The organism is Pseudomonas sp. MPC6 (genome assembly GCF_006094435.1).
Lineage (GTDB): Bacteria > Pseudomonadota > Gammaproteobacteria > Pseudomonadales > Pseudomonadaceae > Aquipseudomonas.
On the sequence record NZ_CP034782.1, the window covers coordinates 57,672 to 113,600 of the forward strand.

Consider the following 55,929-nt stretch of genomic DNA (forward strand, 5'->3'; position numbering starts at 1 on the left):
TTGAGGGGGGCACATGTCTATCGACACTGATGAGATTCACCCGATCTGTGGGACAGATTTAGAGCGGTGGCGGATCGAGAATGGTCTGACCAAGGTGGCGGCAGCGGATGCCTTTGGCCTTCAGAAGGCCAAATGGGAGGAGTTGACCAATCCTGAGCAGTCCGCAGAGCAAATTAGTGATCCAGTGATTGCAATGCTGCTGCACCTTTACCGTCAACACCCTGCGTCATCACCTGTTCAGCCACCGCTAGACATCAGGGAGTTTTATGAATTTTTAGGGTTGCAGGATTCTCCGCAAGATCGAGACGCATTCGCTACTCTGATAGGAAGATCCCCACCCTCTGTTTATCGTCTAATGTTGCATGATGGGAAGCCAGGTAGACCGGTGATGCGATGGGTTGAAGCGCTCAAAAGACTTGCGCTCACTCCGAAGCAGTGCAAGCGCTTGATGCAGGATGTAGCAAGCAACGTAGGAGATCGTCAGAAGGTTGAAAAGGTCTTGATTAGGGGTTGGTCAAAACAAGGTGGCGCAGGTGAGCACGACTGATAAGCCAGACTCACATATTATTGAGTTATCGAGCGTATATTTTTTTTCCGGGCCGGCGCCAAGGGCAATTGCTCTTAAGGATTGCGGCGTGCCGACGAACGCCCCGATCTCGGGTGCTTTTCCGGCACTGTACGGCTATCAAAGCAAGCAAGATGGCTTCATGGCTGCACGTGCTTATGCGGACAAAAACAGACTCCAGTTCACGGTTGTAGATTTTTTGGTTGAACTGGATCAAAAGCAGAACCCGAATATGATGCGGCCAGATGACATTCCAAATCACGATTTTATATCGTTCGCTAGGATGTCCAGGAGCATGATGGATAACCTCCAGGCGGTGCTCCATGACCGCCTGGCCAGTGAAGGAATTACACCGAGTAAACTGGAGCTGGCTAAGCCCCATTTATTGTTGCAGCAACGACCGGATCTGGTGTCATCACTCATTGAGGCCCCGGGATGGGAGCATATGAAGGTGATTGCCTATCCAGCAAAATTAACCATAAGCGAAAAGCCTCTGACAGTGGGTATCGTCCCCCATTCCCACTGGGATTCGATCAAGGAAGCTTCATGCCGGTTGAATCCCGGCATCCGCATTACTCTGGAACCACCGAACCCTAGCCAGGTGGATTCAGCTACCGCGGCAGTCGGCTCTCCGTCTTTGAAAGATAGGGGCCCCCGGAGCAGGTGATTCAAACCACCCACCGATTACGATAAAAAAACCGCCTTTTGGCGGTTTTTTTTAGTCTCGGAAACGCTTCCTGAACCACCAGGGTCGGGCATAGATGACTCCACCACGTAAGAATCCCAGCAGCTTGTTCCAGCACACGCTTAAAGTCCACCCAAGCTTGGCCAAAATCCCGAACATGATAATTACGCCCACGGCCATGTAGAACGTAGTCCAGCTCGGAAAATACATCCAACCCAGCAAAGGCAAGTACGCTGAAACCGGAATGCCCAAAGCGGTCAACGGTTCTGAAGCAGCTCGCCAAATTGAAGGCATACGTCTAATTCTCCTGCGCGCTTAGCGAGCGTTTTCTGAATTCCTTCATGCCTGCGACGCCGACAAATTCATCCTGCAGGATCCTGCCGTTCTGGTACAGCCTCCAAGCTTTATCATCGAGAGTGCCTGCAGCATCTTCAAGCTTGGTACGAATCAACATTGCCCATTCGTTATACGGAAGACTTTGCATTTCCGACCTGAACTCCCGATCAAATACCAGGTACTCACGAATCGCCGTGCGCTTTCCATCGGTCGTTTTAAGGAGCCTTTGCACAATGATAACCCGCAACGCACCGGCGAGCCGCGACGCAATCCCGGACTGTTGCTCGGGTGGATAGGTTTGAATTGCCCGGTTGATCGTTTCTGCTACCGACTCCGTGTGCATCGTGGCGTAACACGTATGGCCCGAGAGAGAAGCTTCAACCATCGCCTCGATAGAGACACGGTCCCGCGCCTCTCCGATACCAATGATACTGGGCTTTCTACGAACGGCATTGCGCATCGCTTTTGGAAAGTCTGCGATATCGCGGCCGATTTGCGACTGTGCCGGTTGAGGTCCCTTCCAGTGTGGCCCTCCAAGCACGTACTCAATAGGATCATCGAAAGTGATTACCTTGCGATCAGGCATCACCGTTCCAATGTGCTTGTACACCCCAGCCTGTAAGGTAGTTTTTCCCGAGCCTGTTGGTCCACAGACGATGACCAACCCAGCTTCGGGAAACAGCTCTTCAAACAGATCAGGCTCGATCCCCATTTTTTCGATATCAGGGAGATCGACCGGAATCACGCGCATGGTGATTGAGTACGCTTCATCCAGGTTCGCAATCCGGGCCTGAACAAAGTTGGTACGGAAGCGCAGCGTCATGCCGCGCTCAAGGCCGATATCGCTGCCAGTAATCTCAAGAGCCCGATCTACGCCTTCATCGCCACGCTTGATCAGGCTTTCAATCTCAGGGGACCACAGAGCAGCGATCAGGACTGACAGCTGTCCTTGTTTCACAGTGGAAACGGATGCCCTCAACTGCCTGCCATGCAGTTCAGCCCAGATGTAGTCGCCGCCTTGCACCAAAACGTCTGACACCCCCTGATCCGCGCAGTATTTTAGAAATCTGCGAAAACTATGCGGACCAAGATCACCCTCAAAATTGAAGGGCTCCAGTATCGGTTGAGTCATTGCGCTGGTACCTGGGGGCTAGGCGCGACAGCGGATTTAGGTTTTGGAGCTTCCTTCTTAACGGTTGGACGCCACTTTCCAGGATCGGTAATGAACTTCGCCTTGTCAGTAACCCGTCGCAGCTTGTCGCCCAACATCATCTGTTTGCTATCCCCGGTAACCGTTTGCTGAGATTCAGCAACACGAGTCGTCGTGATCATGTCGGCTTGGAGCAGTGTTGAGTAGAGGTGCATTCCGGTGTAGTCGCGAGTAAGGCGATGAAAATTCGCTTCAAGGATCGCATCGGCTTGCTTGTAACCGTCTGCCCAACCTTCACGGACTGCCTTTTTCCAGATCTGATCTTCAGCATCGTCCTGCGGCCGAGACTCGAAAGCAGGCAGCTCAACAGACTGCCGCACTGGAAGACCTACATATAGGTAGTCCCTCCACGTTGGCGGTACGCTGACAAAGCGCTCTTCACGTTCAATCTTGTAGACGCGGTTAGCTGTCCGAATCTGGTCCGGGGAAAAAGCAGCCAGGTCACGAGCTTCGACAATCACCGGCGGCAATGTGCCGTTTTTCGCAATCATCGGGCCAAACTTGTACATGGCATCCAACGCCGGTTCGCGGCTGTTGAGACCATCAATAAGTTCGTGACCCCGAGCAGCCATACCGCCGCGGAAGCCTACCGTGTGTCCCACACCCGTTAGAAGCTGCGAGCGGATATCAGTGACTTTGGTAGTGGCTTGGGATTGAGGGTTGAGCAGAGCATCCAGATCAGGAGGCGACGTTTCAACGGACGATTTTGTATCGTTACTCGACGGATCGAGCACAGGCTCCTCAGCTGCATGGGCGGCCAAGGAGATCATCAGCGGGAGCACAGCGAACATAAACCGTTTCATGAGAATCCCCCTGTTCAGCCTTGGGGCCGGTTGTACTGAAGAACCAGTTTGTCCGGGGCCTCAGTAATGGCTGCACGGTACCCGATCTGCGCACGCAGCATAGAAAGCACTGTTTGATACCGGGCGCCCTTGACGTCGATGTTCACGGGCAATGGCATACGTAAACCCATGTATTCAAATCGCTGACCGCGGTCTTGTGCGAGCTTTGTAAGGAGCTGGATAGCATCGCCCTGCCAGCTGATGGTGACGAATTGTTTGTCGTCCAGGTTCGTGTTGGGTGTACGCATGACCACACGACTATTCAGTGCGCCGGCCTGGTACAAATCGACTTGGGCAGCTTCGATTTTCTGGGTAGCTTCGAGAATCTGCTGATCAACCAGGGTTTGGGCGCTGACATCTGGCTGCTTGGATGCGCAACCAGTGAGAGCGATTGCAGCAAGTAGCGCGGCAAACGGGTATCGGTTCAGGTCCATAGGAGTATCTCCGTTGATTTCGTATGAATACTACAATACGGAAAAGCGCATAACAACGACTGTTATGCACGTGGGCCGCGTTTAACAGGGCGAACCTTCGCAAGAGCCTGCTGCTCAGCAATGGCCTTAAGGCGTGCCTTGAGGGATGGATGAGCCAGATCGCCGGTGTAACCACGTTCAATTAGGGCTTTGAGCGCCGCATCAATGAACTCGGGCGACCCTTTTATCTCAATGGGCCTCTCCCATCGAGCCCGCGTGTCGTCGAGTGCGTGGGCCAGTAGTTCGTCATCAAGAAGCCCGCCAGGGAAAGAAACCTTCCCGCCGTGATCCACATAACCAGGATCGCCATCCGCTCGACGAAATACCACAGCTCCATCACGGCGAACGGTACCGACAGAGAACAGATTCGAACTGGACTTGGGATCTATATCCCCGGCAAAAAGGATCGCATTACCTTCTGCATTTTCTTTACGTCTGTGGCTATATGAAAAGCCACGTAATTGACTAATTGCACCAGGGTCGCCATTTGCAGCCCCACGCTCAACCCACTCGCGAAAAGTGAGTTTCTTGTTAGCGGCATCATCTTTTAATTCCCGGCGTAAGACTTGGATTTTAGTTTTCAGTTCCTCGCGGGACCTTAATGTTTCAAACGCGAGAATACTGTAGAATGCTTTACGATCAAGTGGATTTCTTATTCGAGACTTTATGTCAGCGCGCTGTTGGCAGGCCTGGTCTCGTATAATAATAAATTGTTGCTTGACCCACTCTTTATCAACTCGGCGATATACAAAGGCAGCACGGTAGGCATCGAAACGTGCCCGTGTTGCTTTGCGAAGCTGTGCGCGCTCTTCACGACGATTTTGACGCTCAAGAGGATCTCGTTTAGGGGAGGCATATTTATCGTAAGTCATGCTGCTCATAAAGCCTTTAAGCAGCTCACGCTCCTGGAACTCGCCAAGACGTTTTACAAGCCGAGCTAAAGACAACTGCTCATGCATGTCACTGGCTTTGATGCCTGTGGCTGAGACTTCGTTAAAATCATATATCGAAAGCCCCCGACCTTTAGGACGAATACCCAATCCAAATTTAGCTAAATTGGAGTGGAGAGTTTGCCATGACAATTTATCGGACTTCAACAATTTGGCTATTTGCTTTCGAGGTTCCCCGCGAGCGTATGAATGGAGACTTTGCTGATCAGCATGACGCTCCATATCAGCAGCCTTGGTTGGAAGTTTGCCTTGCTGCTTTGCTTTACTAGATGCCCATTGAATGATGGGCTTACCATTCTCTTGGACAACAGTATTTGGCCCATTATCGTGTTGCCAGCCGTAACGCAATTCCAGCTCACGCATTGCATAGTCTAATCGAAAGTAATCACGGTCTGGATAAACGGCATTGAATGATTCAGGGTGTACACGGTTTACAGTCATATGAAGGTGTACGTTGTCCGTGTCATGGTGAATCGCAAATACGTATTGATGGTCTTTCATGCCCACTGCTTCCATGGCATGAAGTCCAGACGCAAAAGCTTGATCGTCAGTTGGTGATTCGTCAGAAGGCCAACTCAGGATCACATGGTAAACAGGGTCTTTTACTCTCGCATTCTGGGCGGCTACTGCTCGCATCTCTGCAGCCGCGGTAGCCAGGCTTAAGCAGTTGTGCTGACACGAAACCCCAGAGGTAGATTTCTCGTTTATTGAATCACCCAATAACGAGCCTGATTCGAGTTCCGCTATAGCTTCTTGCTCATCTCCTCGATCCCTTCGCTGAGCGGTTGAAGCATGAAACGCAATTGAGGTTCGACGGGCTCGGGCTCGTGCCGCAAAGTCAGGATGATTTCTTGTAGCTTGTCGGAGATGACTTGCTGCTGTTGCAAGATGGTTTCGAGCAACGGCAATGCTTCTTTCATGTTCATCGGCATCTAGCTCTTGGTGCTGCTGGTGACTACGTCGGTCAACGTTTCCAGAAACTTCGTGTTGAGACGTGACATGTCGACGCCCATCGGTATCAAGAGCCCTTCGAGCACTTCCAAGACGCCCTCGGATGGCATCTGCATCTGCAAGGCTAATTCGTCCAGTCGCTCGCAGATTGTCTGCTGCTCTTTCGAGATGCGCTCTAGCAGACTCAAGAATTGCGTTGTCTCTTCGGCTGTAGCCTGGATCGAGCTCATCGGTGAGTTCCTCTTTTTCATCGTCTCGTTGAGTTGCGTATTCAACCAAATCCGCAAAACTGGATTTACCGTCAGCTCTGCGTGGTGGGACTTTGGCAAGCATTACGTTCCGATCCTTGATATGGCCGTTTTTAGCTCAACCAGGATCTGTGCGTACTCCTTGGATAGCTTGCCGCCACCTTCGTTAAACAGGTGCTTTTGAAGCCCCCCAAGCCTGCGCAGCTCGTTGAGGATGTGTCCCTCCATCTTGCTGCGCGTGCGCCGATTCAACGCAGCCGCGAGCATGAATTGCCCAACGCTTTGGCCGCAGTCATATGCCTTCTGTCGAACGGTTTCTTCCTCGTCTTCAAAACACCTAATAGGTGGCAGGCGGCCGGTTCGGCGCCGCTGTTCACTCGTACTCATAAATAGGTCCTTCTCTGTTCAAGGGGTCTCGGGGCGCAGCCCTGAGCAGGGAGGTAGGCATCGCAAGGGAGTGAAACGACTGCAGCGAGGCCGGTTGTACGTACGCCATTTATGGCGGGAGTACAAACCCTACCCTGTCCAAATTTATAGACCTTATTTCGTATGCAGGCTATCGTACAGACCTTGACTGCGCAAGAGATGCCCATAGAATCGAGTCAAATGCACATTCTGAGGAAAGGCGAATGGCGATCAGCGTTTCGCAGATAGAAATACTTCGAGGGAAGCTTGAGGAGATGCCTCAGGTAGAAGATCCAGATCGAAAGGTTTCAAAGCTGGAAGCAGTAAGGATGATGGCCTCGTCTATCCGAGACTTGCAGTCTCGGGGGTACAACATCGAGAAAATTGCAGAAATCCTTACAGATAGCGGCTTGGACATCGCTCCAACAACGCTAAAAAGCTATCTCACGAAGGTGAAGGGGTCGCCGGGGAAATCAAATCCGCGCACCAGCAGTAAACCCCGTAGCACATCGAATGGCGCTAGTCGTGGGGAGGGGAAAAAAGCACCAGAAAAGCCCGTTCCGGAAGTCAATCCGAAACCTGCGAGTAACACGAAAATTGCACCCGGAGTAACACCGGTTACACCTGGTAGTTTCAAACCTAAGGATGATACTGATGAAATCTAAAGACGCTAAAAAAGGTGACATTTACGTCGTCGGCGGTGGTAAGGGCGGTGTAGGAAAAAGTTTCACCACGATTGCGCTTGTTGATTCCCTGGAACAAGCTGGGGTGAAGGTTCTCGTCATCGAGTCGGACACGTCAAACCCTGATGTTTGGAAAATGTACAAAGACCAGATTGAAACAAGGCTGATTGACCTTGATGATGCAAATGGATGGATTGACCTAGTTAACGCTTGCGATGAATTCAAAGACCACGTTGTAGTGATCAATACAGCGGCACGAAACAATAAAGGTGTGGTGGCTTACGGGGAGACGCTTAATAGCACCTTAGCGGAATTGGGTCGGGAGCTTACAACGCTGTGGGTAATCAACCGTCAGAGAGATAGCCTTGAGCTACTTAAGGAGTACCGTGATGCGCTTCCAGGGACCAAGGTGCATGTAATCAGAAACGGATATTTCGGCGACGAACAAAAATTCGAACTCTACAACTTTTCAAAAACGCGTGAGTCCATTGAAAGTGAAGGGGGAAAATCCCTATTACTTCCTGATCTTGCAGATAGGGTCAGTGACGATTTGTACAGTAAACGTTTGTCGATTTCACGAGCTATGACCGAACTCCCAATTGGTAATCGTGCAGAACTATCCCGTTGGCGGCGTGATGCAGCGCGTATGATTGGCGAGGTGATTGATGGATGACATTGAAAGCAGTTTTAAGGCATTACTCGGGCGTCAACCATCAGAAAAGGAGGTTGAAAGGTTATACCGTGTTAAAAACGCGCTAAACATACGTGACAATGATGCGATGTGGATGATTCTGATGGCTCTAGAATCATATGACACGCTATACAGCAAATACCCTGCGCTCATCGCGGGCCAGGTCGATGTGGTTATCGAAAAACAGAGAGAACTTATTGCTGAAATCGTTGACGCTGAAAGCAAGAAAGCTTTGAGTACACTTTCCGCCGCGGTGGCTCAAACCAGTCATCTTGTTGCTACTAAAGTTGCCAATACAGCACGTTGGCAAGCATGGGGTTGGGTTTGTGTCGGGCTGATTGCATTTGGTGCTCTGTGCCTAACTGCTGGGTTCGTCTTAGGCAGTGGTAACATGCCTTTTTGGGCATTAACCCATCAGACAAACAATCCGCTCGAAATCGTCGTATCAATTTTGCTGAAAGCGCCGGTTGGTTGGATGATTCCATTAATAAGCTCTGCAGTTGTTATCGTAACGCTCGCAAGCAACCGTCAACACGCTATTGGAAGGCCTATAATCATCAGCCTATTACTGCTGGTTTCTTTGTCCATCTACTGCATACACACGATAATTTGATACAAACCCCGGGGGTTTTTTTATTTGGCCCAATCATTCCGTATAATATCTACAATACAAAATTGTTTGATATAATGGCTTACCATATCCACGGAGGTGATTATGAACAGTTATGAAAATATCAAAGCAATTCGTGCTGCGGGTGTAACTCTTAAAGGATACAGCGAATCTGAAACGCATCGTGGCCTTGCATGGTCGTGCAAGGTTTATTATCAAAACAAGGTTGGACTTGTTAGCAATTCCGGTACTGGCGGAATTACTGCCTGTCACGTTCCATCCGAAAAGATACTATCTATCGTAAACGACTTAAAGTTAAACGGTTACAAGCTTACGTTGGATCTGGCAGGACATGAAGGCATTGAGCCAACCGAGCCTGGCGAATGGTTTGTGGATGCAATCACTCAAATGGTTGACGAAGTTGCACGCCTTAGACAGCTAAAACGCTTGGTTAAAACGCACCTGATAATAAGACAACACTCGTCTGAAAATGAATTTTCGTTTTATAAAGTGGTTCCAAGTGACGCTTCAAAAGCTCGACTGGTGAGGCAGCTTGGAAGCGACCTCATAGACTTCATGAACGATGAAATACAGCGTTTGTGACGCTGTATGTTATCCAGACGCGAACCCGCAATGGGCGGGTTCCTCATAAAGCCTTTCTAACCTAATTCGTAGAGACCTATGGAAATTGGTAACCAGCTCCATGATGCCTTTTTGGCCGAGGTGGCCGATATCGAAGCTTGGGCTTTCGGGCACGGACCCCGGGACGTGCGTGAGAAACATGACGCCTCGGCTGGTGAACTCAGAGGTACGATCGCCGTGGTTGTAATGACCAGGATTGCTCTGGGGGATCCCGGGTTTGAGGAAGCTTTTCCAGAGTACGCACACGCGAATCCCTACAACCATGACTGGACTGCGCCTACAAAATCTGGTTAACCCCTCCTCCTCATTAATGGTGATAAAAACCGTTATCGTGAGTTTTTTCTAAGGATGACGTTATGGCTCAGCAGGTGACTTCCATTCCTACCGCGACCCAATTATGCGCAGTCGGAAATTATGCGCAGTTCGCCCCTACCCGGTTTCGTGATCGCATAGTCCGTCTGCTTTCCGGGTCTCCTGGCGCGTTTCCGACACGCCATAATTTTCGGTGGTTTCCTGTAGAGTCCGCTCCCTGGCGAGACTTGATCGCCGCCATGGCCCCACCAGGAAGCAAGCTCACGCGCTATCGCCCGATTGACGCCCTGCTGAAGTTTCTGGAAAGTCTCTGAAATTATGCAAAGTCGGCAGTGGTGGGCAACCAGGCGCGCTGCCACCACCGCCGCATACCTGACATAATTTCCGACTGCGCATAATTGCGATTATGCACAGCTTGGCATAAACGCAAGAACTGGCTCTTTGCAGTTTCACTGCGCAGCGGCAAACGGGCAGCGGAGATCATGAGTTTGATCCAGACGGCGCGACTCAACGGGCACGATCCGTATGCTTATTTGAAGGACGTCCTCACGCGCCTGCCGACGCAGCGGGCGAGTGAGATTGCGGAGCTGCTGCCGCATAAATGGCGACCGGTTTAGTTGCGCAAGACGGGATGGCCGGACGTACCGTTGCTCATTGAGCCAGTTTGGCTTTCACCGCATCCGGGCCCGGCTTTCCGTCCCAAGTAGTGACACCGGCCAGCCAAATATCAAGCATTTGCGGATTCTTTTTAAGCCAGGCTTTGGCAGCAGATTCTGGCTCCATCTTGTCATCCAAGATTGAACCCATGATGTGGTTCTCCATGGTCAAGCTGAAACTCAGGTTTTTGAGGAGTTGACCAACGTTTTGGCATTGATCGACGTAGCCTTTTCGTGTGTTCGTATAGACGGTAGCTTGTCCGAAGTTGGGGCCAAAGATCGCGTCCCCTCCCGTCAGGTATTTCATGTTAAAGCGTGTATTCATAGGGTGGGGTTCCCAAGCTAAAAACACGATGGCGGACTTACGTCGTTGCGCTCGCTCGACCTGGGATAGCATGCCGGATTCACTGGAAGCGACAACCGTGAAGCCGGCGTCCTTCAAACCGAAGGCGTTTTCGTCGATGGCCTTGAGCACTGCAGCGTTGCCTCCATCGCCCGCTTCAAGGCCGTAGATCTTACTACCCAATTCGTCTTTGAATTTGACGATGTCGGAGAAATCTTTGAGGCCGCGATCCCAAAGCTCTTGAGGTACAGCCAAGGTGTATTTGGCATTTTCCAAGTTTGCGCGGACTGTATCGATTTTACCGGCTTCTCGATAGGGCTTCAGATCCGCTTCCATGGTCGGAATCCAGGTGCCCAGAAAAACATCCAGGTTTCTACCCTCGGCTAATGCTTTGTAGGTAAGAGGGACACCGAGTAACGTCACCTTGGTTTGGTAGCCAAGACTCTTCAAAATGGTTGTGGTCAGAGCTGTTGTGCTCTGGATATCCGTCCAGCCAGGATCGGAAAGTTTAACGAGGCGACACTGCTCTGGTTCGGCAGCAAAAGTTGTGAATGACGCTGTGAGGGAAAACATCAGTAGCATGGGAAGCGAAGCTTTCATGGCGCGAGTTCCTCGAAAATGTCGACAATTAGATCGACAGTTATTGTTATTACATCGACGGTACTTATTTTTATTTTCGGATTTCGATCTTTCGGCTACACCACTGCGGACGCGCCAATCCATGGTGCAGGTTGTACATATCGCTTACGCGCTGATCTGACTGCGCCGTAAAAGGCGCTGAGCGGCCAACACGTTGGTCAATGTTCATCAATAGCTGCTCACTGGCCGCAAGCAGTTGCGAAGTACCCGGACGGTATAGGTGGTGCACGATGTGAAGGCGTTTGTAATCTCTATCGATCAACTGGGTGCGTACCTGCACCACATCGTCCAGCTTCGCTTGAAACAGGTAGTTGATGTGCGCTTCAAGCGTGTAAAGCGTATGCCCAGAAATGGCCCGACTTTTTTCATCTAGACCAATATTTTCCATTAGCGCGTCGGTGGCATAGCTGAACAGCAAGAAATAAAACGCATCTCGTAAGTGGCCGTTGTAGTCGATCCAGTCCTCTATGATCGGAGTTTCGAAAGTCATCAGTAAGTTGTTCAAGGGTTATCCTTTAGGAATGAGGCCTGCCCAAGGCTGGCCGAGAACAGCGTTAGAGATCAAGTTCGAGTGATTCCGAGATAGCTCGGGAAACGCAGACCATCATTGAGCAGTTTTTCTTCCTTTCCGTCTCTGACAGCACACTGTCTCGATGATCAGGAATGCCAGCCAGCACGCGGGTTTCGCAAGACGCATAGGTACCTTCACGACATGAGTTTTCGACGTTGATACCTTGAGCTTCGAGCACTTCGAGGATTGATTTATCAGGAGGAACGTCAAAGATTTTTCCGCTCTTCGCCAGTTTGACGGTGAAGGTTTGCGCACGAATCGGCGCCGTAGGTTCCTTGGGGGTAAACCATTCGAAATGAACCTGTTCCGATGGAAATGATTCTGCGGCAGCTTCGACTGCGAGCATCAGTGGCGTCGGGCCACAGGTATAGAAGTGACTGGTGAGCGGCTGCTGAGCAAGGGCACTGACAACATTAAATAATCCACCGGCTTCATTATCGACGTGTAACGTGACCCGATCGCCATATTCTGCTAACTCTTCAAGAAAAGCGGCACGTTGGCGATTGCGCACCAAGTAATACAGATGCCATGGACGTTGTTTGGCTTCGCACCAATTAATCATTGAGAGGATCGGCGTGATGCCGATGCCTCCGGCGAAGAAAACATGTCTCGCAGCATCCTGCGCGAGGGGGAAGTTGTTGTGCGGAGGTGTGACTTTGATCAGGTCGCCAACCCGCAGTGATTGGTGAACATAGCGAGATCCACCTCTGCTAATCGGGGAAAGGCCTACGCCCACCCGATAACGATCCCGTTCCCGAGAATCGTTGCAGAGGGAATACTGGCGGATCCCGCCCTCGGCCAGATGCAGCTCTATGTGTGCTCCGGGAGTGAAGCCTGGTAGTTCGCCACCAGAAGGTGCACGCAGATCGACGACCACCGCGCCTTTCGCTTCAGCAGCGATATCGACAACACGCAGGGTGAGATGATCGACTGGCATAAATACCTCGTATTACCCAAGTTCAACAAAAGGCTGGCGTCCTGCCCAAGTGGTGAAAGGACGCCAGTGCCTGCGAGTCCTCACTCCACCTGATCTGTGATCGTTAGGCTCGACGCAGACTCGCAGTTGTCTTCAGCATTGCGGTAATCAATGCATCACGAGCGTTTGACAGGTCTGCTTGAGAGGCCCCTTGTGACTCCTCGTTGACACCTTCGACGAGCAGGGCGGAGGTCTCGGCATCGAGTCGCGGGTTGCCGAGGTCATCCCACCAGCGGTGAAAGCTTTCGGTGTACTTTTCACAGAATGATTCCAGCCCACCAGGGCCACCACCTAGGTTGAACAGCATCGTCGGCCCCATCGCCGCCCAGCGCAGCCCGGGGCCTGCCCAGACGGCCGTATCGACATCTTTGACGCTGGCAGCGCCAATCTTCACCAAGTGAATAGCCTCACGCCACAACGCAGCCTGTAGTCGGTTGGCGACGTGGCCGGGCACTTCGCGGTTGACGCGAATGGTCACTTTCCCCACCAGTTCATAGAACTTTTCTGCTAGCTCAATGACCCCTTTGGCGGTTTCGTCATTGACCATCAGCTCCACGAGTGGAATGAGGTGTGGTGGATTGAACGGGTGGCCCAAAATGAAGTGGGATGGGTTTTTCCATCCCGCTTGCATTTCGCTGAGAGGGAGTCCCGATGCGGAGGATGCGACGATGGCGCCAGCCTTGAGCACTGGCTCGATTTCTGCGTACAGAGCATGCTTGATATTGATGCGCTCAGGTACGCTTTCCTGAATGAAGTCGGCCGACTTTACGGCCTCGGCTGCAGTCGCATGGAAACTCAGCTCTCCTGGTGCATCGGCTTTCACCAGATCCAATTCAGTCAGCGTTGGCCATGCCGCTTTTACATAGTCACGTACAAAGGTTTCCATTCCCTCGGCAGGGTCGAAAACAGCCACGTTTCGCCCGGAGGCCAAAAAAAGTGCAGTCCAGCTCGCCCCGATTACACCGGCACCCAGTACAGCAACGTTTTGGAAATCGCTCATTAGAATAACCTCGGTTGGAGCGGGGAAGCGGTGGTCAAACCACCATCGACTACGATGCATTGGCCCGTGACAAAACCGGCCTGGTCAGATGCGAGCCAGGCCACCATATTTGCAACATCTTCCGGCTTACCGAATCGACCTGCCGCGTGACGGGCGAGCGCGTCGGCCTTAGCCAATGAAGGGTTTTTAGCGAGGGCGAAGCCGTCCTCTGCCATGGCCGTCATGATCCAGCCAGGACAAACAGCGTTGCAGCGTACGCGTGGCCCGTGATCAACGGCAATGGAACGGGTGAGCCCATGAACGAAAGCTTTCGAGGCGTTGTACACGGCCATAGAAGGGTCAGCATTCAGGCCGGAAATCGAGCCGATGTTGACGATGACGCCACCGCCTTTTTCCATACCCGGCAGGACTGCTCGGCACATGTTGAACGTGCCCTTACCGTTGATACCCATGACCAGATCCCAATCGTCATCGGAGGTATCAACGACGGTTTTCTCCACCTGCACGCCGGCGTTGTTGATGAGTACTGTCGGTGAGCCGAACAGCTCTTGGGTTTGCGACACAATTCGATTGGCGTCTTCGGCTTTGGAAACGTCAGCCTGAACCCAGGCAACCTGTGCATTCAGATCTTCAGGACGAGGGCCTCGGCCGCATGTGAGTACACGAGCCCCTTGTTCCAGAAACCGTTCAATAATCGCGCGCCCTATACCTCGGCTACCACCTGTCACAATGATGATGTCTTTGTTCATAGCTATTACTCGTGAGCAAACATTACGTGGCGAATCGAGGTGTAGGCATCGAGTGCGTAGACCGACATATCGCAACCATGTCCTGAACCTTTCATGGCCGCCCAAGGCATTTCTGGGGTGGCTATGCCGTGAGTATTGACCCAGGTGAAGCCATAGCGAAGGCGGCTTGTTTCAGCCATCGCTCGACCGTTATCACGTGTCCATACTGAAGAGGCCAATCCGTAGCGGCCTGTATTGGCAATGGCGATCGCGTCTTCATTTTTCTTGAATCGCGACACGGTGATGACAGGGCCGAACATCTCGTTTGTGGCTATTTCCGAGTTGTTATCGACGTTCGCGATCACTGTGGGCGAGTAGAAAAAACCCGGCCCTAATCCCATCGTTCCTCCGGTGACGACTTCGGAAGAACTGCGCGCTCTATCAACGAAGCTCGCTACCCGCTGGCGATGTTCCGCAGTGACCAATGGGCCCATTTCCGTGCCAGCGGTACGCGGCGCTCCAGTCCGAATTTCCGACACTACCAACGCAAGTTCCGCGACTACGCGGTCGTAGATCTTGTCGGCCACAATCAGTCGGCATGGTTGAGCGCAGTCCTGGCCTGCATTGAAAAACGCCGTACTGCGCAAGGTTGCAATCAGCTTGGGGATATCAGCATCTTCGTGAACGATTACCGGCGCCTTGCCACCCAATTCGAGATGAACCTGACGCATCTGGATTGAAGCTGCGTGCATGGCGGCTTTACCTGTGGATGGTGAGCCGGTGATGCTGATGCCTTCAATCCCCGCAGCATTGATAAGACGATCACCGACATTTACCCCGCGACCATGGATGACGTTGACAACACCTTTTGGCATTACGTCCTGCAGCAACTCTGCTAACCGCAATGTCGACAATGGCGTGATTTCGGAAGGTTTGAGCACCACGGTACATCCTGCAGCGAGTGGTGCGGCCAGCTTCCAGGCGGCCATCATGAGTGGGTAATTCCACGGAGCAATGGCTGCCACCGGCCCGAGCGGATCGCGGCGGATGATGCTGGTGTGATTCGTTACGTACTCGCCAGCTGCCGAGCCCGACAAAGTACGTGCAGCGCCGGCGAAGAAACGGAAGGTATCTATTGTCAGCGGCATTTCATCGTTCAACGCCGATGGCCAAGGCTTACCGACATTCAAGCTTTCGAGCGCGGCCAGTTCGTTCGCGTTCGATTCAATGACCTGCGCGATTTGCAGCAGTAACGCAGAGCGACTGGCCGGTGTGGTCTTGGAATAGGTTGTGAACGCCTCTTGCGCAGATCTCACGGCTGCTTCAACTTGCTCGTCACTTGCCTCGCGAACTTGTGTTATTTCCACTCCTCTTGCCGGGTCAAGAATACTCAGCGCGTTTCCTTCGCCTTCAATCAGTTCGCCATTGATCAGCAGTTTTGTTTGCATGGTGCTCTCCGACAGACCGTGGTTCAAAACGCGACGTTGTTGCCACCCTTGAGTCCGAGTCTCGTCCGAGCTTCTTCTGGAGTAGCGACCGTCAACCCAAGGCTCTCGACGATTGAACGAATCTTGCGAACTTGTTCTGCGTTGCTTTTTGCCTTTTCGCCAGGGCCGATATAGAGACTGTCCTCAAGACCGACGCGCAGGTTTCCACCCAGCAGCGCGGCTTGCGTAGCGAATTGCATTTGGTTCTTTCCGGCGGCGAGAACAGACCATTCGTAGTCCTTGCCGAAGAGTTTTTGCGCAATGGTGTGCATGTGCATCATGTTGTCCAGATCAGCGCCGACGCCGCCGAGCACACCGAACACCATCTGTACAAAGAATGGAGGTTTGATCCACCCCTGATCGATAACCCAAGCCAGGTTGTAAAGGTGCCCCAGGTCATAGCATTCGAACTCGAACTTTGTTCCGTGACCTTCTCCCAGCTCTTTGAGGACATACTCGATATCGGCGAACGTGTTTCGGAAAATAAAATCGCGGGTGCTGTCGAGGAAGGCGGGCTCCCAGTCGTGAAGCCACTTCGTATGTTTACCCTTCATTGGGAAAATACCGAAGTTCATCGAGCCGACATTTAATGAAGCCATTTCCGGGCTGACGCTCACCGCTGCACGCAGACGCTCTTCGCGGTTCATGCCCAAACCTCCGCCCGTTGAAACGTTCAGCACCGCGTCGCTCTGTTGCTTAATTTTCGGCATGAAATCGCGGAACAACTCAGGTCTCGGGTCAGGCTTTCCCGTTTCCGGATGACGCGCATGCAGGTGAATGATTGAGGCACCCGCTTCAGCGGCTTCAATCGAAGATTGGGCAATTTCATCTGGAGTGATCGGCAGATACTGCGACATGGTGGGCGTGTGAACACCGCCGGTGGTCGCGCAGGTAATGATGACTGATTTAGGCATGATGGATTCTCACAGCTTCATTTGTTGGACTTGAGCGGTCAGTCCGCCGTCCAGGATCCAGAGTTGTCCGGAGGCATATTTAGCTTCATCCGAGGCGAGCCAATTCACCAGGTTGGCAACATCATCCGGCGTGCCATAACGACGTATCGGATGAACATCGCGTACGGCGGCTTCAAGGCTTTCGATGTCGCCATGGTCACGGAAAAAACTGCGCAGCATTGGCGTGTCGATGTAGCCTGGGCAGATAGCATTGACGCGAATGCCTTCAGGGCCGTGGTCACAGGCCATGGCTCGGGTCAATGCATGAACTGCACCTTTGCTGGCGCAATACGCAGCTAGACCCGGGTCGGCGATGAACCCGTCGTAGGAGCCGAAGTTGATAATGCTGGCCGACCCGCTTTGGCGCAGGAGGGGAAGGGCATATTTCGATACCAGGAAAGTGCCCGTGGCATTCACCGCAAAGACGCGATTCCATTCCGCCAGGGTGGTTTCTTCAATCGTCTTTTCAATCTCGATACCAGCAGCATTAACCAGGATATCGAGTTGGCCTCCGAGATTCCTGACGACCTCCATGGCCTCCTTGCAGTCATGTTCTGAAGTCACATCCAGCTTGATGAAACTCGCACCTGGAAGGGGGTGAGTTTCTTCCAGGTCTGCGGCGTAAACAGTCGCGCCTTCTTTGACGAAGCGGGCACATATGGCTCGGCCGATCCCACCTAGACCGCCAGTGACCAACGCAGTTTTACCAATCAAACTCATGGTTTTACTCCTTGCCCGTAGGCACTGATTACAAGACCGTGGAAGTGGTGAAGGGCATGCTCGGATTTACCCGATCCTTTGGGGTCGGTAACGATTCGGCCTTGCTCAAAAGCGGGAGTCTTCATGCCGCGCTGGACGTTCTCGACCAATGAGATGTCTTCGACTTGCAGGACTTCATCCAGATAGCGGATGGCTTCCCGCTCCATGTCGTCGGCTTCCGGGGTTTCGAGAAAAAAATCGTAGGTTTCCAGCGTCAGGTCAGGGCCGACAGGAATGATGTGCAGCACGATCATCGAGCTGCGACCTGGGTAGCGCATCAGGCAGGTGTTTGGCCACAGCCACCACACCGCATGGGTACGTACCTTAGCTTTGGAGGTGTCATAGGCGGTGTTTTGGCCTTTCCCGGCTTCAGCCATATGGCTGGAGTAAATCCCGTGGGTGTCGACCTTGTAGGTGTCCATATCCACCAGCGTGCAAAAATCTTTGTGTGCTGTCGGGCAGTGGTAACACTCAAGGAAGTTATCGACCACGTTCTTCCAGTTGGATTTGATCTCGTAGGTCAGACGATGGCCGAAGGTCAGGCCATCAATGTCCGGGGCCCAATGCAGAATTTCCTTTTTTAGGTCTCCCGACTGTTCACTTAGAGGTCGAGCATTTGCATCCAGGTTGACGTAGATAAAACCGCAGAACTCCTCCACTTGAATGGGGCTCAGATGGATCTCACTTTTATCGAAATCCTTGAGCCCGCCAACATGAGGAGCAGCAGCCAGTTGGCCGTTCAAGCCATAGCACCAGGAGTGGTAAGGGCAAATGATGCGGTTTACTTTGCCTTCCCCGATGAGCACGGGATGAGCGCGATGTTTGCAAACGTTATAAAAGGCTCTCAACACGCCGTCATGATCGCGAACCACGGCAACTGGATTCCCGGCTATTTCCGTGGTGGTGTAGGTGCCAGGCTCCCGGACTTTCTCGACATGACAGACCCACTGCCAAGATTTGGCGATAATTTGCTGCTCGTCGAGCTTGAACCATTGAGGGTCGACGTAAGCCTCTGAACGCAATGACGAAGAGACTAGAGGGTCTGGGTGGTAGCCTCTGGAGATTTGCTCCAGTTGTTCTTTTGTTATTGCTTCAGACATGTCAGCGACCCTCGGTAATCAGCGCTATTGAAGTTGTGTCCTTCATTTCGTGATTCGATATTGGTGCCTTGCCGGGCAATATAATGTTCAAAAATAGACGAAAAATATCCTTTTTTAGCCTTTTTCGCTAACGGATATGAGAGATCAAAGATCGACATTCCCAGCGCTCCAGAGCAACTGGAATAGATGGCGGGAGCTGTGACGCATATCGTGTCAGAAAGGCTGGAATGGGGGAGTGATACAGTGGCAGGGGTGTTGAGTCAGGGCGTCAGCTGGTGCATAGGCCATGCACGGAAATCGAATGGGATGCGTCCTTCGAGCCGGTCGCGTCTGGGCGTCAAACCGAACCGCTGGCGATAGGCTTTGCTGAAGTGCGATTGATTGGAAAAGCCGGAAGCAATGGCAATTTCCGTCAGTGACAATCCCGTCTGTGTCACCAGACCCCGAGCACGATCTAAGCGGATATCACGGTAGTAAGTAGCAGGGCTTTTATGGACTATCTGGCTGAAAAGTCGGTCGAGTTGGCGTTGTGAAATGCAGATCTGCTCGCAGATCTCAGGAATGCTCACTGCCTCTTCAAGGTGTTCTTCCATGATCTTAATGGCTTGCTTGACCATGTCTGGCACAGTACTGCCCAGTGGTTGTGGTACATCGGGATTCTGCTGTGTTCCATGAGGCCGCAAGCTCTGATGGAACAGGTAGCGAGCAGTCTCATTGGTCAGGGTATCGCCATGGATATTGCGAATGATGTGCAGGGCAAAATCTGATGAAGCGGCGCCGCCACAGCATGTGATCCGCTTATCGTCGAACACGAACATGTCTTCGCAGATATCGACGTCAGGATAAAGCTCCCGCAATGCATCGATGTGCTCGTAGTGTCCGGTTGCGCGCTTGCCTTTCAATAGTCCGGCTTGCGCAAGAATGAATGTGCCTGTATCTAGCGCTCCCAAAGTGCTGCCTGCTCTCGCCCATCCACGTAGCGCTGCATGAAGGGCAGGGCTATTTTGTGCTTCTGGCGCCCAACTGGATGACACGATAATGAGGTCTTTGGGAATTTTATGAAGCTCAGCCAACGCCTTTGTCTGAATGCTCATGCCGTTGCTGGCGACGATGGCCCCGCCATTGGTTGATGCAATTTCCCACTGAAATCGAGAATGCCCGCTGAGGTAATTCGCCACTCGGAATGGGTCTATGAATGCGGTTGTCGCGGCAAGATTGTAGTGAGGGCAAACGATAATGAGCAGCGTGAAAGGTATGTTAAAAGTGGTTGGCATACACGATCACCTCAGGAATATTGTATTGTTTTATAACGTGGATGCATGAAGCGTTTCAATTTTCCGATCGTAGCCTCGGTGGCGAGGCGCTCGCCGGAAAAGAGAAGGCTCATCCCTGCTTGATGGAGAAAATATCCGGCATCTGAAGGTTCTTGTAAATGGCGAAAAACCTGAGGCCGAAGGTGAAAATCAAGGCAATCCAACCGGCGATCTAGGTCGACGGGAACAGGTCGCGCAACAGCACATAGAGGGGTTCTGTCGCACTAAGCCCGTGTGAGGTAACCTGTTGTTTTCCATGAAGCCACTGCCTCAGATGTCGCTGATCCGAAAAACCTTCAAACGCCTCCATTATCCCGTTGATGTTATCGCCCAGTGTGTTCGCTGGTATCTGGCTTACGCCCTGAGCCTGCGTAACATTGAAGAGATGATGGCGGAGCGCGGCATTGTCGTTGATCATTCCACGCTGCATCGCTGGGTTATTAGGCTGGCTCCCGTGCTGAATACGGTCTTGCGTCGATACCAGCGTCCCGTGGGACGCCGCTGGCGAATGGATGAGACCTACATCAAAATCCGCGGCCACTGGAAGTACCTGTACCGCGCCGTGGACACTGATGGCCAGACCATCGATTTTCTGTTGACCGCTAACCGGGATGCCAACGCAGCATTGCGTTTTTTCCGCAAAGCCATCCGCCAGTGTGGCAAGCCTGAGGTCGTGACCATCGACAAAAGTGGTGCCAATACCGCTGCCCTGGCGGTGCTCAATGCCGACCAAGCTGAAGGGATCACCGTTCGGCAAAACAAATACCTGAACAACTTAGTTGAGCAGGATCACCGCAACATCAAAAGACGAATACGACCGATGTTGGGATTCAAGTCATTTCGTCGAGCACAAACGTTACTGGCAGGCATTGAATTGATACAGATGATCCGCAAAGGGCAGCTTCAACATCCGCAAGGTGAAGGGCTGTCACCTGCCGAACAGTTTTATCTTCTGGCCGCCTAAGCAACAGACTGCCGATTTTTGGCTGCCTATCGTTGTTAATGCGACAGAACCACGTAGCTTTGCGCGAAGGCGGCAATTTCCGTAGTAGCCTCAAAATCGACAAGCTGTATACCGTGATCTCGGATACTGTCCCTCGCCATCTTCACCGCTTTGCGGTGACGGGCCGATTCATTCTCTGCCGGGGCAGCAACAGGGATCAGCACGTCTTTCAGCTGAATAACGTCTTCCCGCTGGGCACGTACAAACTTCATTAGCCATTGTTCGCAGTGGTCGAGGATTGCGCTTGGCTCAGCCTGATCAAAAGCCAAAGGCTTGATTGCAGCTATTACCTCATTGCGATGAACCAGAGGTAGATGCAGCTTGCTCAGTTCACCAGTCAGGGTGTCGTCGCGAAAGCTACGGATAGAGGCTTCCGAGAAGAGGGTGCGAATTTCGCGGACCATAATTTCTTCGCGACGATCACGCCCTATGCCTTGGCGCTCGATATAGCGGCCAAAAAGCTCTTCAAGGGTAGCGTCAAAGTTTTCCACGAGGATCGAGCGCATTGAGCTGAAGCGGATCAGCGATTCCTTGGGCTCGGTCAAGAAGCGGAAGTGGTTAACGATCTGGGTCTCTTGTGCCTCTGCAGTCATAGAGCGGACGGCGTCCAATTCGTGCTGGGCAATTTCCATTGCTTTGGCAAACAGATTGTTGCATTCGAAAAAATGATTGACTCGTCTCAGATTTTTACGGGCGAGCTTGTACTCCATACGCCCGATAGCCGGGGCCGATAGAACAATGCCGACATTGGCAAATTCTTCGGTTTCGGCAAAAGGCGCGAAGCGCACGATGCTGTAAAGGCAGGCGTATTTCATTGCAGGACGCTCCAGAACTCGTCCGATTTGCAGCGCATCAGGTTACTTTCGATTCCTTGTAACAGAATGTCGAGTCCCTGTTTACCGATAGAGTCGTACCATTCATCGGGTATGTCTGAGCTTAGCTCATGAAAGCGACTGGCAGTGTCGTGCATCCGGTGGGTGTATTCAACTTTGTCGACCAGATCCAAGAGCCATTCCCTATTTTTTGGGCCAAATACATGGCTGTGTGCGAACTCCTGGGCATCCATTGGCCATTTGAACGCTTGGTTGTGATCGATCAACTGCAGCTGATTATCAATGCTGGACATCAGCAGATTGGGACGACCACCCATTGGTCCTAGCTGGCGATCACCGTTTCCAACCCAGTAATCAAAAGTGAAAATGGTTTTCTGCAGGTTGGTAGGAACCTGCAGCGCCTGTGAGTACAACAGGTCAGCAGCGCTCGCGACATAGGCCAGGGCAAAGCTGTCTCCAGGCCCTAGGTCACTGCGAGCTTCTGGGTTGTAGCGCAGCAGAGCCGGATCAATATAAATATAGCCATGCTCAGGGATTGGTAAGCCGAAATCAGCAGCCAGACGAGCGCAGAGTAGTTCAGCAATACGCTCGGTGGGGGGTAATTCCACGCCCTTAGCTACATAGTGTTTGCCATTGCTGGCGCGGCATAGGAAGGGGCGTGTCATACCGCCTTGCAGTCGGCGGATGATTTCTACCGCCTCTATGTAGTTACCCACGGCCATTACCAGCTTCCTTATAAATCAGCTTGCCAGACAAATTGGTCGGCATCTTACTGCCACATGCCTCGCTGTTCCAAGGCTTGGAGCACGGCCTGAGGAGCTATTTAGGCGAGCGGGGCGGCGAATGCGTCGGGCTGCAGTGGGCGTTGGCTGAGCGCGTGGAGGCCGCACGCCACGATTGATTGTGGCGGTAACTCATCGCGATTTGCATGCGGCGCCGGGACTGGCTGAGTGCGCTGGGTGTGGCGTTGGACGAAGAATGCCCCATTGAAAGTAATCCCCCTTGTTTTGTATCGACTCCACCGCCGCCAGGAGCCCAAGCCATGCCGCTGATCCAGATCGAACAGAACAACCCCACCACTCTGGAAAGAGCGCACAAAAAAATCACCCAGCTCGCGGACGTCACCGATCGGCCTGATCTTGATTCGCGTTTTTCGGTCGCCTCGGGCTGGTTGTCAGCGTTGCGCCTGGAAGGGCTGACGGATAGCCAAACCCATCACGGCTTGTATGCCGAGCTGGAAAAAGCGCACAAGGCGCTGCGCGGCGAGCTGGACTAAGCCGCGACTACTAACACTTACAGAAAGGAATCCTCGCCATGGCCCTGACCAAATTGAACAAGACAGCCCCGAGTTGGTGGAGGCTGCCCGCCAGCAAGTCGCCAACACGGCAGCGGACATCCGCAAGGCGCCCGGCAATCGGCTCCGCATAGCGCCCTGGTCATGCATACCACGGGCTACTTGGCCAGCCTGATGCTGCACGAACTGCTCAACCATGAAACCTACACGCGACTGCAAGAAGAGTTTGGGCAGACCCGGGATGCAGCGGCGGCCGAGGAGGCCGCCGCTAAGAAGTGAGTCCGCGTTACGCAGAACGGCGGTTATGGTTAAATCCAGACGTGGGAAAGCACTTCGCCCCGGGCTGTGTGTAAACGCTTATGAGCGAGCCCGGTATAAAGTCAAAACTGCGAGAAGGCTAAAGCCGAAGCGAAAACCAACGAGCAGTAGTGGTTGTTGCTCTCCTAAACATGATTGGGAACTCACCGAGAAAACGCATGAAGACTGAGTTGACTGAGGAAGATATGCGCCGGGCGCTGTTCGGCGCAGAGACCCTCGCTGCGTCGCTTGTGCCGCACGTGCTCGATAAAATACCGGATGTAGTGATATTGCCGCCGCCAGCTGCCCCAAAACGGAATTTAAAGCACGCTAAAGGGAGCCTACAGCCAGATAGCACTGCTGCTCGAAGCTGCGATCTCTGATTTCACCGAGGCGATTGAAGAGCACCGCCTGGCCAGGGAATTGCGCGCCTCGCCTTATTCAGTCCAGGATAAACTGCTTGCGTTCAATTCTGCCCAGCTCCCGCAGGGCCACAGCTAGGCCGTTCTGGCGTGGATACCTGGCTTCGCTAATTCCTTGATGGGGCGATTCCAAGAAACATGGATAGCAACGGGCGTGATGTGATTACTGACCTGCAGCTATGAAAAAAAGGAGCGATGCCATCACTGGCATCGCCCCTTTTTTTACGCGTTGTGCCGGATCAGTTGTCATCGAACCGTCAGTGTTTGCGGGTGTCTTTCATGGTCACGTAGACCAACAACGACACGGCATTACAGCCGGTCACGTAACAGTAGTAGCCAGACTCCCTGCCGACGCTCTTGAATCACAGCGCCACGTATTCAGCGGTACCGCCGAAGATCGACACGGTCAGCGCGTACGGCAGCCCGACTCCCAGCGCCCGGATTTCGGTCCGGAACAGTTCGGCGTTCACCACTGCGTTGATCGAGGTGTAACCGCTGAAGATGACCAGCGCCGCCATGATCAGGAAGAACGCACCCCACCAGGTCTGTACGGTCTGGAGGGTGGTGAGGATCGGCACCGTGCACAGCGTCCCGAGGATCCCCAAGACAATCAGGATCGGCCGGCGACCCACTGGCTGCGCCATTCGTGCTTCAGTCACTTGGCCAAGGCCACCGGAGACTTGGTGATGGTCAAGTCCCTGGCCGGCCATATCAAACTGGAAACTACCAGTCGCTACCTGCATTGCGAAAACGATGCGTTGCACGCGAGCGTCGTCGACACCTTGAGTACACCACTGCTTAAATAACTAATGGCCCAACCCATTTGTCTCCGTGGTGGCTGCCCAGCGACTCGCGCACGGCGGCACCCTCAAGCAAACCGCAGCCTATCGAAGCTAAGTCCTCAGATGTGCATGAAGTGCATCTCCACCAACCACGAAACAACAAGTACAACAGGTAACCGTTACCACCTAAGCAATGGTTCACCACGCCCCGGCCAGCTGCAATTGGGTACTTCTCTGTTGCGTAATTCACGACTATCTACTGCCCTCATGCGCAGCCCCAAGCCTCTAACGTAGGCTGGCCAGAATGGTCTCGAAGTTCGACGTCAGCATGCCAACATAGCTGTCACCGGGCGTGCCGGGCAGGCCCAGGGAATCGGTGAAAAGTGTACCCGCGATGGCGATGCCGCTCTCTCGCGCGACCATCTGCATGCTGCGCGGGTCGACGCTGGTCTCGACGAACAGGGCCGACACCTGACGCTGCTTGAGCTGCCCTAGCAGCGCGATGACCTGCTGCGGCGTGCCCTGGTTTTCCGCGTTGATCTCCCAGATATAGCCGGCCTCAAAACCGTAGGCGGCGCAGAAGTACTTGAACGCACCCTCGCTGGTTACCAGGTAGCGGCGTGCGGCCGGTATCTGGGCGAAGTCTGCTAGGGCCTTGCTGTGCAACTGTTGCAGCTGCTCGATATAAGCTGCGGCATTGGCCTGGTAAGTCGCGGCGTTAGCCGGATCGATCTGACTCAGGGCAGCCTGGGCGTTGCGCGCGTACTGCATGCCGTTGCGCACATCCAGCCAGGCGTGGGGGTCTTCACTGCCTTCATGGCCACTGGAGGTGAGGTACTGAGGGGTGACCCCGGCACTCAGGCGGAACACCGGGGCGTTCTCGCCCGACTTGCCGGCGGTGCGCAGCAGCTTGTCGAACCAGGCATTGCCAGCCTCCAAGTTGAGGCCGTTGTAGAACACCAGGTCGGCATCGCTGGTCTTCTGCACGTCCAGCGGCAGTGGATCGTACTCGTGCGGGTTGGAACCTACCGGCGCCAGGCTGTGAATCTCCACCCGTTCGCCGCCGACGTTGCTGACGATGTCGTAGAGGATCGAATAGGTGGTGACCACCTTGAGCTTGGCGCCGCTATCGGCCCAGGCCGGCGCAAGCCAAGACCCGGTCAGTCCGAGGGTGATGAGTAGAAGAGTTCTGATCATGGGGTCACCTCGCGTTCTATCATGGCGTTGTCAGGGTCATTGACGGAGCCAGCGGCGCATGGCGCCAGATGGCGTCGACGCCGGGCTAACAGGGCACGCCAGATCAGGCCCTGGCTGGGTGACAGAAGCAGGGCGGCGAGGAACAACAGGGTCGAGGTCATGACGATGGTGGCGCCCGAGGCCAGGTTGTAGGTGAAGCTCAGGTAGATACCGCTGAAGGCCGAGATCAGGCCCAGGCCGGCGGCCCAGCAGATCATCAGTGATAGACGGTTGGTCAGCAGGTAGGCGGTAGCCGCCGGGGTGATCAGCATGGCGACCACCAGCACAATGCCCACCGTCTGCAATGAGGCCACAGTAACCAGGGTCAGCAGGGTCATAAGGAAGTAGTGGATCAGCTTGACCGGCAGGCCGTAGGCCGCGGCCATGGTGGCATCGAAGGTGCTGACCAGCAGTTCCTTGTAGAACAGGTACACGGAGGACAGCACCAGGCTGCCGATGATCAGGGTGATCCACATGTCCTCCGGACGCACTGCCAGGACGTTGCCGAAGAGGATGTGGTAGAGGTCGGTGCTGCTCTTCTGCAGGGTAATCAGGATGATGCCCAGGGCGAAGGCGGCGGTGAACATCACGCCGATCGACACGTCGTGCTTGATCCGGCTGTGCTGGCTGACGTAGCCAATGGCGATGGCGGTGAGCAGGCCGGAAAGCACCGCACCGATCAACAGGTTGATACCCAACATGTACGACAGGGCCACCCCGGGCAGCACCGCGTGGGAAATCGCATCGCCCATCAACGCCATACCACGCAGGATGATGAAACAGCCAATCACCCCGCAGATGATGCCAACCATGGCTGAGGTCAGCAGGGCCTTCTGCAGGAAGTCATATTCCATAACGGCTTGAAGGAAAGTCATCAGCAGGCCACTCCTAGTGGATTGATAAAGGGCAAGTCGCCCAGATAGGCCTTGGCCAGGGCGTCCGGGGTGCAGACCTCGGCGGCAGCTCCGTAGTTGAGGATGCGCTTGTTGATCAGGATCAGCTGGTCGAAATACTCAGCGGCCTTGCTCAGGTCGTGATGCACCACCAGTACCGTCTTGCCTGCGTCGCGCAAGGACTTGAGGATGCCGATGATGGTGCCTTCGCTGAGCGCGTCGATACCGACGAAGGGCTCGTCCAGCAGGTACAGGTCGGCGTTCTGCACCAGCGCCCTGGCGAGAAATACCCGCTGCTGCTGGCCACCGGACAACTCGCCGATCTGGCGCAGAGCGAAGTCCTGCATGCCAACCCGTTGCAAGCACTCCAAGGCCGTCTGCCGTTCGTGGCGACCGGGTTTGTTGAACCAGCCAAGTTTGGGATAGGTGCCGAGTACCACGGTATCCAGCACATTGATCGGAAACTGCCAGTCGATCTCGCTACGCTGCGGGACATAGGCGACCGTGCGGCGGGACTGCTGCAACGGCCGGCCGTAGATCTCGACGTGCCCGTGGTCACTGGGAATCAGCTCGAGTATGGCCTTGAGCAGGGTCGACTTGCCGGCGCCGTTGGGTCCGATGATGCCGACCAGCAACCCCGCTTCGATACTCAGATTGGCATCCTCGACAGCGTAGTGACCGGCGTAGGAGACGCTTAGATTTTCAACCCGCAGGGCCTGATGCATATCTGCTTCCCCTCGCATGGTCGGGCGCTCGCGACGCCCGACTAATCTCAATAGTCGAACTCCACGTCGCCTTCTGCATAGCTGCAGCAAGCCAGGACGTAGCCCTCGTTGATCTCGGTGTCGCTGATGCCACCACTGTGGTTCATGCGAACGTCGCCACTGACCCGGCGCAGCTTGCAGGACCCGCAAAAACCCATGCGGCAGGCCGAGGGAATCCACAGGCCGTGCTTGCCGGCGATGTCGAGGATCGTTTCTTCGGCGACCCCACTGACGCTCTTACCGGTGCGGCTGAAGCTCACCCGGTGCGTGGCGGATTCACCTTCGCTGGCCAGCACCGAGGCCGGGGCCGGGGTCGCCGCTACTGCGCCGCCAAAGCTCTCCTCGAAGTAGCGCTGCATCGGGAAGTCCAGGCTCTGGAGAATGCCGCGCACCGCACGTATATAGGTTTCCGGACCACACACATAGACAGTACGCTCGTACAGATCGGGGACCATCTGCTGCAACATGGCGGCATTGAGGAAACCGCGATAGCCCGACCAGGTCGCCCCGCTCAGGCTGCCCGCGCATACCAGCGACAGACGGAACTTCGGCGTGCGCGCATCGATCGCCTGGAGTTCCTGGTGGTAAATGATGTCGTCCGGAGTACGTGCGCTGTGCACGAAGTGCAGGTCGACCTCGGCGGCGGTGTCGTAAAGCCAACGAGTCATCGACATCAGCGGGGTGATACCGCTGCCGCCAGAGAGCAGCAGGGCCTTGTCGCAGGGTTGGTCGATGATATTGAAGCCGCCTTGGGGGCCCTGCACCTTGAGGCAGTCGCCTTCATGGAGGTGCTCGTGCAGCCAATTGGAAACCAGACCGCCTGGAACCTTCTTCACCGTGATGGAGAAGTTGTAGGGCCGCGAGGGCGGAGTGGAAATGGAGTAGCAGCGCATCTCCTGACGTCCGTCGATCTCCACCTTGAGACTGACGTACTGGCCTGGCTTGAAGGTGAACAGCATCGGCTGTGTCGCGGCGAAACAAAACGAAGCGACGTCGTGGGTTTCCTGAGTGATCTGGATGCAGCGCACGTCCAGCTCGCTGGCAGGCCAGAACGGCAACGCGGGTAGCTGGACGGGGTCGATCGATAGGCTCTTCATGGAGGACAGGCCTCTTCTTCATCTGCCTGACGGCGGTTTGCCGGCAGTTGGCTGTGAAGATTCTATCAATCAAAATGATAAAGTGTTTTTGCAATATTAATCGCTATTTACGATTAACTTAGCCACAGACGGCCTCCGCAGCCGGGCGGGGCGCTCAGTCGAGCGCGATCAGGCGCAGGGCTTTGAGCGCCTTGCTGATCTGCGGGCGGTGGCGGTTCTTGCTGAGAAAGGAGACGAATACCGGCTGCTCGATCTGCGGGGCATCGCCCACCGGGAAGAAGTCGTGGCTATCGATGTATTGCTGCGCCAGGTCGGCTGGCAGGTAGGCCGCACCACCACGACTGCGCATGTATTCCACGCTCATCACCCCGAGCCCCATGGATACCGGCGCAAGCTGCAACTGCGGCAACAGCTCCCCATGCCGGGCTACGAAATACGGGCTCAAGGCGACGAACACGTAGTCCTCCGTCCTGACCTGGTCGAGCGTTTGTGGTCGCGACGAGACCATTACGAAGCGCTCGTTGAACAGGTGCTGGATCTCCAGCTCGGGGCGGTATTGCGGGGTGTAGATCACTGCTATGTCCAGGTTGCCGAAGCTCAGTTCGTCGATCATGGTCTTCGAGTAGTCAGCCTCCACATGGATGGCAGTCTTGGGGAACTCCTGGCGCAGCCAGAACACCCACTTGCTGATCAGGCGCTGCCACAGGCTCACCTGGGTGGCGATGCGCAGCCGGCCCTGGTAGTCGCGCGGCATGCTGATGTCTTGGCGGGCCTGATTCCAGCACAGGCGCAGATTGGTGGCATAACTCTCGAAGCGTCGGCCTTCGGCCGTCAGCTCAGCGCCAGAACGTCCGCGGATGAACAGCTGGGCACCTATGGCCTCCTCCAGGCTGCGAATGCGCATGCTCACCGTGGACTGGGTGACGCACAGACGCGCGGCAGTGCGGTTGAAGTTTCGCGTTTCCGCCAGGTCGGCAAAGGTGTCCAGTAATTCGATCTTCATCGGCAGTATCCCAGGCAGGTAAATCAATCGTTATTTTGAATTTATACTGCATTATTAATTCATTATAAAAATTTAAATCAAGCTCTTAGGATGGCAGTCATCACCCAGCCATGGTGGCCGGGGTCAGCGTTGACCTGCCACCGCGTATAACCACAGGAGCCTGAAAGATGACCACGATCATCGACTGCGATTGCCATAACTACTGGATGTCGGCGGAGGTGTTACTCCCCTACATGGACGGGATCTTCAAGGATTTCTTCATCCGCGGTGAACAGCCTGGTCCAGTCGGTGCCTTCCCGCATGGTCATCGGCCATGGCTGCATCCGGAGGGCTTCAAGCGTGCGGACATCAATCCGGCGACCCAAGAAGAGCACTACAGCATCATGAAGGAGAAGCATCTCGATCGTTTCAACATCGACTATGCGATCCTCACCGGCGACGAGGCCCTTGAGGCCTCGACCCTGGCCAACCCCTATTACGCAGCGGCGCTGGTGCGCGCTTACAACGACTGGATGGTCGACTTCTGGCTGCCCAAGGACCGGCGCCTTAAGGGCTCGTTGCTGATCAGCCCGACCGACCCGCATGGCGCGGCCGCGGAAATCCGTCGCCTCGGAGGTCATCCGGATATCGTTCAGGTGCTGGCTTCCCATGGCTCCCAACGGCCTTATGGCGACCCCTTCTACCACCCCATATATGAAGCCTGTGCGGAGATGGGCTTGCCGTTTGCCATTCATCTGGGCGGACAGGGCGGGGTCAACAGCAACCCGATCGCCGCGGGGCCGACCACCTTCTTCTGGGAAACTCATGCACTGCTGCCGCAGTCGGCCATGACCCACGTGGCCAGCATGATCGCCCAGGGCGTGTTCGAGAAATGGCCGGACCTTTACTTCGTAGTCATCGAATGTGGCGTGGCCTGGGTGCCGGGCCTGCTCTGGCGCCTGGATGCCAACTACAAGGCGCTGCGCAAGGAAACGCCGTGGCTGAAGATGCTGCCCAGCGAGTACTTCAAGCGCAACATCCGTTTCACCACCCAGCCACTGGAGCAACCGGGCACCAAGGTCGAGCACCTGTGGGCGATTCTCGAGGCAATGGACGGCGAGAACACCCTGCTGTTCGCCTCCGACTACCCGCACTGGGACTACGACAGCGTTGAATCCCTGCACATCCCGCCGCAGTGGCGCGACAGCATTCTCGGCGGAAACGCTCTGAAGGTTTACTCGCGCCTGCCCCAGCCCAAGCCCCTGGCCAAGACCGCCTGATAACGAGGAGAAGCCCATGGATGCGAAAAAAGTTCTGGCCTGCAAGACCCATGAAGTCGCCACCGGCCAGCAGAAGATCGTCAAGCTCGGCAACCTGCCGGTCGGTATCTTCAACGTCGGCGGCGAATACCACGCCATGCTCAATGTCTGCCCACACCGCGGCGCGGCGCTCTGCGAAGGACCGCAATGCGGCACCACGCAGGAGACGGCGCACTACGAGTTCATCTACGGCAAGCAGGATGACCTGGTGCGCTGCGCTTGGCATGGCTGGGAATTCGAGATCAAGACCGGCGAGTTCATCGTCGACCGCAGCATCAAGGCCAAGACCTATCTGGTCAGCGTCGAGGGCGATGATCTCTACGTCCATCTCTGAACCCGCTCGGGGTGCCCGGAGCAGGGAGATCACGGCGGCCGGAATGCCGCCGGAAGCACTCATGCCTTCGCCGCCCAAGGACGGCGCGGCGAAGGCGGCGGCATATGGAAAAGTCAGACATTAGCCCAGCTTGGCCTTAGTGCACGAATAGATCGTTTGTCAGCCCCCCCGCCAAGCCGCAGTCTTGGTCTGCATCCGGCCTGAGCCAAGCGCCCCCTAATGGCCGGGCGAGTTTCATTTCCGTCGAAGTACTTCAGCGCTCTGCCCCTTTGCCACAACCTAAACTTCACGAGACCACAATAATGAATAAAACAAATCGTATTGCTTTAGTGGCTCTTGCAATGACACTCGGCGCCACCTCGTCCTGGGCCCAGGAAGCGCCTTCATGCCAGACCCTGCGCATGGCCGACGTCGGCTGGGTGGACAATGGCGCGATCAACGGCTTGTCCATGGCGGTGGCGGAGGGGCTGGGCTACCAAACTAAGGTTTCCACCCTGAGCCTGCCGATTATCCTGGCTTCCGTGCAGGATAAGAAAATAGACTTCTTCCTCGACTACTGGTCGCCGGCTTCTGATCCGATGTTCCAGCCGGCGGTCGCCAACAACAGCGTCACTCTGGCGGATAAACCCAACCTGGTCGGCGCCAGATTCACCCTAGCGGTGCCGAGCTACCTGGCCGCAGACGGTCTCAAGGACATGAGCGACATTGCCCGCTACAAAAATCAGCTCAAGGGCAAGATCTACGGTATCGAGTCCGGTGCCGGCGGCAACAAGCTGATCAAGACCATGATCAAGGAGAACCGCTACGACCTTGGCGACTTCGAACTGGTGGAGTCCAGCGAGGCGGCCATGCGCCTGCAAGTCGCGCGGGCGATCCGCAATAAGGAGCCGATCATTTTCCTCGGCTGGGCGCCGCACCCGATGAACCTGCAGTTCGAGATGACCTACCTCAGCGGCGCCGACGACCTGTGGGGGCCGGACGGCGGCGCGGCCAAGGTGCACACGGTGATGGCCAACGACTACCAAACGCGCTGCCCGAACGCCGCCAAGCTGGTGAGCAACTTGAGGTTCGACGTCGCGATGGAGTCGCACATGATGGAGAAGATCATGAACAAGGAGCCGGCCGTGGACGCGGCCAAAAAACTGATCGCCAAGAACCCGCATTGGCTGGACACCTGGCTGGAGGGCGTGACCACCTTCGACGGTCAGGATGGCAAGGCTGCGGTGATCAAGTACCTGAAGCTGTGATCCGCTGAGCGTGCGCCGGGCCAAGCGCCCGGCGTTCGCGCTGCCACAGCCAAACCCTCGGCTCGACGGACTGCCGTAGGCTCAGTCCTGACTGTGGCTCGCTAACCAGTCCCAGAGTTTCTTCGCCGGCTCGCGCAGTTGACGGCGCAACGGACGCACCAGCCAGAAACGGTCCGGCGTGCTCACGCACAGATCGAACACCGGCACCAGGCCGAGGCGCACTTCACGCTGCCAACGCATGAATAGATTACGGTGCGCAAGGGCGATACCCATTCCTTGACGCGCCAGCTCCAGGGCCATCACCTGAGTGTCGCAGCTGACCCGACGGGTTCGCCGCTCCAGCTCAGCCACACCCGCCGCCTGCAGCCAGGCGCGCCAACCGACGGCGAAGCCGACCGAGTGCAGCAGCGTCTCGCCTTCCAGATCCTCGGGGCGCTGCAGCCGAGCCGCCAATTCCGGCGCCGCTAGCACCACCATCTGCTCCTCGCCCTCGTCCAGCGCAATGCACTCCAGTTCGTCCCAATCGCCACGACCGTATCGGATCTCCATGTCGGCACCCTCGCTGCCAAAGTCGGTGCTCCAGAAGCCGCTGGCCAGGTGCAGAGCTACTTCGGGATGGGCCTTATGAAAAGTCACTAGGCGCGGCGCCAACCACGCCTGTTGCGCCAGCGGCGTGGCGCGCAAGGTGACCGGAGCATCGCGCGACAGCCCGAAGACTTCGGCCGTACTGTCACGCATGCGCACGAAGGCAGACTGGATTGCAGGCAACCAAGCCTCGCCAGCCAGGGTCAGACTGAGACTGCGCGGATGGCGCACGAAAAGCTGCTGGCCAAGGCGATCCTCGAGCAGGCGGATGCGCTGGCTGACCGCCGACTGGGTAATATTAAGCTCCCGGCCGGCGGCGGTGAAGCTCAAGGTTCGTGCCGCCACCTCGAAGGCCTCCAGCCAGAGTAAGGGTGGCAGGTCGTGGATCAGCCCGGGCCAATCCGGGTACTCCGGCATCGACCCGCCGGTTCTGGCCGAGGCGAGCCGCTGGGAATCGCTCATGCTGAAGGTTCCTTGCTCAGGGACGATGCTGCCGAAGATAGCAGCATATGACTAAGCTATGCATTAGTTTGGCTTGGCCTTAGAGCACGAATTGATCGTTTGTCAGCCACCGGACCAAGCCCCACTCTTGTTCTGTACCGGGCATCAGCCGAATACGCCACGTCAGGGTCGGCCGGGCACCACTTTCATGCGCGCTTTAGCGGAGATAACAATGAATACCAGCCTCCTTTCCTCAGGTGTCGCGGAAAACTTCAGCCAGCCGGTCGACATGAAGGAGTACGGCGCCTATGCCGCTTCTCTGCCGATCGTTGCCGCCAACTACACAGGCGCCTGCATCCAGATCGATTGGCAGGTGCTCGATTCGTTCGAAAGTGCCGCATTTCCGCTGCTGTGGTTGCGCGATCACTGCGCTTGCGACACCTGCCGGCACCCGCAGACCTACGAGCGCACCCAGTTCATCATCGATCTCGACCCCAACTGCCTAGAGGTGGCCCCGGCCATTAGCGTAAAGGGCGGGCATCTGGCGCTAATCTGGAGCGACGGTCATGCCAGCCGCTTCGATGCCGGCTGGCTGTATCAGCGGCGCCCGCAGCAGCAGGCCTGGCAGTCGAATATAGTGCCGGCGAACCAGGCCTGGGCGGAACACTTCATCCCCCATCGCAGCGACTTCACCAAGTACATAGCCGGCGGCAGTGCTCGCCTGGCATGGCTGCATGCGCTGTGTCGCGACGGCTTCGCGATCCTGCAGAACGGCCCCAGCGAGGGCGGCGAGATCGACCAGGTGGCCGCCACTATCGGCCCGATTCGCGCCAGCAACTTCGGCGGTCGCTTCGAGGTTTTCAGCAAGCCCAAGCCGAATAACGCAGCCTACACCGCCCTGGGCCTGGAGTTGCATACCGACCTGACCAACTGGAAGAATCCACCGGACATTCAGATGCTCTATTGCCTGGCCAACGACGCCCAGGGCGGAGAATCGATCTTCGCTGACGGCGTCGCCGTGGCAGAGGCCCTGCGCGAGCAGGATCCGGTGGCCTTCCGCCTGCTGGCCGAAACGGTTATCGACTGCCGTTTCGCCGACGAGGAAAGTGACATAGTGGTACGCGCCACGGTGATCCATCTCGACGACAACGATCAGGTGATCGAGGTGCGCTTCAACAACTGGCTGCGCGACAGCCTGCGCCTGCCACCGGCGCAGATCATGCCCTGGTACCGCGCCTACCTGGCCTTCTGGAAGATTCTCCGCTCGCCCCGCTACCGTCTCGACCTGCGCTTAGCCGCCGGTGAAATGGTCGCTTTCGACAACCGCCGAGTCATGCACGGCCGCAAGAGCTTTGACCCGCAAACCGGACGCCGCCATCTGCAAGGCTGCTACGTCGACTACGACATGGTCGAGTCGGCCCTGCGGGTCACCGCACGCCAGGCCGGCGGCGCGGCGGTCTGACAGCAAGCCCGGTTGCCGCACACACCAGGCCGCCCAGCTTGTCATAGACCACACGGTTGGCCCGGGAAATGGCCTGCACAGGTAGTGGCCCGTCATGGGCTTCTCCACGTACAGGGTGTGGACGCAGTGCGCGTCGAAGCCGGTCAGTGACATGGCACGCACGATCACCCGTTTGAGCGGATCGAGTGGACCCTTGAATTTTTTACAAGCGTTTTTTGAGCTGATCGGAATAGGTGTGCGGCCGCAACAAGACCCTGAAAGGGGGCGATATTGAGATCGAATGCAACACGCCAACCGCGATCAATCACCTGGTGGCGTAAGCCATCGCGCTAAAAGCGCAGTTGGACGAGGCGGAATCTTCGCGATGAGTCCGCTCATGCTGAGTGCTACGGTGACGCAAGCGCTACCTTCGCTGATCAGCCAGGCCAGCGCGCAAGCTTGCGCTTTGTGAGCTCTTTACTGCGAACATCCGCAACCCAATATGCGGCAAGTTTATGTGCGCGCCGTGCGGGATTTCTGCACCTGGTGCGCCTCGGTGGGGGCCCCGATCATCGCGGTCAGCCCATTGCACGTGGCGATTTGGATCGAGCTACAAACGCTGAGCTTGACCGCCCCACGATTAAACAGCGGCTGGCCGCCATTCAACATCTATACGACTGGCCGGTGATCGGCCAGGTACTGCCGGTCAATCGGGCCGCCTCGGCGGGCGGTCCGAGTCTTCGTGCATGCGTCAGCAACACCCCGGTGCTCGCTCCCGCCAAAGCGCGGCAGCTGCTGGAGAGCATCGAGGTTAGTATGCCGAGCGGTTTGCGCGATCCCTCTCTGATCGCGTCAATGTTGTTTTCCTTTGCTCGGATCGGATCGGAGCGGAGCGGTCTTAGCCATGCGGGTCGAAGATGTCTACACGCGAAATCGACAGTTGTGGGTACGCCGACGATTGGGCGCGGTAACGGGCAGCTGACCCCACCGTCCTGCCGCAGGCTAATGCTCTATGGTGCGCCGGAAAGCCTTGGCCTCGAGACTCAGATCGGCAAGCACACCTTTCGAGCGACCGGGATTACGGCCTATCTAAAAACGCTGGTACCCACACGGCGGACATGTCCAATCATGCCTCGACCCGCACCACCCAGATGTACGACCGGCGCCGGGACGACATCAGCCTGGATTAGGTAGAGCGGATTCGGGTGTGAGTCGCACCTAGTATCCTTCGACGGAAATCCCACTCGTGTGCCTTCGGCACGCGCAGCGGCATAAACAGAGGGGCCTTTTCTTTTTACGCCTTCTATGGCCATTGAGGCTGAGAGAAAGCCTTCTCTGCACGTTTACCTACGGGCCTTTGGATCATCTTGGTGTTCTCTCAAAAACACTTTGAGTGCTTGCCAAACAGGGCTGTGGTAGCGCCTCGGGTGCCAGACGATGTAAAAAGACCGTGTAAGGTTCAGGTTGTTTTTCAACTCGATCAATGCGCCTCGAGCCAGTTCTTCTGCGACGCTGAGTCGGGGTAAGCAGGCCAGTCCGTATCCGCCTCTGACGGCTTCTTTGATTGCCTCATGCTGACCAAGCTCCATCCTGATTTTCAATTTCTGCGCGTGGCCTGCTATGGCCGATTCCAGTACCGAGCGGGTACCGGATCCGGCCTCGCGAACGATCCAGGCCTGACTGGCAATGCCGGCATCGTCAATTTTTCCGGTACTAGCCAGAGGATGTTCACTGCCGCAGACGATGACCAGTTCATCGTCACACCAGTACTCGGCAACCAGCCGATCGTCCGTGCAGGGACCTTCAATCAGCCCAATGTCGGCTTCAAGTCGCGAGACATCAGACAACACCTCTTCGGTGTTTCGCAGGCGAGCTTGCAACTCAACGCCAGGGTGGAGGTCGCAGAAACGTCCAATCAACGACGGCACGAGATAGGTGCCGATCGTTGCGCTGGCGCAAATCAATAAATTGCCCTGGATAAACCCATCGGGTTCCCGTGCGCTTTCAACAAAGCTCAGCAAACCGTCGAGCAGTGCTTCGGCCTGACTCAACAGTCGAAGGCCTGCATCCGTCAGAATAAGACGGCGGCCGGTTCGCTCAAACAGCGGCACATCCAAATGCCGTTCCAGATCAGACAACGATTGGCTGGTCGCCGACTGGGAGAGGTTCAGCTTAAGTGCGGCAGCGCCGATTGCACCGACTTTGGCGACAGTGACATAGACCTGCAACTGCCGAAAGCTGACCCTAAAGTTCATTTCACTTTCTCCGAATGGTTATATCGTTATAACCATTTTTTCTTTAGGAAGAAACAGGGCTAGTTTTGCGAAGTCGTCACAGAGGAGACAACTTCATGTTGCGAGGCCTTGTACTGAGCGCATTACTCACCTTGGGCGGTTATGCCCTGAGCCAGATTCCATTGCTTCATCAGAGCGGGTTCAGTCCGCTGGTGTTCGCCTTGTTGCTGGGTATCGTGGTGGGCAACATTCCCGGGATTAGAGCAATCCCGTCGGCACAGCGTGGCTTGCAGTTCTGCACGCGTTGGTTGCTGCGCAGCGGGGTTGTGTTATTCGGACTGTCATTGACGATTCAGCAAATTCTGAAGCTTGGGCCGGGGGTTATCGCGCTGGATGTCGGGGTCATCACCACCGTCATGGTGGTCGGCTATTTCATCGGAACCCGTGTGCTGAAACTGGACAAAGATGTCACGCTTCTGACGTGCGCCGGCAGTGCGATTTGCGGTGCCGCAGCGGTGCTCGCTACCGAGGCGGCTATTCGCTCAAGGCCCGCAGCGACATCAATGGCAGTTGCGACAGTAGTGTTGTTCGGAACCCTCGCCATGCTGGTTTATCCCTTGTTGTATCCGCTGACCGGACTGGACGAACACCTATTTGGGATTTATATCGGCGCGACCATCCATGAGGTTGCGCAGGTTGTGGCCGCCGGTGATGCGGTGGGACCGGATGCGCTAGCCAACGCAGTCATTGTGAAGCTGGTCAGGGTCATGTTACTGGTGCCTTTTCTGCTGATTGTCGGGCAGTGGTGGCTTGGCCGGCACGCGCCAGATGCTTCTATGAACAAGAATAAAATCATTATTCCTTGGTTCGCATTCGGCTTTCTGGCGATGGTGGTTTTCAACAGTTTTGTGGTGTTGCCAGAGGAACTGCACAGCGCGTTGGTCCTTGCCGGACAGATAACATTGACCATGGCCATGGCGGCACTCGGTTACGAAACGCGCCTGGACAAGCTTAAAGCATTGGGACTGAAACCGTTTGTGCTGGCGCTGACTCTGTTCATCATGCTGATGGGCGGTGGCTTGCTGACGGTTCACATCTGGATGACCTGAGTGTGGCTCACAGCGGTGTCGCAGGATATTTAGGCTGGTGAGCCAGCGGTGCCGCGTACGATCAACTAGATGGGCAGGAAATCGCTTTACGGGGCTGGCCTGAGTTGATCCATAGCAACAGCATGATGGCGGCCCTCTGCCCCAATTCGTAGGTTGGTAACAAGAGCGTGATTACCCCGGTAACTGACTTGGGTGGTGAGGGGCAAGTTGTCGCAACCGACGATGGACAGATTCCCCGGAACGTGCAGCCTGTTGTCGCCGATGCCGAATTGATCTGTGCCGATGCAAGAATGATCCACATCCAATCGACACAAAGTCAGCACAGGCAATGGTTCGCAAGAATCAGAATGGCTCAGTGACATTTCGGCAACTGGATATTCTCGCTGTTGGACAGCAGGAAACGCCGTTCGCCACCGAGCAGCAGGGTCGAACGATAGACAGTGTCCCAGGGGGGGATGTGGTCGTTGATACCGGCGACGCTGAAACTGTCCACCGTGGCCTTCCGCAGGTCGATCGGGGTACTGCAGACCTCCAGACCTCCAGACCGCAGCTGCGGGTGAGCGGGTTGTGCTTGAAGAGGTCGAGCAAGTCGCCGTGTAGCGCAGCCGGCAAATGGGTGTTGTCGTTGTTCCAGTAGAGGATGTCGAAGGCCGGCGGCTGCTTGCCGAGCAGGTAATTGTTGACCCAGTAGTTCCAGATCAGGTCGTTAGGGCGGTTAGGGCGCATTCAGGCGAACATCTTCGCCATGTCGCGGCCATTCAGCCCTCCCTGTTGGTAGGAGCGGCGTACCGAATAAATCAGCGGGTACATTGTCCCCAAAGCTTCACACTGAGCTGTTACCGGCCCCGCGTGTCCAGGTAGGAAACGGTTGATGGAACAACTGGTTTCATCAGGAGAAAACTCTCCAGTAAAACAGAAATTCAGACGACCTCAGGTCGCACGGTTCCGTTTGCTTCCCAACGTCTTTAGGTTTTCAGTCGGGATGTGTGCCGTTTATCGTCATCTCACTATCGCCGCAATGCTGCCCGAGGTCGTGATCTGAGACCTGATAGTTCTCGATGCCGACCTGCCCCTAAATGAGCACCTGCTATCCGGTGCCCAGGCTACATTCGTCGTTTGGCGCAGCAACCTCCACTAGCGACAGACCCGACGCTGTTCTGACTGTTGCAGACTTATGGCTGAGTGCCGTCGCAGCTTGTTTCGCCGACGCTCTCTGTGACCGTAAGCTGCTCCGGCACTTCATTCGAGGCGCCGACCGTGGTCTCCTGAACCATGGTCATTACGACCTGGGAAGTACCGGAGCCAATGGGCACACAGAGTCCCTGTTCGGCGAGCGGCACAGCGCTGCGCCGGGTCATGCGGTACAGGGCGAAGACGCCAATGGCGGCATGCACCACGCCCAAATACCAGAAGAACCCGTCTGGTCCCACGACCCCCATGACAAAAGCCGCCAGGCTCGGACCTATGGTCGCACCGATGCCGAAGGCAAGCACCAGGTTGCTGCTGGCGGCGACCATCTGCCGAGGCTCGAGCGCATCGTTGGTATGGGCGACACACAGGGAATACATGGGATAGGCCAGACCACCGAACAGGAACGCCACGGCCAGCAGGCCGAGCGCCGAGACTTCCGCGATCGCCACCTCCACAAACGAGGCCAGCGCGGCCAAGCTCGTCACCACGAAGATGACCCTGCGCCTATCGAGCCGGTCGGACAGCCTGCCAATAGGCCACTGCAGCACTACACCACCGACAAACACCAGGCCCATGAACAAGGAGATCCGGCTCAGCGGCAGCCCCATCTGTTGGGCATAGATCACCCCCATTCCCAGCATCGCACCAATCGACATGCCGGTACCCATACAACCTAGGAGGTTCTGTCGCATTAACAACGATAGGCAGCCAAAAATCGGCAGTCTGTTGTTTAGGCGGCCAGAAGATAAAACTGTTCGGCAGGTGACAGCCCTTCACCTTGCGGATGTTGAAGCTGCCCTTTGCGGATCATCTGTATCAATTCAATGCCTGCCAGTAACGTTTGTGCTCGACGAAATGACTTGAATCCCAACATCGGTCGTATTCGTCTTTTGATGTTGCGGTGATCCTGCTCAACTAAGTTGTTCAGGTATTTGTTTTGCCGAACGGTGATCCCTTCAGCTTGGTCGGCATTGAGCACCGCCAGGGCAGCGGTATTGGCACCACTTTTGTCGATGGTCACGACCTCAGGCTTGCCACACTGGCGGATGGCTTTGCGGAAAAAACGCAATGCTGCGTTGGCATCCCGGTTAGCGGTCAACAGAAAATCGATGGTCTGGCCATCAGTGTCCACGGCGCGGTACAGGTACTTCCAGTGGCCGCGGATTTTGATGTAGGTCTCATCCATTCGCCAGCGGCGTCCCACGGGACGCTGGTATCGACGCAAGACCGTATTCAGCACGGGAGCCAGCCTAATAACCCAGCGATGCAGCGTGGAATGATCAACGACAATGCCGCGCTCCGCCATCATCTCTTCAATGTTACGCAGGCTCAGGGCGTAAGCCAGATACCAGCGAACACACTGGGCGATAACATCAACGGGATAATGGAGGCGTTTGAAGGTTTTTCGGATCAGCGACATCTGAGGCAGTGGCTTCATGGAAAACAACAGGTTACCTCACACGGGCTTAGTGCGACAGAACCATACAGCGGCATATCAAGATCAAAGCAAGCGCAAACCCGCATGACCCACAGTGGGAGCAGTATTTCGAGTCCCGATGGGGTAAAAAAATGCTGAGCTCATCGAAAGGTCGCGGGAAGCTTTACCGCGTCTGGCGCAGGCAAGATGGCATGTGCTCTACCTGTCAGAAACCGATCACAAAGAACACCCCTTGGGATGTTCGCAGTATTGTAAAACGGACTGACGGCGGATCAGATGCAGCAAGCAACCTGCAAATGCACCATCTCAATTGCCCTAGAGGGTGTAGACAAAATCATGTCGTGAGTCGGCGCGCGAGCATGCGGGCCTCTGCCAACCACACCCACGCCTCACTCACCACGAACAACCGGTCGTGATGCATGATTAGTCGCCGAGCCCTCTCATTCCAGGCATGAGTCCGCTCGACCACCCAGCGCTTGGGCATCACCACAAAGCCGGTCGGAGCAGGTGCCACGGCAAACAGATCTCCTTGCTCCGAGCACCATTGCCCTGTTCTTCTATTGTTTGGCCCTCGGATCACTTGAACGTCGACCGTGTGCGTTTGATGCACGCGTTGCGCCCATTTCCCGGCGTATGCACTGTCGACGAAGAGCGTATTCAATGAGGGATATTTTTCTTTCGAGTACGCCACCGCGTCATCCGCCGCATCACGATCCTGCACGCTTGCTGCACTGATACTCACTGCCAGCAGCAGGCCCAACGTGTCGACTATCAGGCTTCTCTTGCGTCCCTTCACCTTCTTGCCGGCGTCGTAGCCGCTGTCACCTCCTTGGGGAGAACTGCGAGTGGATTGGGAATCCAGAATAGCCGCCGAAGGCTTGTCATCACGATCCTCTCTTTCCCGCCACTGGGCTCGCAAGCGATCATGCATTTGCTCGAATTTGCCTTGGGTACTCCACCGGCGGAAGGTCTTATAGACGTTATCCCAGTGAGGAAACTCGCGCGGCAGCATGCGCCAAGAGCAGCCTGTGCGTACCACATAGCAGCAAGCTTCAAGTAGCGTACGGCGAGAATGGCGCGGTGGCACGCCACGACCGCCCTGGGTTTCAAACAGGTCGGCGACCAGCGCCCATTCAGCATCGGTCAAGCAGCTGGGATACCGTTGCTCCGGTAACTGGCGTCGGTGCGTTTCGTTATAGCCGTAGGACTTGCGAGGCTCGGCTGCCACGAAGCTGCCCTTGGCACGCCGCTTTATGCGTTTAATACCGGCCAGCTTCAAAGCCTTCGCGAACGTGTCGGGATGAGCAGTGATACCTGTCTCAGTGTGAAAGACATCCGCTAACTCTGCCTGACTAGAAAACGGATGGGCTTGTGCAAGTTTGACCAGTACAGGGTACTGCTCTGCTGCAATCGCGGGAGGGCGTCCGGTTCGGGGCATATCTTCACGTCTGTGTAGGCGGGAGGAAGACGCAGTTTAGTTTATTTTGTCTACACCCTCCTAGTGTCCTGAGTTAAAAGTTCGTTGAACTAATGTGATCTGCCTTGATCAACTGTGTCGTGTGCTAACACAACGAGGTGCTCATCTATGAGAGGCAGACCTAAGACCGAACTGGTGCTCAGCGATGCGGAGCGCGAACAACTCACGGCATTGACCCTGCGGCGCAAGACTGCGCAGGCCCTGGCGCTACGGGCCCGCATCGTACTGGGCTGCGCCGACGGGTTGGAGAACAAGGTGGTGGCTGCACGCCAGCGAGTCACGCCCCAGACGGTCTCCAAATGGCGAGCGCGCTTTGTCCAGCACCGCCTGGATGGTCTGCTCGATGCGCCTCGGCCCGGTGTGCCGCGCAGTATCGACGATGCGCGCGTTGACGCAGTGATCGCTCGTACCTTGGAGTCAATCCCGCAGGGGGCGACGCATTGGAGTACGCGCACTATGGCGCGCGCGATGGGCCTGTCGCAAACGGCAGTGGTGCGCATCTGGCGTGCCTTCGGACTGCAACCGCACCGCCAAGAGACCTTCAAACTGTCCAGCGACCCGCTGTTCGTGGAGAAGGTGCGCGACATCGTGGGTCTGTACCTGGATCCACCGCTCCAGGCGATGGTGCTGTGCGTGGATGAGAAGAGTCAGATCCAAGCGCTGGATCGCACACAGCCCTTGTTGCCATTGGCTCCGGGCATCCCTGAGCGGCGAACGCACGACTACATGCGCCATGGAACAACGACATTGTTTGCGGCGCTCGACATTGCCACCGGCGCGGTGATCGGCGAGCTTCACCGAAGGCATCGCAGCAGCGAATTCCTGCAGTTCCTGCGCACCGTCGAGGCCAACGTGCCAAGCGAGCTGGACATCCATGTCGTGATGGACAACTACGGCACGCACAAGACCCCAACTATCAAGGCCTGGTTTGCCCGCCACCCGAGATTCCATGCGCACTTCACGCCCACCTCGGCGTCCTGGCTTAATCAGGTGGAGCGCTGGTTCGCCACGCTCACCACCCAGTACATCCGCCGCGGTACCCATCGCTCCACGCGCCAACTCGAGCAAGCTATCAAACAGTATCTGGAACTTAACAACGTCAATCCAAAGCCCTTCCAATGGGTCAAATCCGCCGATGACATCCTCGCGAGTATCGAGAGATTTTGTCTGCGAACTTCTAACTCAGGACACTAGGGAGACGCTGAACAATTAACCCGTTCGCGCCGTCCTCCATTTTCAAGCCGTTTTTTCAACCCATCGGCCTTATTCTTCGTTTCTGGGGCCGATTTCTGCCCTCATTTTGCTGATTTGCGGGCCGGCCTCGCCTTTCAGACGGATTTATCCCGCCGCCCGTTGCAAATACCGCTTGGCCAGCAACAGATTGGCCAACCCAAACAGACTGAACAACTGCGCCGTATTCTTTTCTAGTCCACGGTAGCGAACCTTGCGATGATTGAAACGCACCTTAATCACCTGGAAGGGATGCTCGACCTTCGCACGCAGTTGAGCCTTGGCGTATTCAATCTTGCGCTTGACCCGGAACAGCACGCTGCCTTTGCCGTGGTGCTGGTAACTGCTTGGCCGTGCTGCAATCGACCAGATAACGTCCCGTTCAGCATGCTCCGGTCGCTTGGCCGCACCGGTGTATCCAGCGTCACCCGAAACATAGGTTTCGGCACCGTGCAGCAACTGGTCGACCTGAGTGATATCCGACACGTTGGCGGCCGTCCCTACCAAGCTGTGTACCAGCCCTGACGTGGCGTCGACACCAATGTCGGGTAGCAGCAGCGCATTACTGCGCTGCCGCCCCCTAAGAACCGGACGTGAGAGTCACCCCTCATCCGGCTCAAGCCATTTGTCAGCGCCATGTTTTGGCACCGAGCATCAATCCGAAACGGTCGCGGTGCGACGGCGAGCGAAGTAAGGCATCCACGCAGAATCAAACGGATTCGCCTTGCCGCGTATTTTGACATGACGAATGATCGGGATGGTTGCGGTACGAAAGAGCCGCAGTCGTTGGGTTAGCCCGTTGACCTTGGTTTGCGCTGCAAACACCCATGTCCGATTTCCATCTGCGTGGAAATACTTTTGCCTTACCCAGCCCGTCCCTTTTGAAGGATGCCGACGCAATGCCCATCTCCATAAGAGGCGCCAAATTTGAGCATCTATCGATGTAAAGCGGGATTTGGACACTACGTGCCGGTGGTACATACCCCAGCCCCGAATCACAGGATTAAGCTGTAAAATCAGGTTGGATTGAGTAGCTGTCCAGTTCTTTTTCACAATTCCTCTGACCTTTTCCAAAAGTGCTTTCTCGCTCTTGGCAGCCGGTTTGATGAGCAGTTTACCGCCATGCTTGCGGACGTTTTGCCCGAGGAAATCGAAACCCTCATCAATGTGAGTGATTCTGGTTTTCTCTTCCGAGAGTTCCAGCCCCCGCACGGCCATGAATTGCTTGATCGCCGGGAGAACGTTGTTTTCGAGAATTTCCCTCGATACCCCTGTCACAACGAAATCATCCGCATATCTGTTGACGTTGACCTTGTACTTTCTGCGAGCGCGCTCCATCGGGGCCACGCTTGCATCTACTGCCGCTTCAAGTCCGTCCAGCGTCATGTTCGCGATTACGGGCGAGATGATCCCGCCCTGTGGAGTTCCAGCTTCCGTCGCAAACAGAGTTCCTTTGTCGATAAATCCAGCTTGAAGCCATTGGCGCAGGATCGCCTTGTCCATCGGTATATTCTGGAGTATCCAGTCGTGGCTGAAGTTATCGAAACAGCCTCGAATGTCTCCTTCCAGAACCCATGCTGGCGACATGCGTTTCGCCAGCGTGGTGAAGCAATATTCGATGGCATCAGCAGTCGAGCGGTTAGGCCGAAATCCATAGGAATTCGGGTCCGCCAAGCTCTCTGAAATGGGTTCCAGAGCGAGTTTCCATAGCGCCTGCATTGATCTGCAAAGCATTCTGGGGATTCCCAACGGACGCTTCTTGCCATTACTCTTCGGAATGTAGATACGCCGAAGCGGCAGCGCGCGATAGCTGCGATGCCTCATCGACGCCATCCCGTTCCACTTGGCCGCCGGGCCCGACCAGATTTTCCCATCGACGCCCGGCGTTCTCTTACCGCGATTTTCCGTCACTCGTTTCACGGCCAACATCTTGCCGCTATGCGAGCGGGTCAACAATCGTTGCAAGGCGCTAACCTTGCCCCATCTGCCTTCCATTGTTGCCTTGGCGATACGCACTTGGAGTCGTTTCACCTCTTCCTTGATGCGCGGCCAGTCTGCCTGGAGCCACATCCTTTCAGCGTGCGAAGGTGCACCAGCATCGAATGCCGTCATCTGCTTTCCTCCATATAACGATTTGCCAAATTCTCTCGCCATAAATGACCGTGCAGAAGTCTGCTCGTTTTCACGCCCGACGATGTTTCAGCCGGTATCCACTCCATTACAGAATGGCATTCGCTTTCTCCGCGTTCCTATACCCGCAGCACCCACAGCGTTCCTTGCGGTCCGCCTGCCGTTGCCGGCAGCACTACGGGCTTACCCTGTTCCGAATGAATTTCAGAACGAATCGGACCCTTCCTATTCGCCGGCGGTGTTTTGTCCACGATGGCCCAGCTCACAGAGGCCATACCTTACCGCGTACCGTTTTGGTTCAAGCCTATCAGCACCTTTGGCTCGTTGAATGATGACGACGTTTATCAGAAGTTCACATAAGTTGGTCGTACTCGTTCATCCCTAGCCCCTCACCGCGTTTGTGCTCGCAGATTTTGCTTACCCTCGCGGGTTTGCGTACCGAATAGATCGGCGGTTACATTGTCCCCAGAGCTTCACACCGAGCTGTTACCGGCTCCGCATGTCTGGGTAGGGAACGGTTGATGGAACAACCGGTTTTGTCAAAACAGATTCGTTAAGCAAAACAGAAATTCAAGCGACTTTCAGGTCGCACGTGGGCCTTCATCCCGAAGTGCCACTGATTGCCTTTTTTAGCCTGATGCATCTCAGGATCGCGCTTGCCTTCTCGGTTCTTAACCGAGGGCGGCGCGGCGATCAGGGTGGCATCGACAATGGTGCCTTCCTTGAGCAGCAGACCCTGGCTGGCCAGATGCTGGTTAATCGTTTCAAACAGCACCCGCGTCAGCTGATGGGTTTCCAGCAAGCGGCGAAATCGCAGCAAGGTGGTGGCATCCGGTGCCGACTCACGGCCCAGGTCGATGCCCATAAAGCCACGAATGGCCTGGCTGTCGTAGACGGCATCTTCGGTACCTTCATCGGAGAAACCGAAACACTGCTGCACGACATACATGCGCAGCATGCGCGACAACCCAATTGCAGGGCGCCCACGCTTGCCTGTGGTATCGCTATAGAACGGAACCACTTGCGCCTCCAGTTGTGCCCAGGGCACCAGCTGTTCAAGGTCAGCCAAGAAGCGATCGCGACGAGTCTGCTTTTTCTTGCCGGTGTATTCGAGTTCGGAGAAGGTCTTTTGCACGTGCGTAACAAGGCTCACGGAGAGGGGGCTGGTTGGGGTGCTCAGTGTGCCAAGGGTGGGGACGGTTGGCTATTTTTGCAGCGTCTCCCTAGAAATCAGCTACACGCCAAAAACGAAGTTGGGTAACCGGGTGTCGAAAGATGCCTTAGTGGAGGCTTGAGCCGTGTGCGTTGAAAGGCGCATGCACGGTTCTTAGGGGGCTGGACGCGGGTAACCGCGTCTGGCTACCCAACACCGGGGGTCCTTACCGCTGACTGAGGAAGAGATCCTCAAGCTGGAAGAGATCGTTCGCAAAGGCAAAGATTGGCGTAGTCGGGATAGGGCAGAAACCTTGCTACGACTTGCCAGCGGCGACTCGCCAAAAGTGGTGGCCGAAACCCAAGGGGTATGCACGCAAACCGTCTACGAGCGTCGACAACAGTGGTTGAGCAAAGGCTTTGCGGGCTTGGTTGATGCGCCCCGTTCAGGAGCACCGGGCAAGCTCTCGGCCTATCTGCCGATTATTGAGGAGTCGGCGCAGGCAAGCCCTATGAGTGCTGGCGAGATTCATCAGCGACTGGTGGAAGAGTTCGAGGTTACGGTGCACCTGAACACCGTGAAAAATGCACTCAAACAGCTGGGGTTCGTCTGGAAGCGAACCCGCTACAGTTTAAAAAAACCGTGATGCACAGGCCTTCGCTAGAAGCGCTGAAGAGCTTGAGCAGCTGATAGGGAAGGCGCACGAAGGTGAAATCGAATTGGCTTACGTGGATGAGGCGGGCTTCTCATTGGCACCGCCGGTGCGCAGCGCCTGGACCTTGCGCGGTAAGACGCACAAGGCCCAGCCCCAGAAAGCCGGCCGACTCAACGTCATGGGAGCGATGTTCAGTTCTGGCGGGCTGTATTTTTCGGGAACATGGGGAACGATGACGTCGCTGGCCTTTGCGGGTTTCTTGAGTCAGTTGCTAAAGCGGACAGCCAAGCCCTTGGTCGTGGTGGTGGACAACGCCTCTATTCATGCGGCGAAAGCGATACGGGCACTACTCCAGCTGCCGGAGTTCGAAAGGCTGACCCTATACTTCTTGCCGCCGTATTCCCCTGAGCTGAACCGGATCGAGATCCTCTGGCGCAAAATCAAATACGAGTGGCTGCCTTTTCGTAAACACACACGAGCAGAACTGGAGGGCGCACTCGATCGCATCCAAGCTGGATTTGGCAAGGATTACAACCTGACTTTTTGTTGAGCACTTAGTCTAAAAGACAGGCATCCGCCCGGGACGTCTGCCCATCATGGGTACTCAAGCCCTTCACTACTGGCTGGCTCAACTGAGCCAGCTCAGCACCCAGCAGAAATCCACGCTGCATCATCCCTGCAGAACCCACCCGCGACAGCGGTACTGGATGGCTTGCCTGCCTTGCAGAGTTGTCCGCATTGCCAAGCCAAGGCTGAGCGTCTTGCTCCCTGAGGATGGTCACGCGGCTTACGTCGCTATCGTTGCCGTGCTTGCCGCCGGACTTGCTCCGCGTTGTCAGCAACAAGCCTGGCCCGCCTGCATTACCCCGAGCGCTGGAAAGACTAGGCCAGGCACTGATTGACGGCCTAAGCGTACCGCAAGGCGGCCAAGACGTGCAGCATCAGCCAAAACACGGCTTTCCTCTGGCGGCACCGCTTCCTGACTTCAGCGGCCCAGCATCACGCCAAGCATGAAGCAGGAATTGTTGAAGTAGATGAGACGTTCTTTCTAGAGTCCTGCAAAGGTCAACGACAGCTGCCACGGGCACCGCGCAAACGCGGTGGAGTCGGCGTGACCCGAGGCACGGGTAAAGACCAAATCCCGGTGATGGTGGTGCGCGACCGGGAGGGGCATACCGCGGACTTCAAGCTGGCCAAGCTCGATGGCAAGCATGTACGAGAAGCGCTTCTACCGCTGATCGATCAGGAGTCCGTGCTCTGCTGTGATGGGGCGGCGGTATATGCCAGTTTTGCCCGGACGCAGGGCACTACACATCACGTAGTGCATGCCCGTCCCGGCCAGCGCGTACGCCAGGGCGCTTTCCATATCCAGAACGTCAATGCCTACCACAGTCGCCTGAAGAGCTGGATGGCTCGCTTTCATGGCGTGGCCACCCGCTACCTCCCGAACTATCTGGGCTGGCGCCGTATGCTGGAGCGTTACCAGCAGAGTATTCGGCCGGATCACTGCATCCAGGAGGCGCTAGGGCGCACCATGCAACGCGCTATTGGGATATAGCTATTTATTAGTCGTTAATCGTGACGCGATTCTACCATCAATTGTCGCAAATCATCTATTCAGGGTGTAGTGATCCGGGTGACGATGGCAACTCAAAATAATTACAAACCAATAGAGATACAGGAGGTGAACTATGTCTAGTCCTCATCGTAAAGGCCCATACCGCAGCGTTTCCTCCTACGCGTGGTCAAATGTTGGCTGCCGTACCACCAAAAAAGCGATCGAAGAAACAGAACGTCTGTTGCCGTAAGCCTTGGAAGCGGGGGATCTGCTGGAAATGTCAATATCTATCCAAGCTCACAACCCGGCCCGATTGTAAAAGTCATGCCTCCTCTGATCTTCACTGAAGAGCATGTAGGCATGCTTCGCTGAAGCCTGGGATAAAACCGTGGCAGCTGCAGAAGGTGGCGGTCATCAGCAGTGGTTCTAAATCTCTGAGCCCTTGATTAATGACTAAACGTAAGGCGCTGGTTCCCTACGTTTATATTTACGATGTGAAGAGTAGATAGATATGCCTCGCAGAAATATTCGACCGGATTCCAGCAAGGTTGACTTGAATAACCTGGAAACCTGGTTGCCCGTTTACGATTTCATCGACTACAACCGATTGGGTGATCTGGTTGAGGATAAATTTGTAAAATTTATGGAGACGACACCGAAAAGTGCCGAGATGCACAAGCGCGCCAGTAAACATCTGCTGAACGGTGTTTCAGAGAGCTTATACTGAGGCTCAAAAAATAATTAGCATAAATGAAGGAGAGCATCATGCCTGTAACCGGAAGCCACCCCCTCACTATTGATAACTGGCAATCTGCCCGTGCCGAAGGGATGATCAATCTACAAAGTATAATCCCGAACCTGATGACGATTAACGCTCAAACAGTGTATCGGCTTAACTATCAGGCCATAAACTACGATCTGCATGAAATTCCCAGCGTAGCAAGGCTGTTGAGTCATCCGGCGGTGGCCGGCCTGGTAGTGATGAAGGCTAGTGGGGAGGTGTTGCTTGAGCACTATAATAATGGCAACGGCCACAATACGACTTTTTCTATTCAGTCCTCGACCAAAGCGATCGGCTACCTGTTGCTTAATCGTGCGCTTAAGGCTGGCAAAATATCTCTGGACGATAAGGTAGAGCAATATATTCCTGAGATCGGTTCAGGATTCTGGGGGCGTAGTGTCGCCGATGTGGCAGCGATGGCCGTGCATCACAATGTCGCTGAACTGGCTGCCTATACCGGTGATCCGGAAGCGATGGTAATGTATGACCGTGATGAGCGGGTAATCGGACTGGCGCGTAACGATGAGAAGGAAACGTTACGGCAGTTTATTGAACAGATTGAAGCTTCGGGTGAAGCAGGCTCAAATCAGTGGCAGGGCAAAATCGCCAATTACGCAACGATTAATACCAGTGTTCTGGGTTTGATGTTGGAAAATGCGATGCAGGTGCCTTTGATGGCTCAGGTGCGGGTCCTATTGCATGAGATCGGTGGTGAAAATCCGGTTCATATAGGTACCGATTTTGAAGGTGCTCCGGTGATAGGGGCAGGCATGCTAATGTCTACTGTCGATTTTGCCCGCTATGGTCGACTGCTGATCGCCGACAAGGAACAGGTACTCAGCGACCGGGAAGCGGCAAGCATGCATGGTGAACTGGTTCCGGCCGATCTTACTTATGTCGATTCTCGCTACTACAAGTCGGCGATCCATAATGAGTTTGGTATTGGTCACAGTGGCTGGGCTGGGCAGCTGATATGGGCTGATCCTGAAAGCGACATCGTTATCGCAATGAATGGACAGCTGGCGAGCGAACTGCCGGCTCCATTTGACCACTTTTTAAAGCTTTATCAGGGCGCGATTGATATTGTTAAGTATTTCCGTTCCGTTCCGAGCCTGTGACTGAATGAGAAAGGGCGGCCAGATGCGCACGATTTGATTAATTTACTTCTTTTTGCCCCGCAGGATCAGCGGGGCATTTTTCGATACTGCATCACGATTCGCCTTTACGCCTTTTTATTACGGTATTTGGCGGGAGTTTCCCCCGTCCACTTTTTAAACGCTTTGATAAAAGCACTAGTATCGCTGAAGCCCAGTAAAAAACTAATCTCTTTAATCTCCATCGTTAGTGCTTCGATATTCTGGATGGCCAATTCACGACGGGTGTTATCCAATATTTGCGCAAAGTTGATTCCTTGTTCTTTTAACTGCCTTTGCAGTGTTCGCGGTCCAATGGCCATGATATTAGCCACGTTTTCGAGTCGGCTTTGGCCTCCAGGCAGCGTTTGGCGAATATGGTAGGAAACCGATGCTATCAGATCAAAATCATCGGGAGCCGAATTAATCAAATCAATCAAATGCTTTTTGATGATTGGGAACAGCTTTAAATCTGCTGAAGGCACCGGCTTGTCTTCCAGAGTCGCAGAGTAAGTGATGGTGTTGACTGGCTGGTCGAAGTAGGGGGTGATGCCCAGGAGCTTTTGATAGGTTGATATATCGCCTAGTGGATCATGTTGAAAATACACCCCAGAAGGTGTCACGCTATGCTCACAGAGCTGATCGACAACGTGCTTAACATAAGCCATCGCAAACTCAGCATCCTGATTTTTATGCACTACCTTGGGATGCAAGATTGCATACTCGATCCCAATCCTGTCACCGCGGTTGATATAGGCCATCCGAGTTCCTCCCTGTGACGATTTCAGAAAAGTGGCCATATTGTACAACGCAGCACCTACAGTCGGGGAGTTGAGTACCACATAACCAAATGCACCCCATTTTGCCGGATTTTGCTGTGCGCCCAGTTCAAGGCCAAGCATCGGGCGTTTGGTTAATAAGGCAGCGAGTTCTAACAGGTGGGTGAAGTTATCCAGTCTGACCGTCTGATAAGGGTCATCTATGGCCTTGAGGTCGATGTCGGCTTGATCAAACAGCGGCTTAGGATCGAAACCCTCGCGTCTTAAAATTGCTGCCAGATCAACTGCCACCGACGCGCTGACAGTTGCTATATCGGAAGGCGTTTTATTCTGCATCAAGCCGTTCCTTTCGGTTAGAAAACTAATGGTAAGTCATTTTTAGGCTATGTCCTAATAGCCTGTTGTAAGAGCTAATCTAAAGACAGGCATCCGCCCGGGACGTCTGCCCATCATGGGTACTCAAGCCCTTCACTACTGGCTGGCTCAACTGAGCCAGCTCAGCACCCAGCAGAAATCCACGCTGCATCATCCCTGCAGAACCCACCCGCGACAGCGGTACTGGATGGCTTGCCTGCCTTGCAGAGTTGTCCGCATTGCCAAGCCAAGGCTGAGCGTCTTGCTCCCTGAGGATGGTCACGCGGCTTACGTCGCTATCGTTGCCGTGCTTGCCGCCGGACTTGCTCCGCGTTGTCAGCAACAAGCCTGGCCCGCCTGCATTACCCCGAGCGCTGGAAAGACTAGGCCAGGCACTGATTGACGGCCTAAGCGTACCGCAAGGCGGCCAAGACGTGCAGCATCAGCCAAAACACGGCTTTCCTCTGGCGGCACCGCTTCCTGACTTCAGCGGCCCAGCATCACGCCAAGCATGAAGCAGGAATTGTTGAAGTAGATGAGACGTTCTTTCTAGAGTCCTGCAAAGGTCAACGACAGCTGCCACGGGCACCGCGCAAACGCGGTGGAGTCGGCGTGACCCGAGGCACGGGTAAAGACCAAATCCCGGTGATGGTGGTGCGCGACCGGGAGGGGCATACCGCGGACTTCAAGCTGGCCAAGCTCGATGGCAAGCATGTACGAGAAGCGCTTCTACCGCTGATCGATCAGGAGTCCGTGCTCTGCTGTGATGGGGCGGCGGTATATGCCAGTTTTGCCCGGACGCAGGGCACTACACATCACGTAGTGCATGCCCGTCCCGGCCAGCGCGTACGCCAGGGCGCTTTCCATATCCAGAACGTCAATGCCTACCACAGTCGCCTGAAGAGCTGGATGGCTCGCTTTCATGGCGTGGCCACCCGCTACCTCCCGAACTATCTGGGCTGGCGCCGTATGCTGGAGCGTTACCAGCAGAGTATTCGGCCGGATCACTGCATCCAGGAGGCGCTAGGGCGCACCATGCAACGCGCTATTGGGATATAGCTATTTATTAGTCGTTAATCGTGACGCGATTCTACCATCAATTGTCGCAAATCATCTATTCAGGGTGTAGTGATCCGGGTGACGATGGCAACTCAAAATAATTACAAACCAATAGAGATACAGGAGGTGAACTATGTCTAGTCCTCATCGTAAAGGCCCAACTCAGAAAGAATTTATGGATAAATACGCTCAGTACTTCGGTATTGATCGTGTTAAAGCCACACAGGACATGGGTTTTTACTTTATCGAAGACGGTGGCGAAGGCGCCCATGTATGGGATACCGCAGGCCGTAAGGTGCTGGATTTCTGGGGCGTGGGTGGGGTTAACAATCTCGGACACCGCAATCCTGTAGTCATGGCTGAATTTGAAAAAGCCATGAAAGAAGAGGATTTTGGCTCACTGTTCTGGTTCTCAGAGGCTAAGGGTGAGTTGGTTAAGAAATTAGCCGAAACCACGCCTGAGCGCCTGAAAATAACATTGCCCTGTGTGACCGGTTCTGAAGCGGTGGATGAGGCGATCAAGCTGGCGCGTGGTGCGACTGGCCGGGTGGAAACGCTGTACTGCTCTAACGCATACCACGGTCACACTGGCATCTCGTTGTCGATGATGACTGCCGATGATTGTCGCTCTTGGTGCGAGCCGCTGGTGCCTGGCTTCCGTCAGTTCGATTATGACGATGCTAGCTCGCTGGCTAAACTCATCTCCAATCGTACCGCCGCGGTTATTGTTGAAGTGGTGCAGACCGATTTCAGCGGGCTACCGTCAAAAGATGCAAATTTCTGGTCTGAAGTGCGCCGCCTGTGTGACGAGAACGGCGCCAAGCTGATCATTGATGAAGTGGTAACAGGTATGGGTCGCCTGGGTGAAGTATGGGGTTGTAATCTGTGGGATATCGACCCGGATATGATCTGCGTAGGTAAAGGTTTCTCCGGTGGTGTATTCCCAATGGCTGCGGTTATCTGTGCGGAAGATGTGCTGGACTTCTGGGGTGTTAACCCTTATCGCTCGATGTCCTCTTATGCATGGTCCAATGTTGGCTGTCGCACTACCAAGGTGGCTATCGAGGAAACAGAGCGTCTATTGCCAAGTGCTATGAAGGTCGGTGATAAGCTGGAACAAGCGATTCTGGATATTCAGAAGCAGTACCCGGACCATATCACCAACTTGAATCGCACCGGTATGCTGTTCTCTATTGAACTGAACGAGCAAAACTTCACTGTATTAGAAGCCTTCGGTGGTATGTGGCAGCGCGATGTCGCTGTGGTTGCCAGCTCGCAGCACGCGCCGATCTTTAAGCTTTACCCACCGATGATCCTGAATGACGAACATGTGGCTGAATTCGCTAACAAGTTTGAAGATTGTACCAAGCATGCCCAGGGCGGAGGTCATCAAGGTTGGTTTGACTAATTAATCAGTACCCGTTGAGAGTGGGGCGCCAGAATACGCCTCACTTGTTGGTAGATCATCTAGCCAATCAGATGCTCATCCAAGTCCTTTTATTTACTCCGAGGTAATATGTTATGAGCACCTTTATACCCGTCATTCCCAAAGGGATGGAAACTTATTACAACGACTATCAGTTTTCCCCGGCTGTGCGCAGCGGTGACCTGCTGATTATCTCCGGTCAGCTAGGCTTTAATCCCGATGGTTCGCTACCTGAAGACCCGGCCAACCAGATCAATAATGCCTTTCAGGCAATCGGCTATATTCTGCAGAGCGAAGCTCTGGATTTCAGCAATATCATCGCTATCGACAGTTTCCATATCGGCGATATGCATAAGCAGTTTGAGTTGATGATCGGTGAGAAGGCAAAATTCATCGCTGAACCCCATCCGGCCTGGACCGCTGTTGGCGTTGCAAGCCTGGCGATGCCTGAGGCCGTGGTTGAGATCAAGGTAACTGCGCGCGTTGTAGATCAGGCTAAAGTCTCCTTCATATAAGGTGGCTTACTTTCTATCCTTTCCTATTTTCCCTGTACTGTCCGGGACTTTCCCCTGTCCATTTCCTGAATGCCTTGATAAAAGCACTGGTATCGCTATAGCCAAGTAAGTGGCTGATCTCTTTGAGCTCCATAGTTGAGTTACCCAGATGCTCTGTTGCCTGTTCTTGGCGCATCTCCTCTACCATTTGAGTAAACACAAATTTCTGTGCTTTTAAGTGTCGTTGTAGTGTTCTGGATTCGATCGCTAATGCGGCGGCCACATTTTTCAGGTTGCTTTGGCGAAGGGGCAGGAACTGACGGATCTGATAGGTCACAGAGCCAACAAGATCATTACTGTCAGGTTGGGCGTTGGCCATATCCACCAAATGCTGTCGGAGAACCGGGAAAAGCTGCAGGTCCGCGGATAAAACCGGCTTATCCTCCAGTGGCAGTGGGAAGGTGATGCAGTTAACCGGTTGATCAAAATAGGGCGTTACACCATAGAGTTTCTTATAGACGGATAACTCTGAGATGGGGGAATGCTCAAAGTGCACCGCAACCGGTGATACACGTTTCTCACAGAGTCTGTCGACAATATTTTTTACATAAGCAAGGGATACCTCGGCAT

At 55.1% G+C, this 55,929-nt stretch carries 54 protein-coding genes and 8 pseudogenes (1 of these 62 cut by a window edge); 24 read left to right on the top strand and 38 right to left on the bottom strand.

Annotated features, from left to right (window positions below; all coding sequences use genetic code 11):
* Positions 1–13 precede the first annotated feature (13 nt).
* Positions 14–547 (top strand): hypothetical protein, encoded by a 534-nt coding sequence (locus tag ELQ88_RS00565; RefSeq protein WP_178084659.1) that lies wholly within the window; start codon positions 14–16, stop codon positions 545–547.
* Entirely contained in the window at positions 534–1,232 is a 699-nt protein-coding gene (locus ELQ88_RS00570; protein WP_178084660.1) for a hypothetical protein, read from the top strand. Before ELQ88_RS00565 ends, ELQ88_RS00570 begins: the two co-directional genes overlap by 14 nt.
* A 51-nt stretch (positions 1,233–1,283) precedes the next feature.
* Here ELQ88_RS00570 and icmT read toward each other — a convergent pair whose 3' ends face one another.
* The 8 genes from icmT to mobA form a co-directional block, all read right to left on the bottom strand.
* Positions 1,284–1,544 carry an IcmT/TraK family protein gene (gene icmT, locus ELQ88_RS34455; RefSeq protein WP_138962903.1) on the bottom strand — a complete coding sequence of 87 codons (261 nt, stop codon included), beginning with the start codon at positions 1,542–1,544 and terminating at the stop codon, positions 1,284–1,286.
* A gap of 4 nt (positions 1,545–1,548) precedes the next feature.
* A complete protein-coding gene (gene traJ, locus ELQ88_RS00580; RefSeq protein ID WP_138962906.1) occupies positions 1,549–2,718 on the bottom strand; it encodes a plasmid transfer ATPase TraJ in 1,170 nt (389 codons plus the stop codon).
* Positions 2,715–3,599 carry a type IV secretory system conjugative DNA transfer family protein gene (locus ELQ88_RS00585; RefSeq protein ID WP_138962908.1) on the bottom strand — a complete coding sequence of 295 codons (885 nt, stop codon included), beginning with the start codon at positions 3,597–3,599 and terminating at the stop codon, positions 2,715–2,717. The genes traJ and ELQ88_RS00585 overlap by 4 nt, the downstream gene beginning before the upstream one ends.
* 14 nt (positions 3,600–3,613) lie before the next feature.
* Entirely contained in the window at positions 3,614–4,072 is a 459-nt protein-coding gene (locus ELQ88_RS00590; RefSeq protein ID WP_138962910.1) for a DotD/TraH family lipoprotein, read from the bottom strand.
* 62 nt (positions 4,073–4,134) lie between these two features.
* Positions 4,135–5,781, bottom strand: a complete 1,647-nt coding sequence (traI, locus tag ELQ88_RS00595; protein ID WP_194151123.1) for a TraI/MobA(P) family conjugative relaxase — start codon at positions 5,779–5,781, stop codon at positions 4,135–4,137.
* Positions 5,782–5,804: 23 nt separating this feature from the next.
* A complete protein-coding gene (locus ELQ88_RS00600) occupies positions 5,805–5,981 on the bottom strand; it encodes a hypothetical protein (RefSeq protein ID WP_228761523.1) in 177 nt (58 codons plus the stop codon).
* Between the two features lie 12 nt (positions 5,982–5,993).
* The gene (locus ELQ88_RS00605; RefSeq protein ID WP_138962916.1) at positions 5,994–6,242 is read right to left on the bottom strand and encodes a hypothetical protein; all 249 of its coding nucleotides are present in this window, start codon (positions 6,240–6,242) and stop codon (positions 5,994–5,996) included.
* 102 nt (positions 6,243–6,344) lie between these two features.
* Positions 6,345–6,647, bottom strand: coding sequence for a plasmid mobilization protein MobA (gene mobA / locus ELQ88_RS00610; RefSeq protein WP_138962918.1), 303 nt, complete (start codon positions 6,645–6,647; stop codon positions 6,345–6,347).
* A gap of 242 nt (positions 6,648–6,889) precedes the next feature.
* Between mobA and ELQ88_RS00615 the strand changes: the two genes are divergently transcribed.
* From ELQ88_RS00615 to ELQ88_RS00635, 5 genes and pseudogenes are all read left to right on the top strand, one after another.
* On the top strand, positions 6,890–7,330 hold the full coding sequence (locus ELQ88_RS00615) for a hypothetical protein (protein WP_138962920.1): 441 nt from the start codon (positions 6,890–6,892) through the stop codon (positions 7,328–7,330).
* Positions 7,320–8,021: a P-loop NTPase gene (locus tag ELQ88_RS00620; RefSeq protein ID WP_138962922.1), complete on the top strand. Its 702-nt coding sequence runs from the start codon at positions 7,320–7,322 to the stop codon at positions 8,019–8,021. Before ELQ88_RS00615 ends, ELQ88_RS00620 begins: the two co-directional genes overlap by 11 nt.
* A complete protein-coding gene (locus ELQ88_RS00625) occupies positions 8,014–8,652 on the top strand; it encodes a hypothetical protein (protein ID WP_138962924.1) in 639 nt (212 codons plus the stop codon). Before ELQ88_RS00620 ends, ELQ88_RS00625 begins: the two co-directional genes overlap by 8 nt.
* A gap of 102 nt (positions 8,653–8,754) precedes the next feature.
* Positions 8,755–9,252: a hypothetical protein gene (locus tag ELQ88_RS00630; RefSeq protein ID WP_138962926.1), complete on the top strand. Its 498-nt coding sequence runs from the start codon at positions 8,755–8,757 to the stop codon at positions 9,250–9,252.
* Positions 9,253–10,034: 782 nt separating this feature from the next.
* Positions 10,035–10,220 (top strand): annotated as a pseudogene (locus tag ELQ88_RS00635) (transposase domain-containing protein); the annotation flags it as partial.
* A gap of 34 nt (positions 10,221–10,254) precedes the next feature.
* Here the strand turns inward: ELQ88_RS00635 and ELQ88_RS00640 are convergent.
* From ELQ88_RS00640 to ELQ88_RS00685, 10 genes are all read right to left on the bottom strand, one after another.
* Positions 10,255–11,202 carry a choline ABC transporter substrate-binding protein gene (locus ELQ88_RS00640; RefSeq protein ID WP_138962928.1) on the bottom strand — a complete coding sequence of 316 codons (948 nt, stop codon included), beginning with the start codon at positions 11,200–11,202 and terminating at the stop codon, positions 10,255–10,257.
* Positions 11,203–11,272: 70 nt separating this feature from the next.
* Positions 11,273–11,746: a thioesterase family protein gene (locus ELQ88_RS00645; RefSeq protein WP_138962930.1), complete on the bottom strand. Its 474-nt coding sequence runs from the start codon at positions 11,744–11,746 to the stop codon at positions 11,273–11,275.
* 49 nt (positions 11,747–11,795) lie between these two features.
* Positions 11,796–12,749: a PDR/VanB family oxidoreductase gene (locus tag ELQ88_RS00650; RefSeq protein WP_138962932.1), complete on the bottom strand. Its 954-nt coding sequence runs from the start codon at positions 12,747–12,749 to the stop codon at positions 11,796–11,798.
* A gap of 103 nt (positions 12,750–12,852) precedes the next feature.
* Positions 12,853–13,788 carry a 3-hydroxyacyl-CoA dehydrogenase NAD-binding domain-containing protein gene (locus ELQ88_RS00655; protein WP_138962934.1) on the bottom strand — a complete coding sequence of 312 codons (936 nt, stop codon included), beginning with the start codon at positions 13,786–13,788 and terminating at the stop codon, positions 12,853–12,855.
* Positions 13,788–14,537 carry an SDR family oxidoreductase gene (locus ELQ88_RS00660; RefSeq protein WP_138962936.1) on the bottom strand — a complete coding sequence of 250 codons (750 nt, stop codon included), beginning with the start codon at positions 14,535–14,537 and terminating at the stop codon, positions 13,788–13,790. The genes ELQ88_RS00655 and ELQ88_RS00660 overlap by 1 nt, the downstream gene beginning before the upstream one ends.
* A 5-nt stretch (positions 14,538–14,542) precedes the next feature.
* Entirely contained in the window at positions 14,543–15,964 is a 1,422-nt protein-coding gene (locus ELQ88_RS00665) for an aminobutyraldehyde dehydrogenase (RefSeq protein WP_138962938.1), read from the bottom strand.
* 23 nt (positions 15,965–15,987) lie between these two features.
* Complete coding sequence (locus ELQ88_RS00670) at positions 15,988–16,917, bottom strand: 3-keto-5-aminohexanoate cleavage protein (RefSeq protein WP_138962940.1); 930 nt, start codon at positions 16,915–16,917, stop codon at positions 15,988–15,990.
* 9 nt (positions 16,918–16,926) lie between these two features.
* Positions 16,927–17,676, bottom strand: coding sequence for an SDR family oxidoreductase (locus tag ELQ88_RS00675; protein WP_138962942.1), 750 nt, complete (start codon positions 17,674–17,676; stop codon positions 16,927–16,929).
* The gene (locus tag ELQ88_RS00680; protein ID WP_138962944.1) at positions 17,673–18,815 is read right to left on the bottom strand and encodes a ring-hydroxylating oxygenase subunit alpha; all 1,143 of its coding nucleotides are present in this window, start codon (positions 18,813–18,815) and stop codon (positions 17,673–17,675) included. The genes ELQ88_RS00675 and ELQ88_RS00680 overlap by 4 nt, the downstream gene beginning before the upstream one ends.
* Positions 18,816–19,075: 260 nt before the next feature.
* Entirely contained in the window at positions 19,076–20,089 is a 1,014-nt protein-coding gene (locus ELQ88_RS00685; RefSeq protein WP_138962946.1) for a GlxA family transcriptional regulator, read from the bottom strand.
* 313 nt (positions 20,090–20,402) lie between these two features.
* Here ELQ88_RS00685 and ELQ88_RS00695 point away from each other — a divergent pair, with 313 nt between their 5' ends.
* On the top strand, positions 20,403–21,092 hold the full coding sequence (locus ELQ88_RS00695; RefSeq protein WP_138962948.1) for an IS6 family transposase: 690 nt from the start codon (positions 20,403–20,405) through the stop codon (positions 21,090–21,092).
* Positions 21,093–21,127: 35 nt separating this feature from the next.
* Here ELQ88_RS00695 and ELQ88_RS00700 read toward each other — a convergent pair whose 3' ends face one another.
* Together ELQ88_RS00700 and ELQ88_RS00705 are read right to left on the bottom strand one after the other, a co-directional pair.
* On the bottom strand, positions 21,128–21,946 hold the full coding sequence (locus ELQ88_RS00700) for a DUF3037 domain-containing protein (RefSeq protein ID WP_138962949.1): 819 nt from the start codon (positions 21,944–21,946) through the stop codon (positions 21,128–21,130).
* Complete coding sequence (locus tag ELQ88_RS00705; protein ID WP_138962950.1) at positions 21,943–22,686, bottom strand: HipA family kinase; 744 nt, start codon at positions 22,684–22,686, stop codon at positions 21,943–21,945. Before ELQ88_RS00705 ends, ELQ88_RS00700 begins: the two co-directional genes overlap by 4 nt.
* Positions 22,687–23,006: 320 nt before the next feature.
* Between ELQ88_RS00705 and ELQ88_RS00710 the strand changes: the two genes are divergently transcribed.
* On the top strand, positions 23,007–23,240 hold the full coding sequence (locus ELQ88_RS00710; protein ID WP_228761524.1) for a hypothetical protein: 234 nt from the start codon (positions 23,007–23,009) through the stop codon (positions 23,238–23,240).
* A 162-nt stretch (positions 23,241–23,402) separates the two neighbouring features.
* Complete coding sequence (locus ELQ88_RS34950) at positions 23,403–23,537, top strand: hypothetical protein (RefSeq protein ID WP_267464301.1); 135 nt, start codon at positions 23,403–23,405, stop codon at positions 23,535–23,537.
* A gap of 357 nt (positions 23,538–23,894) precedes the next feature.
* Here ELQ88_RS34950 and ELQ88_RS00715 read toward each other — a convergent pair.
* The 7 genes and pseudogenes from ELQ88_RS00715 to ELQ88_RS00750 all read right to left on the bottom strand — a co-directional run.
* Positions 23,895–24,074 (bottom strand): annotated as a pseudogene (locus ELQ88_RS00715) (hypothetical protein); the annotation flags it as partial.
* A gap of 160 nt (positions 24,075–24,234) precedes the next feature.
* A pseudogene (locus ELQ88_RS34460) lies at positions 24,235–24,621 on the bottom strand (alpha-ketoglutarate permease); the annotation flags it as partial.
* Between the two features lie 423 nt (positions 24,622–25,044).
* Entirely contained in the window at positions 25,045–25,956 is a 912-nt protein-coding gene (locus tag ELQ88_RS00730; RefSeq protein ID WP_138962951.1) for a zinc ABC transporter substrate-binding protein, read from the bottom strand.
* Entirely contained in the window at positions 25,953–26,870 is a 918-nt protein-coding gene (locus ELQ88_RS00735; RefSeq protein ID WP_138962953.1) for a metal ABC transporter permease, read from the bottom strand. The genes ELQ88_RS00730 and ELQ88_RS00735 overlap by 4 nt, the downstream gene beginning before the upstream one ends.
* Positions 26,870–27,613, bottom strand: a complete 744-nt coding sequence (locus ELQ88_RS00740; RefSeq protein ID WP_138962955.1) for a metal ABC transporter ATP-binding protein — start codon at positions 27,611–27,613, stop codon at positions 26,870–26,872. The genes ELQ88_RS00735 and ELQ88_RS00740 overlap by 1 nt, the downstream gene beginning before the upstream one ends.
* A gap of 47 nt (positions 27,614–27,660) precedes the next feature.
* Positions 27,661–28,749: a hybrid-cluster NAD(P)-dependent oxidoreductase gene (locus tag ELQ88_RS00745; protein WP_138962957.1), complete on the bottom strand. Its 1,089-nt coding sequence runs from the start codon at positions 28,747–28,749 to the stop codon at positions 27,661–27,663.
* Between the two features lie 154 nt (positions 28,750–28,903).
* Positions 28,904–29,752, bottom strand: a complete 849-nt coding sequence (locus ELQ88_RS00750; RefSeq protein ID WP_138962959.1) for a LysR family transcriptional regulator — start codon at positions 29,750–29,752, stop codon at positions 28,904–28,906.
* Between the two features lie 233 nt (positions 29,753–29,985).
* Here ELQ88_RS00750 and ELQ88_RS00755 point away from each other — a divergent pair, with 233 nt between their 5' ends.
* From ELQ88_RS00755 to choX, 3 genes are all read left to right on the top strand, one after another.
* The gene (locus tag ELQ88_RS00755; protein ID WP_346342778.1) at positions 29,986–31,011 is read left to right on the top strand and encodes an amidohydrolase family protein; all 1,026 of its coding nucleotides are present in this window, start codon (positions 29,986–29,988) and stop codon (positions 31,009–31,011) included.
* A 16-nt stretch (positions 31,012–31,027) separates the two neighbouring features.
* Positions 31,028–31,384: a Rieske (2Fe-2S) protein gene (locus ELQ88_RS00760; protein WP_138962963.1), complete on the top strand. Its 357-nt coding sequence runs from the start codon at positions 31,028–31,030 to the stop codon at positions 31,382–31,384.
* A 302-nt stretch (positions 31,385–31,686) separates the two neighbouring features.
* Entirely contained in the window at positions 31,687–32,631 is a 945-nt protein-coding gene (choX, locus tag ELQ88_RS00765) for a choline ABC transporter substrate-binding protein (protein ID WP_138962965.1), read from the top strand.
* A gap of 81 nt (positions 32,632–32,712) precedes the next feature.
* Here choX and ELQ88_RS00770 read toward each other — a convergent pair whose 3' ends face one another.
* A complete protein-coding gene (locus ELQ88_RS00770) occupies positions 32,713–33,678 on the bottom strand; it encodes a LysR substrate-binding domain-containing protein (RefSeq protein ID WP_346342775.1) in 966 nt (321 codons plus the stop codon).
* A gap of 211 nt (positions 33,679–33,889) precedes the next feature.
* On the opposite strand from ELQ88_RS00770, the gene ELQ88_RS00775 reads away from it, so the two are divergent.
* Complete coding sequence (locus tag ELQ88_RS00775) at positions 33,890–35,119, top strand: TauD/TfdA family dioxygenase (RefSeq protein WP_228761525.1); 1,230 nt, start codon at positions 33,890–33,892, stop codon at positions 35,117–35,119.
* A gap of 1,322 nt (positions 35,120–36,441) precedes the next feature.
* On the opposite strand, the gene ELQ88_RS00785 is transcribed toward ELQ88_RS00775, so the two are convergent.
* On the bottom strand, positions 36,442–37,353 hold the full coding sequence (locus ELQ88_RS00785; protein WP_138962967.1) for a LysR substrate-binding domain-containing protein: 912 nt from the start codon (positions 37,351–37,353) through the stop codon (positions 36,442–36,444).
* Positions 37,354–37,448: 95 nt separating this feature from the next.
* On the opposite strand from ELQ88_RS00785, the gene ELQ88_RS00790 reads away from it, so the two are divergent.
* The gene (locus ELQ88_RS00790) at positions 37,449–38,441 is read left to right on the top strand and encodes a YeiH family protein (protein WP_138962969.1); all 993 of its coding nucleotides are present in this window, start codon (positions 37,449–37,451) and stop codon (positions 38,439–38,441) included.
* Positions 38,442–38,811: 370 nt separating this feature from the next.
* Here ELQ88_RS00790 and ELQ88_RS00795 read toward each other — a convergent pair.
* From ELQ88_RS00795 to ELQ88_RS00810, 4 genes and pseudogenes are all read right to left on the bottom strand, one after another.
* Positions 38,812–39,233: pseudogene (locus ELQ88_RS00795) on the bottom strand (class II poly(R)-hydroxyalkanoic acid synthase); the annotation flags it as partial.
* Positions 39,234–39,613: 380 nt separating this feature from the next.
* A complete protein-coding gene (locus tag ELQ88_RS00800) occupies positions 39,614–40,288 on the bottom strand; it encodes an MFS transporter (protein WP_161599933.1) in 675 nt (224 codons plus the stop codon).
* 74 nt (positions 40,289–40,362) lie between these two features.
* Complete coding sequence (locus ELQ88_RS00805) at positions 40,363–41,052, bottom strand: IS6 family transposase (RefSeq protein WP_138962948.1); 690 nt, start codon at positions 41,050–41,052, stop codon at positions 40,363–40,365.
* A gap of 352 nt (positions 41,053–41,404) precedes the next feature.
* Positions 41,405–42,508, bottom strand: a complete 1,104-nt coding sequence (locus tag ELQ88_RS00810; RefSeq protein WP_138962973.1) for an IS5 family transposase — start codon at positions 42,506–42,508, stop codon at positions 41,405–41,407.
* Positions 42,509–42,655: 147 nt separating this feature from the next.
* On the opposite strand from ELQ88_RS00810, the gene ELQ88_RS00815 reads away from it, so the two are divergent.
* Positions 42,656–43,741, top strand: coding sequence for an IS630 family transposase (locus ELQ88_RS00815; protein ID WP_138962975.1), 1,086 nt, complete (start codon positions 42,656–42,658; stop codon positions 43,739–43,741).
* 144 nt (positions 43,742–43,885) lie between these two features.
* On the opposite strand, the pseudogene ELQ88_RS00820 reads toward ELQ88_RS00815, so the two are convergent.
* The 3 genes and pseudogenes from ELQ88_RS00820 to ELQ88_RS00835 form a co-directional block, all read right to left on the bottom strand.
* A pseudogene (locus ELQ88_RS00820) lies at positions 43,886–44,320 on the bottom strand (transposase); the annotation flags it as partial.
* A gap of 111 nt (positions 44,321–44,431) precedes the next feature.
* Positions 44,432–45,889, bottom strand: coding sequence for a group II intron reverse transcriptase/maturase (gene ltrA / locus ELQ88_RS00825; protein ID WP_138962977.1), 1,458 nt, complete (start codon positions 45,887–45,889; stop codon positions 44,432–44,434).
* Positions 45,890–46,496: 607 nt separating this feature from the next.
* Positions 46,497–47,042 (bottom strand): annotated as a pseudogene (locus ELQ88_RS00835) (IS5 family transposase); the annotation flags it as partial.
* Between the two features lie 331 nt (positions 47,043–47,373).
* Here ELQ88_RS00835 and ELQ88_RS34465 point away from each other — a divergent pair.
* The 5 genes and pseudogenes from ELQ88_RS34465 (at position 47,374) to ELQ88_RS00860 (ending at position 51,172) form a co-directional block, all read left to right on the top strand.
* Entirely contained in the window at positions 47,374–47,706 is a 333-nt protein-coding gene (locus ELQ88_RS34465; RefSeq protein ID WP_228761526.1) for a helix-turn-helix domain-containing protein, read from the top strand.
* Positions 47,707–47,749: 43 nt separating this feature from the next.
* Positions 47,750–48,265 (top strand): IS630 family transposase, encoded by a 516-nt coding sequence (locus ELQ88_RS00845; protein WP_228761529.1) that lies wholly within the window; start codon positions 47,750–47,752, stop codon positions 48,263–48,265.
* A 46-nt stretch (positions 48,266–48,311) separates the two neighbouring features.
* Positions 48,312–49,273 (top strand): annotated as a pseudogene (locus tag ELQ88_RS00850) (IS1595 family transposase).
* A 511-nt stretch (positions 49,274–49,784) separates the two neighbouring features.
* A complete protein-coding gene (locus tag ELQ88_RS00855; RefSeq protein ID WP_138962981.1) occupies positions 49,785–50,000 on the top strand; it encodes a hypothetical protein in 216 nt (71 codons plus the stop codon).
* A gap of 38 nt (positions 50,001–50,038) precedes the next feature.
* Entirely contained in the window at positions 50,039–51,172 is a 1,134-nt protein-coding gene (locus ELQ88_RS00860; RefSeq protein WP_161599934.1) for a serine hydrolase, read from the top strand.
* A gap of 104 nt (positions 51,173–51,276) precedes the next feature.
* On the opposite strand, the gene ELQ88_RS00865 is transcribed toward ELQ88_RS00860, so the two are convergent.
* Positions 51,277–52,302, bottom strand: a complete 1,026-nt coding sequence (locus tag ELQ88_RS00865) for an AraC family transcriptional regulator (protein WP_138962984.1) — start codon at positions 52,300–52,302, stop codon at positions 51,277–51,279.
* Positions 52,303–52,417: 115 nt separating this feature from the next.
* Between ELQ88_RS00865 and ELQ88_RS00870 the strand changes: the two are divergent.
* The 3 genes and pseudogenes from ELQ88_RS00870 (at position 52,418) to ELQ88_RS00880 (ending at position 55,320) form a co-directional block, all read left to right on the top strand.
* Positions 52,418–53,379, top strand: a pseudogene (locus ELQ88_RS00870) (IS1595 family transposase).
* Between the two features lie 133 nt (positions 53,380–53,512).
* A complete protein-coding gene (locus ELQ88_RS00875; protein ID WP_138962986.1) occupies positions 53,513–54,787 on the top strand; it encodes an aspartate aminotransferase family protein in 1,275 nt (424 codons plus the stop codon).
* Between the two features lie 113 nt (positions 54,788–54,900).
* Positions 54,901–55,320, top strand: a complete 420-nt coding sequence (locus ELQ88_RS00880; RefSeq protein ID WP_138962988.1) for a RidA family protein — start codon at positions 54,901–54,903, stop codon at positions 55,318–55,320.
* Positions 55,321–55,333: 13 nt separating this feature from the next.
* Here the strand turns inward: ELQ88_RS00880 and ELQ88_RS00885 are convergent, their stop codons facing one another.
* On the bottom strand, positions 55,334–55,929 hold the 3' portion of the coding sequence (locus ELQ88_RS00885; RefSeq protein WP_138962991.1) for an AraC family transcriptional regulator. It continues 433 nt past the right edge of the window; 596 of the gene's 1,029 nt are visible here — the last part of the coding sequence; the start codon falls outside the window, past its right edge; its stop codon occupies positions 55,334–55,336.

What these genes read in the sequence shown, in the direction of transcription:
- ELQ88_RS00565 (WP_178084659.1), top strand. Translation starts at nt 14, where the DNA reads ATGTCTATCGACACTGATGAGATTCACCCGATCTGTGGGACAGATTTA.
- icmT (WP_138962903.1), bottom strand. Translation starts at nt 1,544, where the DNA reads ATGCCTTCAATTTGGCGAGCTGCTTCAGAACCGTTGACCGCTTTGGGC.
- traJ (WP_138962906.1), bottom strand. Translation starts at nt 2,718, where the DNA reads ATGACTCAACCGATACTGGAGCCCTTCAATTTTGAGGGTGATCTTGGT.
- ELQ88_RS00585 (WP_138962908.1), bottom strand. Translation starts at nt 3,599, where the DNA reads ATGAAACGGTTTATGTTCGCTGTGCTCCCGCTGATGATCTCCTTGGCC.
- ELQ88_RS00590 (WP_138962910.1), bottom strand. Translation starts at nt 4,072, where the DNA reads ATGGACCTGAACCGATACCCGTTTGCCGCGCTACTTGCTGCAATCGCT.
- ELQ88_RS00600 (WP_228761523.1), bottom strand. Translation starts at nt 5,981, where the DNA reads ATGAAAGAAGCATTGCCGTTGCTCGAAACCATCTTGCAACAGCAGCAA.
- ELQ88_RS00605 (WP_138962916.1), bottom strand. Translation starts at nt 6,242, where the DNA reads ATGAGCTCGATCCAGGCTACAGCCGAAGAGACAACGCAATTCTTGAGT.
- mobA (WP_138962918.1), bottom strand. Translation starts at nt 6,647, where the DNA reads ATGAGTACGAGTGAACAGCGGCGCCGAACCGGCCGCCTGCCACCTATT.
- ELQ88_RS00615 (WP_138962920.1), top strand. Translation starts at nt 6,890, where the DNA reads ATGGCGATCAGCGTTTCGCAGATAGAAATACTTCGAGGGAAGCTTGAG.
- ELQ88_RS00620 (WP_138962922.1), top strand. Translation starts at nt 7,320, where the DNA reads ATGAAATCTAAAGACGCTAAAAAAGGTGACATTTACGTCGTCGGCGGT.
- ELQ88_RS00625 (WP_138962924.1), top strand. Translation starts at nt 8,014, where the DNA reads ATGGATGACATTGAAAGCAGTTTTAAGGCATTACTCGGGCGTCAACCA.
- ELQ88_RS00630 (WP_138962926.1), top strand. Translation starts at nt 8,755, where the DNA reads ATGAACAGTTATGAAAATATCAAAGCAATTCGTGCTGCGGGTGTAACT.
- ELQ88_RS00640 (WP_138962928.1), bottom strand. Translation starts at nt 11,202, where the DNA reads ATGAAAGCTTCGCTTCCCATGCTACTGATGTTTTCCCTCACAGCGTCA.
- ELQ88_RS00650 (WP_138962932.1), bottom strand. Translation starts at nt 12,749, where the DNA reads ATGCCAGTCGATCATCTCACCCTGCGTGTTGTCGATATCGCTGCTGAA.
- ELQ88_RS00655 (WP_138962934.1), bottom strand. Translation starts at nt 13,788, where the DNA reads ATGAGCGATTTCCAAAACGTTGCTGTACTGGGTGCCGGTGTAATCGGG.
- ELQ88_RS00660 (WP_138962936.1), bottom strand. Translation starts at nt 14,537, where the DNA reads ATGAACAAAGACATCATCATTGTGACAGGTGGTAGCCGAGGTATAGGG.
- ELQ88_RS00665 (WP_138962938.1), bottom strand. Translation starts at nt 15,964, where the DNA reads ATGCAAACAAAACTGCTGATCAATGGCGAACTGATTGAAGGCGAAGGA.
- ELQ88_RS00670 (WP_138962940.1), bottom strand. Translation starts at nt 16,917, where the DNA reads ATGCCTAAATCAGTCATCATTACCTGCGCGACCACCGGCGGTGTTCAC.
- ELQ88_RS00675 (WP_138962942.1), bottom strand. Translation starts at nt 17,676, where the DNA reads ATGAGTTTGATTGGTAAAACTGCGTTGGTCACTGGCGGTCTAGGTGGG.
- ELQ88_RS00680 (WP_138962944.1), bottom strand. Translation starts at nt 18,815, where the DNA reads ATGTCTGAAGCAATAACAAAAGAACAACTGGAGCAAATCTCCAGAGGC.
- ELQ88_RS00685 (WP_138962946.1), bottom strand. Translation starts at nt 20,089, where the DNA reads ATGCCAACCACTTTTAACATACCTTTCACGCTGCTCATTATCGTTTGC.
- ELQ88_RS00695 (WP_138962948.1), top strand. Translation starts at nt 20,403, where the DNA reads ATGTCGCTGATCCGAAAAACCTTCAAACGCCTCCATTATCCCGTTGAT.
- ELQ88_RS00700 (WP_138962949.1), bottom strand. Translation starts at nt 21,946, where the DNA reads ATGAAATACGCCTGCCTTTACAGCATCGTGCGCTTCGCGCCTTTTGCC.
- ELQ88_RS00705 (WP_138962950.1), bottom strand. Translation starts at nt 22,686, where the DNA reads ATGGCCGTGGGTAACTACATAGAGGCGGTAGAAATCATCCGCCGACTG.
- ELQ88_RS00710 (WP_228761524.1), top strand. Translation starts at nt 23,007, where the DNA reads ATGCCGCTGATCCAGATCGAACAGAACAACCCCACCACTCTGGAAAGA.
- ELQ88_RS34950 (WP_267464301.1), top strand. Translation starts at nt 23,403, where the DNA reads ATGCATACCACGGGCTACTTGGCCAGCCTGATGCTGCACGAACTGCTC.
- ELQ88_RS00730 (WP_138962951.1), bottom strand. Translation starts at nt 25,956, where the DNA reads ATGATCAGAACTCTTCTACTCATCACCCTCGGACTGACCGGGTCTTGG.
- ELQ88_RS00735 (WP_138962953.1), bottom strand. Translation starts at nt 26,870, where the DNA reads ATGACTTTCCTTCAAGCCGTTATGGAATATGACTTCCTGCAGAAGGCC.
- ELQ88_RS00740 (WP_138962955.1), bottom strand. Translation starts at nt 27,613, where the DNA reads ATGCATCAGGCCCTGCGGGTTGAAAATCTAAGCGTCTCCTACGCCGGT.
- ELQ88_RS00745 (WP_138962957.1), bottom strand. Translation starts at nt 28,749, where the DNA reads ATGAAGAGCCTATCGATCGACCCCGTCCAGCTACCCGCGTTGCCGTTC.
- ELQ88_RS00750 (WP_138962959.1), bottom strand. Translation starts at nt 29,752, where the DNA reads ATGAAGATCGAATTACTGGACACCTTTGCCGACCTGGCGGAAACGCGA.
- ELQ88_RS00755 (WP_346342778.1), top strand. Translation starts at nt 29,986, where the DNA reads ATGGACGGGATCTTCAAGGATTTCTTCATCCGCGGTGAACAGCCTGGT.
- ELQ88_RS00760 (WP_138962963.1), top strand. Translation starts at nt 31,028, where the DNA reads ATGGATGCGAAAAAAGTTCTGGCCTGCAAGACCCATGAAGTCGCCACC.
- choX (WP_138962965.1), top strand. Translation starts at nt 31,687, where the DNA reads ATGAATAAAACAAATCGTATTGCTTTAGTGGCTCTTGCAATGACACTC.
- ELQ88_RS00770 (WP_346342775.1), bottom strand. Translation starts at nt 33,678, where the DNA reads ATGAGCGATTCCCAGCGGCTCGCCTCGGCCAGAACCGGCGGGTCGATG.
- ELQ88_RS00775 (WP_228761525.1), top strand. Translation starts at nt 33,890, where the DNA reads ATGAATACCAGCCTCCTTTCCTCAGGTGTCGCGGAAAACTTCAGCCAG.
- ELQ88_RS00785 (WP_138962967.1), bottom strand. Translation starts at nt 37,353, where the DNA reads ATGAACTTTAGGGTCAGCTTTCGGCAGTTGCAGGTCTATGTCACTGTC.
- ELQ88_RS00790 (WP_138962969.1), top strand. Translation starts at nt 37,449, where the DNA reads ATGTTGCGAGGCCTTGTACTGAGCGCATTACTCACCTTGGGCGGTTAT.
- ELQ88_RS00800 (WP_161599933.1), bottom strand. Translation starts at nt 40,288, where the DNA reads ATGTCGATTGGTGCGATGCTGGGAATGGGGGTGATCTATGCCCAACAG.
- ELQ88_RS00805 (WP_138962948.1), bottom strand. Translation starts at nt 41,052, where the DNA reads ATGTCGCTGATCCGAAAAACCTTCAAACGCCTCCATTATCCCGTTGAT.
- ELQ88_RS00810 (WP_138962973.1), bottom strand. Translation starts at nt 42,508, where the DNA reads ATGCCCCGAACCGGACGCCCTCCCGCGATTGCAGCAGAGCAGTACCCT.
- ELQ88_RS00815 (WP_138962975.1), top strand. Translation starts at nt 42,656, where the DNA reads ATGAGAGGCAGACCTAAGACCGAACTGGTGCTCAGCGATGCGGAGCGC.
- ltrA (WP_138962977.1), bottom strand. Translation starts at nt 45,889, where the DNA reads ATGACGGCATTCGATGCTGGTGCACCTTCGCACGCTGAAAGGATGTGG.
- ELQ88_RS00855 (WP_138962981.1), top strand. Translation starts at nt 49,785, where the DNA reads ATGCCTCGCAGAAATATTCGACCGGATTCCAGCAAGGTTGACTTGAAT.
- ELQ88_RS00860 (WP_161599934.1), top strand. Translation starts at nt 50,039, where the DNA reads ATGCCTGTAACCGGAAGCCACCCCCTCACTATTGATAACTGGCAATCT.
- ELQ88_RS00865 (WP_138962984.1), bottom strand. Translation starts at nt 52,302, where the DNA reads ATGCAGAATAAAACGCCTTCCGATATAGCAACTGTCAGCGCGTCGGTG.
- ELQ88_RS00875 (WP_138962986.1), top strand. Translation starts at nt 53,513, where the DNA reads ATGTCTAGTCCTCATCGTAAAGGCCCAACTCAGAAAGAATTTATGGAT.
- ELQ88_RS00880 (WP_138962988.1), top strand. Translation starts at nt 54,901, where the DNA reads ATGAGCACCTTTATACCCGTCATTCCCAAAGGGATGGAAACTTATTAC.